Annotated in this window: 60 protein-coding genes and 1 tRNA gene (2 of these 61 cut by a window edge); 21 read left to right on the top strand and 40 right to left on the bottom strand. The window is 42.2% G+C overall.

The window, feature by feature from the left end; genetic code table 11:
• Window positions 1–333: the 3' portion of a hypothetical protein gene (locus tag AAAH86_RS01375; RefSeq protein ID WP_343485703.1), read on the top strand. 417 nt of this gene lie to the left of the window's left edge; the window shows 333 of its 750 coding nt (coding positions 418–750); its start codon lies beyond the left edge, outside the window; it ends in the stop codon at window positions 331–333.
• On the opposite strand, the gene AAAH86_RS01370 is transcribed toward AAAH86_RS01375, so the two are convergent.
• The 10 genes from AAAH86_RS01370 to AAAH86_RS01325 all read right to left on the bottom strand — a co-directional run bounded on the left by AAAH86_RS01370 (window position 316) and on the right by AAAH86_RS01325 (window position 9,742).
• Window positions 316–1,479 (bottom strand): sigma-54 dependent transcriptional regulator, encoded by a 1,164-nt coding sequence (locus AAAH86_RS01370; protein ID WP_343485702.1) that lies wholly within the window; start codon window positions 1,477–1,479, stop codon window positions 316–318. The two genes, AAAH86_RS01375 and AAAH86_RS01370, sit on opposite strands and share 18 nt — an antisense overlap.
• A 14-nt stretch (window positions 1,480–1,493) precedes the next feature.
• On the bottom strand, window positions 1,494–2,372 hold the full coding sequence (locus AAAH86_RS01365; RefSeq protein WP_343485701.1) for a DUF6268 family outer membrane beta-barrel protein: 879 nt from the start codon (window positions 2,370–2,372) through the stop codon (window positions 1,494–1,496).
• Window positions 2,365–3,267 (bottom strand): mechanosensitive ion channel domain-containing protein, encoded by a 903-nt coding sequence (locus AAAH86_RS01360; protein ID WP_343485699.1) that lies wholly within the window; start codon window positions 3,265–3,267, stop codon window positions 2,365–2,367. Before AAAH86_RS01360 ends, AAAH86_RS01365 begins: the two co-directional genes overlap by 8 nt.
• 1 nt (window position 3,268) lies before the next feature.
• Window positions 3,269–4,594: an ABC transporter permease gene (locus AAAH86_RS01355; RefSeq protein WP_343485698.1), complete on the bottom strand. Its 1,326-nt coding sequence runs from the start codon at window positions 4,592–4,594 to the stop codon at window positions 3,269–3,271.
• Window positions 4,587–5,519, bottom strand: coding sequence for an ATP-binding cassette domain-containing protein (locus tag AAAH86_RS01350; RefSeq protein ID WP_343485697.1), 933 nt, complete (start codon window positions 5,517–5,519; stop codon window positions 4,587–4,589). The genes AAAH86_RS01355 and AAAH86_RS01350 overlap by 8 nt, the downstream gene beginning before the upstream one ends.
• Before the next feature lie 182 nt (window positions 5,520–5,701).
• Entirely contained in the window at window positions 5,702–6,814 is a 1,113-nt protein-coding gene (gene dnaJ, locus AAAH86_RS01345; RefSeq protein ID WP_343485696.1) for a molecular chaperone DnaJ, read from the bottom strand.
• Between the two features lie 9 nt (window positions 6,815–6,823).
• On the bottom strand, window positions 6,824–7,399 hold the full coding sequence (locus tag AAAH86_RS01340) for a nucleotide exchange factor GrpE (RefSeq protein WP_343485695.1): 576 nt from the start codon (window positions 7,397–7,399) through the stop codon (window positions 6,824–6,826).
• Window positions 7,400–7,526: 127 nt separating this feature from the next.
• Window positions 7,527–8,489: a TIGR01777 family oxidoreductase gene (locus AAAH86_RS01335; protein ID WP_343485694.1), complete on the bottom strand. Its 963-nt coding sequence runs from the start codon at window positions 8,487–8,489 to the stop codon at window positions 7,527–7,529.
• A gap of 98 nt (window positions 8,490–8,587) precedes the next feature.
• Window positions 8,588–9,256: a tRNA (5-methylaminomethyl-2-thiouridine)(34)-methyltransferase MnmD gene (gene mnmD, locus AAAH86_RS01330; protein WP_343485693.1), complete on the bottom strand. Its 669-nt coding sequence runs from the start codon at window positions 9,254–9,256 to the stop codon at window positions 8,588–8,590.
• The gene (locus AAAH86_RS01325) at window positions 9,257–9,742 is read right to left on the bottom strand and encodes a DUF4920 domain-containing protein (protein WP_343485692.1); all 486 of its coding nucleotides are present in this window, start codon (window positions 9,740–9,742) and stop codon (window positions 9,257–9,259) included. It lies immediately after the preceding gene.
• Window positions 9,743–9,848: 106 nt separating this feature from the next.
• Here AAAH86_RS01325 and AAAH86_RS01320 point away from each other — a divergent pair, with 106 nt between their 5' ends.
• Window positions 9,849–10,916 (top strand): branched-chain amino acid aminotransferase, encoded by a 1,068-nt coding sequence (locus AAAH86_RS01320; RefSeq protein WP_343485690.1) that lies wholly within the window; start codon window positions 9,849–9,851, stop codon window positions 10,914–10,916.
• 50 nt (window positions 10,917–10,966) lie between these two features.
• Here the strand turns inward: AAAH86_RS01320 and AAAH86_RS01315 are convergent, their stop codons facing one another.
• The gene (locus tag AAAH86_RS01315) at window positions 10,967–11,353 is read right to left on the bottom strand and encodes a nucleoside triphosphate pyrophosphohydrolase family protein (RefSeq protein WP_343485689.1); all 387 of its coding nucleotides are present in this window, start codon (window positions 11,351–11,353) and stop codon (window positions 10,967–10,969) included.
• Between the two features lie 39 nt (window positions 11,354–11,392).
• On the opposite strand from AAAH86_RS01315, the gene AAAH86_RS01310 reads away from it, so the two are divergent.
• From AAAH86_RS01310 to AAAH86_RS01290, 5 genes are all read left to right on the top strand, one after another.
• Entirely contained in the window at window positions 11,393–11,587 is a 195-nt protein-coding gene (locus AAAH86_RS01310) for a hypothetical protein (RefSeq protein WP_343485688.1), read from the top strand.
• Window positions 11,588–11,887: 300 nt separating this feature from the next.
• On the top strand, window positions 11,888–12,259 hold the full coding sequence (gene crcB, locus AAAH86_RS01305; RefSeq protein ID WP_343485687.1) for a fluoride efflux transporter CrcB: 372 nt from the start codon (window positions 11,888–11,890) through the stop codon (window positions 12,257–12,259).
• Between the two features lie 427 nt (window positions 12,260–12,686).
• The gene (locus tag AAAH86_RS01300; protein ID WP_343485686.1) at window positions 12,687–13,025 is read left to right on the top strand and encodes a P-II family nitrogen regulator; all 339 of its coding nucleotides are present in this window, start codon (window positions 12,687–12,689) and stop codon (window positions 13,023–13,025) included.
• Window positions 13,026–13,052: 27 nt separating this feature from the next.
• Entirely contained in the window at window positions 13,053–14,309 is a 1,257-nt protein-coding gene (amt, locus tag AAAH86_RS01295; protein WP_343485685.1) for an ammonium transporter, read from the top strand.
• Window positions 14,310–14,419: 110 nt separating this feature from the next.
• Window positions 14,420–15,550 (top strand): outer membrane beta-barrel protein, encoded by a 1,131-nt coding sequence (locus AAAH86_RS01290; protein WP_343485684.1) that lies wholly within the window; start codon window positions 14,420–14,422, stop codon window positions 15,548–15,550.
• A 60-nt stretch (window positions 15,551–15,610) separates the two neighbouring features.
• On the opposite strand, the gene AAAH86_RS01285 is transcribed toward AAAH86_RS01290, so the two are convergent.
• Complete coding sequence (locus AAAH86_RS01285) at window positions 15,611–16,240, bottom strand: DUF1684 domain-containing protein (protein ID WP_343485683.1); 630 nt, start codon at window positions 16,238–16,240, stop codon at window positions 15,611–15,613.
• 92 nt (window positions 16,241–16,332) lie between these two features.
• Between AAAH86_RS01285 and AAAH86_RS01280 the strand changes: the two genes are divergently transcribed.
• A complete protein-coding gene (locus tag AAAH86_RS01280) occupies window positions 16,333–17,079 on the top strand; it encodes a DJ-1/PfpI family protein (protein ID WP_343485682.1) in 747 nt (248 codons plus the stop codon).
• 77 nt (window positions 17,080–17,156) lie between these two features.
• Here AAAH86_RS01280 and AAAH86_RS01275 read toward each other — a convergent pair whose 3' ends face one another.
• Both AAAH86_RS01275 and AAAH86_RS01270 read right to left on the bottom strand, forming a co-directional pair.
• Window positions 17,157–18,578 carry an alpha/beta hydrolase gene (locus AAAH86_RS01275; RefSeq protein ID WP_343485681.1) on the bottom strand — a complete coding sequence of 474 codons (1,422 nt, stop codon included), beginning with the start codon at window positions 18,576–18,578 and terminating at the stop codon, window positions 17,157–17,159.
• A gap of 64 nt (window positions 18,579–18,642) precedes the next feature.
• Window positions 18,643–19,080 carry an Lrp/AsnC family transcriptional regulator gene (locus tag AAAH86_RS01270; protein ID WP_343485680.1) on the bottom strand — a complete coding sequence of 146 codons (438 nt, stop codon included), beginning with the start codon at window positions 19,078–19,080 and terminating at the stop codon, window positions 18,643–18,645.
• A 125-nt stretch (window positions 19,081–19,205) separates the two neighbouring features.
• Between AAAH86_RS01270 and AAAH86_RS01265 the strand changes: the two genes are divergently transcribed.
• The gene (locus AAAH86_RS01265; protein ID WP_343485679.1) at window positions 19,206–19,607 is read left to right on the top strand and encodes a hypothetical protein; all 402 of its coding nucleotides are present in this window, start codon (window positions 19,206–19,208) and stop codon (window positions 19,605–19,607) included.
• A gap of 157 nt (window positions 19,608–19,764) precedes the next feature.
• Here the strand turns inward: AAAH86_RS01265 and AAAH86_RS01260 are convergent, their stop codons facing one another.
• Window positions 19,765–23,220, bottom strand: coding sequence for a methylmalonyl-CoA mutase family protein (locus tag AAAH86_RS01260; RefSeq protein WP_343485678.1), 3,456 nt, complete (start codon window positions 23,218–23,220; stop codon window positions 19,765–19,767).
• A 138-nt stretch (window positions 23,221–23,358) separates the two neighbouring features.
• Here AAAH86_RS01260 and purU point away from each other — a divergent pair, with 138 nt between their 5' ends.
• From purU to AAAH86_RS01245, 3 genes are all read left to right on the top strand, one after another.
• Entirely contained in the window at window positions 23,359–24,207 is an 849-nt protein-coding gene (purU, locus tag AAAH86_RS01255; protein WP_343485677.1) for a formyltetrahydrofolate deformylase, read from the top strand.
• A gap of 50 nt (window positions 24,208–24,257) precedes the next feature.
• Window positions 24,258–24,962, top strand: coding sequence for a DUF4197 domain-containing protein (locus AAAH86_RS01250; RefSeq protein WP_343485676.1), 705 nt, complete (start codon window positions 24,258–24,260; stop codon window positions 24,960–24,962).
• A gap of 362 nt (window positions 24,963–25,324) precedes the next feature.
• The gene (locus AAAH86_RS01245; protein WP_343485675.1) at window positions 25,325–26,851 is read left to right on the top strand and encodes a helix-turn-helix domain-containing protein; all 1,527 of its coding nucleotides are present in this window, start codon (window positions 25,325–25,327) and stop codon (window positions 26,849–26,851) included.
• 198 nt (window positions 26,852–27,049) lie between these two features.
• On the opposite strand, the gene AAAH86_RS01240 is transcribed toward AAAH86_RS01245, so the two are convergent.
• Window positions 27,050–27,550 carry a hypothetical protein gene (locus AAAH86_RS01240; RefSeq protein WP_343485674.1) on the bottom strand — a complete coding sequence of 167 codons (501 nt, stop codon included), beginning with the start codon at window positions 27,548–27,550 and terminating at the stop codon, window positions 27,050–27,052.
• A 184-nt stretch (window positions 27,551–27,734) separates the two neighbouring features.
• Between AAAH86_RS01240 and AAAH86_RS01235 the strand changes: the two genes are divergently transcribed.
• A complete protein-coding gene (locus tag AAAH86_RS01235; protein ID WP_343485673.1) occupies window positions 27,735–27,929 on the top strand; it encodes a hypothetical protein in 195 nt (64 codons plus the stop codon).
• 3 nt (window positions 27,930–27,932) lie between these two features.
• On the opposite strand, the gene pyrF is transcribed toward AAAH86_RS01235, so the two are convergent.
• From pyrF to AAAH86_RS01195, 8 genes are all read right to left on the bottom strand, one after another.
• Window positions 27,933–28,754 (bottom strand): orotidine-5'-phosphate decarboxylase, encoded by an 822-nt coding sequence (gene pyrF, locus AAAH86_RS01230; RefSeq protein WP_343485672.1) that lies wholly within the window; start codon window positions 28,752–28,754, stop codon window positions 27,933–27,935.
• Window positions 28,755–28,851: 97 nt separating this feature from the next.
• The gene (gene prfA / locus AAAH86_RS01225) at window positions 28,852–29,928 is read right to left on the bottom strand and encodes a peptide chain release factor 1 (protein WP_343485671.1); all 1,077 of its coding nucleotides are present in this window, start codon (window positions 29,926–29,928) and stop codon (window positions 28,852–28,854) included.
• Between the two features lie 70 nt (window positions 29,929–29,998).
• A complete protein-coding gene (locus tag AAAH86_RS01220; protein ID WP_343485670.1) occupies window positions 29,999–31,258 on the bottom strand; it encodes a DUF3570 domain-containing protein in 1,260 nt (419 codons plus the stop codon).
• An 87-nt stretch (window positions 31,259–31,345) separates the two neighbouring features.
• A complete protein-coding gene (locus AAAH86_RS01215; protein WP_343485669.1) occupies window positions 31,346–31,555 on the bottom strand; it encodes a DUF4266 domain-containing protein in 210 nt (69 codons plus the stop codon).
• Between the two features lie 9 nt (window positions 31,556–31,564).
• A complete protein-coding gene (locus AAAH86_RS01210) occupies window positions 31,565–32,560 on the bottom strand; it encodes an FAD:protein FMN transferase (protein WP_343485668.1) in 996 nt (331 codons plus the stop codon).
• Window positions 32,557–32,991, bottom strand: coding sequence for a thioredoxin family protein (locus AAAH86_RS01205; protein ID WP_343485667.1), 435 nt, complete (start codon window positions 32,989–32,991; stop codon window positions 32,557–32,559). The genes AAAH86_RS01210 and AAAH86_RS01205 overlap by 4 nt, the downstream gene beginning before the upstream one ends.
• A gap of 19 nt (window positions 32,992–33,010) precedes the next feature.
• Window positions 33,011–33,466, bottom strand: coding sequence for a Rieske 2Fe-2S domain-containing protein (locus tag AAAH86_RS01200; protein ID WP_343485666.1), 456 nt, complete (start codon window positions 33,464–33,466; stop codon window positions 33,011–33,013).
• A 214-nt stretch (window positions 33,467–33,680) separates the two neighbouring features.
• Window positions 33,681–34,862 carry an AIR synthase related protein gene (locus AAAH86_RS01195; RefSeq protein ID WP_343485665.1) on the bottom strand — a complete coding sequence of 394 codons (1,182 nt, stop codon included), beginning with the start codon at window positions 34,860–34,862 and terminating at the stop codon, window positions 33,681–33,683.
• A gap of 123 nt (window positions 34,863–34,985) precedes the next feature.
• On the opposite strand from AAAH86_RS01195, the gene AAAH86_RS01190 reads away from it, so the two are divergent.
• Window positions 34,986–35,759 carry a DUF1080 domain-containing protein gene (locus tag AAAH86_RS01190; RefSeq protein ID WP_343485664.1) on the top strand — a complete coding sequence of 258 codons (774 nt, stop codon included), beginning with the start codon at window positions 34,986–34,988 and terminating at the stop codon, window positions 35,757–35,759.
• 141 nt (window positions 35,760–35,900) lie between these two features.
• Here AAAH86_RS01190 and AAAH86_RS01185 read toward each other — a convergent pair whose 3' ends face one another.
• The 5 genes from AAAH86_RS01185 to AAAH86_RS01165 all read right to left on the bottom strand — a co-directional run bounded on the left by AAAH86_RS01185 (window position 35,901) and on the right by AAAH86_RS01165 (window position 42,185).
• A complete protein-coding gene (locus tag AAAH86_RS01185) occupies window positions 35,901–36,281 on the bottom strand; it encodes a nuclear transport factor 2 family protein (RefSeq protein ID WP_343485662.1) in 381 nt (126 codons plus the stop codon).
• A gap of 218 nt (window positions 36,282–36,499) precedes the next feature.
• A complete protein-coding gene (locus tag AAAH86_RS01180) occupies window positions 36,500–37,285 on the bottom strand; it encodes a tetratricopeptide repeat protein (RefSeq protein ID WP_343485661.1) in 786 nt (261 codons plus the stop codon).
• 498 nt (window positions 37,286–37,783) lie between these two features.
• A complete protein-coding gene (locus AAAH86_RS01175) occupies window positions 37,784–38,767 on the bottom strand; it encodes a DUF4062 domain-containing protein (protein WP_343485660.1) in 984 nt (327 codons plus the stop codon).
• A gap of 142 nt (window positions 38,768–38,909) precedes the next feature.
• On the bottom strand, window positions 38,910–39,896 hold the full coding sequence (locus tag AAAH86_RS01170; protein WP_343485659.1) for a serine/threonine dehydratase: 987 nt from the start codon (window positions 39,894–39,896) through the stop codon (window positions 38,910–38,912).
• 102 nt (window positions 39,897–39,998) lie between these two features.
• Window positions 39,999–42,185: a glutamine synthetase III gene (locus AAAH86_RS01165; protein ID WP_343485658.1), complete on the bottom strand. Its 2,187-nt coding sequence runs from the start codon at window positions 42,183–42,185 to the stop codon at window positions 39,999–40,001.
• A gap of 214 nt (window positions 42,186–42,399) precedes the next feature.
• Between AAAH86_RS01165 and AAAH86_RS01160 the strand changes: the two genes are divergently transcribed.
• Window positions 42,400–43,410, top strand: a complete 1,011-nt coding sequence (locus AAAH86_RS01160) for a glutamine synthetase beta-grasp domain-containing protein (RefSeq protein ID WP_343485657.1) — start codon at window positions 42,400–42,402, stop codon at window positions 43,408–43,410.
• A 56-nt stretch (window positions 43,411–43,466) separates the two neighbouring features.
• Here the strand turns inward: AAAH86_RS01160 and AAAH86_RS01155 are convergent, their stop codons facing one another.
• On the bottom strand, window positions 43,467–44,405 hold the full coding sequence (locus AAAH86_RS01155) for a calcium/sodium antiporter (protein ID WP_343485656.1): 939 nt from the start codon (window positions 44,403–44,405) through the stop codon (window positions 43,467–43,469).
• Between the two features lie 609 nt (window positions 44,406–45,014).
• On the opposite strand from AAAH86_RS01155, the gene AAAH86_RS01150 reads away from it, so the two are divergent.
• On the top strand, window positions 45,015–45,167 hold the full coding sequence (locus tag AAAH86_RS01150; RefSeq protein WP_343485655.1) for an SsrA-binding protein: 153 nt from the start codon (window positions 45,015–45,017) through the stop codon (window positions 45,165–45,167).
• Here the strand turns inward: AAAH86_RS01150 and AAAH86_RS01145 are convergent.
• Entirely contained in the window at window positions 45,164–45,673 is a 510-nt protein-coding gene (locus AAAH86_RS01145; RefSeq protein WP_343485654.1) for an adenine phosphoribosyltransferase, read from the bottom strand. The genes AAAH86_RS01150 and AAAH86_RS01145 overlap by 4 nt on opposite strands.
• Window positions 45,674–45,738: 65 nt before the next feature.
• Between AAAH86_RS01145 and AAAH86_RS01140 the strand changes: the two genes are divergently transcribed.
• Together AAAH86_RS01140 and AAAH86_RS01135 are read left to right on the top strand one after the other, a co-directional pair.
• Window positions 45,739–45,812 (top strand) — tRNA-Arg (locus tag AAAH86_RS01140).
• Window positions 45,813–46,060: 248 nt separating this feature from the next.
• A complete protein-coding gene (locus AAAH86_RS01135) occupies window positions 46,061–46,534 on the top strand; it encodes a hypothetical protein (protein ID WP_343485653.1) in 474 nt (157 codons plus the stop codon).
• Window positions 46,535–46,539: 5 nt separating this feature from the next.
• Here AAAH86_RS01135 and AAAH86_RS01130 read toward each other — a convergent pair whose 3' ends face one another.
• The 7 genes from AAAH86_RS01130 to AAAH86_RS01100 all read right to left on the bottom strand — a co-directional run bounded on the left by AAAH86_RS01130 (window position 46,540) and on the right by AAAH86_RS01100 (window position 51,971).
• Window positions 46,540–47,175, bottom strand: a complete 636-nt coding sequence (locus AAAH86_RS01130; protein WP_343485652.1) for a hypothetical protein — start codon at window positions 47,173–47,175, stop codon at window positions 46,540–46,542.
• A 181-nt stretch (window positions 47,176–47,356) separates the two neighbouring features.
• The gene (locus AAAH86_RS01125; RefSeq protein WP_343485651.1) at window positions 47,357–47,635 is read right to left on the bottom strand and encodes an ATP-dependent Clp protease adaptor ClpS; all 279 of its coding nucleotides are present in this window, start codon (window positions 47,633–47,635) and stop codon (window positions 47,357–47,359) included.
• A 122-nt stretch (window positions 47,636–47,757) separates the two neighbouring features.
• Window positions 47,758–48,615, bottom strand: a complete 858-nt coding sequence (locus AAAH86_RS01120) for a M57 family metalloprotease (protein ID WP_343485650.1) — start codon at window positions 48,613–48,615, stop codon at window positions 47,758–47,760.
• A gap of 80 nt (window positions 48,616–48,695) precedes the next feature.
• Window positions 48,696–49,520 carry a 50S ribosomal protein L11 methyltransferase gene (gene prmA, locus AAAH86_RS01115; protein WP_343485649.1) on the bottom strand — a complete coding sequence of 275 codons (825 nt, stop codon included), beginning with the start codon at window positions 49,518–49,520 and terminating at the stop codon, window positions 48,696–48,698.
• 46 nt (window positions 49,521–49,566) lie between these two features.
• Entirely contained in the window at window positions 49,567–50,316 is a 750-nt protein-coding gene (gene tpiA, locus AAAH86_RS01110) for a triose-phosphate isomerase (protein ID WP_343485648.1), read from the bottom strand.
• 21 nt (window positions 50,317–50,337) lie between these two features.
• Window positions 50,338–51,432, bottom strand: coding sequence for a BT_3928 family protein (locus AAAH86_RS01105; protein WP_343485647.1), 1,095 nt, complete (start codon window positions 51,430–51,432; stop codon window positions 50,338–50,340).
• Window positions 51,429–51,971, bottom strand: coding sequence for a DUF1599 domain-containing protein (locus tag AAAH86_RS01100; RefSeq protein ID WP_343485646.1), 543 nt, complete (start codon window positions 51,969–51,971; stop codon window positions 51,429–51,431). Before AAAH86_RS01100 ends, AAAH86_RS01105 begins: the two co-directional genes overlap by 4 nt.
• A 206-nt stretch (window positions 51,972–52,177) precedes the next feature.
• On the opposite strand from AAAH86_RS01100, the gene folP reads away from it, so the two are divergent.
• Genes folP through AAAH86_RS01085 form a run of 3 tightly spaced genes read left to right on the top strand, consistent with a single transcriptional unit; the run spans window position 52,178 to window position 54,547 of the window.
• A complete protein-coding gene (folP, locus tag AAAH86_RS01095; protein ID WP_343485645.1) occupies window positions 52,178–52,975 on the top strand; it encodes a dihydropteroate synthase in 798 nt (265 codons plus the stop codon).
• 28 nt (window positions 52,976–53,003) lie between these two features.
• A complete protein-coding gene (locus AAAH86_RS01090; protein WP_343485644.1) occupies window positions 53,004–53,789 on the top strand; it encodes a diadenylate cyclase in 786 nt (261 codons plus the stop codon).
• Window positions 53,789–54,547: a DUF3667 domain-containing protein gene (locus tag AAAH86_RS01085; protein ID WP_343485643.1), complete on the top strand. Its 759-nt coding sequence runs from the start codon at window positions 53,789–53,791 to the stop codon at window positions 54,545–54,547. Before AAAH86_RS01090 ends, AAAH86_RS01085 begins: the two co-directional genes overlap by 1 nt.
• Here the strand turns inward: AAAH86_RS01085 and AAAH86_RS01080 are convergent.
• On the bottom strand, window positions 54,544–56,316 hold the full coding sequence (locus tag AAAH86_RS01080) for an ABC transporter ATP-binding protein (protein WP_343485642.1): 1,773 nt from the start codon (window positions 56,314–56,316) through the stop codon (window positions 54,544–54,546). The two genes, AAAH86_RS01085 and AAAH86_RS01080, sit on opposite strands and share 4 nt — an antisense overlap.
• A protein-coding gene (gene truA, locus AAAH86_RS01075) for a tRNA pseudouridine(38-40) synthase TruA (RefSeq protein ID WP_343486808.1) crosses the window boundary here: on the bottom strand, window positions 56,313–56,906 show its 3' portion. 150 nt of this gene lie beyond the right edge of the window; the window shows 594 of its 744 coding nt (coding positions 151–744); the start codon falls outside the window, past its right edge; it ends in the stop codon at window positions 56,313–56,315. Before truA ends, AAAH86_RS01080 begins: the two co-directional genes overlap by 4 nt.

The following is a 56,906-nucleotide window of genomic DNA, read 5'->3' as shown; positions in this document are numbered from 1 at the left end:
GTACTCTCATTAAATATCAGTGAAACAAAAAATATCAGTGAGGCAGAGCCCAAAAATGAGGAGTCTTCTGACCTCAGCAGGTTTTCGGTTAAAAAAATCGAGGAAAGTCTGGACAAATACAGCAAATCGATTGACAACGTTGTAAAAATCAATGACTGTGCAAAAGCCCGGGAATTTATTCTTTCAACCCGAAAGAAAACGGAAGCTGATCTGCTGAGTCCCGACCTTTCACAACGAAAGCATTACTATCACAATCGTGTACTGCAGATTACCAAAGAAGCACTGAACAAATTGGAGGGTTGTTCAGGTCAAAGTCTACTTGCTCGCAAATAGCTTGACATCGTTGTCGGTGACCTCGTCTCCTGCAAGGATGATCAAACGCTCGACCACATTGCGGAGTTCACGCACGTTGCCCGTCCAATCGTACCCTTTTAGCAATTCGACCGCTTTTTTTGAAAACGGTTTTTTTGGTGACCCCTGTTCTTCGGCTATTTTACTTGAAAAGTGCTCAATCAACTGCGGAATGTCGTCCCGTCTTTCATTGAGTGACGGAACCTTGATCAAGATTACCGCCAACCGATGGTAGAGGTCTTCCCTAAACCGATTTTCTTCAATCTCCATCTTTAGGTCCTTGTTGGTGGCCGCAATCACCCTGACATCCACTTTGATATCCTTATCAGAGCCGACCCTAGAAATCTTGTTTTCCTGTAATGCCCTGAGTACCTTGGCCTGCGCTGAAAGGCTCATATCACCAATCTCATCCAAAAAAATGGTGCCCTTGTTGGCGGTCTCAAATTTACCGGCCCTATCTTTGACCGCTGAGGTAAAGGCTCCCTTCACGTGACCAAACAGCTCGCTTTCTATCAGTTCTGAGGGAATGGCCGCACAGTTCACCTCTATGAACGGAGATGATGCACGCGCGCTTTTTTGGTGCAACCAGTGGGCCACAAGTTCTTTACCCGTACCATTTGGGCCCGTAATCAGTACGCGGGCATCGGTCGGGGCCACTTTCTCTATCATGTCTTTTATATTGGTGATTTCTTTGCTGTCACCAATCATTTCATAGTTTTTGCTGACCTTTTTCTTCAATATCTTATTCTCGACCACCAACTCTTTTCGGTCAAGGGCATTCCTTACTGTTGTGAGCAAACGGTTGAGGTCTGGCGGTTTTGAGATGTAGTCAAAGGCACCCAAGCGCATGGTATTCACAGCTGTATCGAGGTCCCCATGGCCAGAAATCATGATAAAGGGTACTTCAGGTTTGATTTTTCGCGTGGCTTCCAACACCTCGACCCCGTCCATTTTTGGCATCTTGATATCACAGAGCACAAGGTCAAAATCCTCTTTTTTAATGGTATCCAGTCCTTTGGCGCCGTCCTCGGCTTCCAGAACTTCGTAGGTTTCACTTTCTTCGCTCAGTATCTTGACCAATACCCTTCGAATGGCTGCTTCATCTTCAATCACCAATATTTTTGACATACTATCTATAGGTTTTAAAAAATAGAAATTTTGAATCCTCCCCTAAGATAAAAATTCCCATCCCGGTTTAGGGTAAAAACATTGTCTCTTTTATCATTTCTGAGGATTCCCTCCTGCTCTATGGTATGGCCCATGAGCACATAGAACGAGGTTCGCTTTGCAATTCGGTATTGATAGCCCAAGGCAGCCACCAACGCAGACAACGAAATGCGGGAGCCTGTTCGACCATCGGGCAGGGCGATGTCGTTCTGAATATTGATAAAATAACCATCAAGCAGCACGGATGCCTGTAAAAACTGTTTTTCTGTCAAATGGTAGCGAAAGTTTGTCCTCGGTATGCCCAAGGTATACGACCATTTGGGGTGAAAACGTTTATAATAGCTCACCAGAGGAAGCGGAAAAGGCAGACCGGTCGTGCTATTGAAAGACAGTCCCAATACCAGACGAAAAGGTTTGTCGCCTTCGGGTACATCCTTTAAAAAAGTCGCGGTAGCATTGAAGAAAAAATCGTCGCCATCAGGACTCTTGACAAAGTTTGAGGCCAAACGGGGTGTCACAACCGTAATCAATCGCCAATTTTCGTTCCATTTGGTGATATGGCCCAGATTGAAATCCACGATATGAAATGTATCAAGTTCGCTGTTGTCAAAAGGAAGTTCGACCGAATAGCCCACATCAAATTGATTGTACTCGGCTCCGGCGACCAGGTAGTTGTCTTCATTCAGCTTGATCGGTATGTTCAAAAGAAACTTATAGCGAGAAGTTTCTATGCCGCTCGCATTCTTGGGAATTCTCAGGTAGTCAATGCGAAGAACGTCGCTGCTTTGGGCAAAGCCATCCATGGCCAAAAATATCAAACTGGTGCACGCCAGTACGTGCCGACACCTAAGCATCAGAAGTGGTGGTTTTTGAATAAAGATGAACATCTCTTTGCGGGAACGGAATGGTCACATTGTTCTGCCTGAACTTATTATCGATATTGTAGCGCATTGCACTTTTGATACGCGGGTCGCCAAAACTATCGTTGGTAAAAAAATTGATTGAAAAGAGTAATGCCGAGTCACCAAAATCTTCAAACAGCACAAAAGGCTTTGGATTCTTCAAAACACCTTTTTGCTCAGCCGCCACTTCTTCCAAAAGTTTTGTGACCAATTGTACATCGCTTCCATAAGCCACACCTACGGCGACCTTCTCACGGGTCATGCGATGGTTTTGGGTATAATTAAAAACCAGGTCACTGATAAATTTGTGGTTGGGTATGATAACCACCTTATCATCTCTGGTGATGGCTCTCGTGGTCCGCAACTTAATTTCAAAGACCTTGCCCACTTTGCCCTCTACTTCAATAATGTCACCGACATGAATCGATTTGTCGACAATGATGTAAATGCCGGCGATAACATCTTGAAAGAGTTCTTGCAAAGCGAGACCCAACCCGACAAAAAGGGCGGCAGAAGCCGTAATCAGCAATGTGATGTCGATACCTGCCGCACTGACCGTCAAAAGTGTGACCGTCACATACACTATGTACTTGATGAACTTAAAAATGCTGACAAATTTCAGTTTGTCATCAGGCTCCATTTTTCGGGTCAAAAATTTGCGGAGCCATTTCATCAAAAAACTCGTGACAATAAAGGCCGTTATCAGCAGTAACAACAACCCAACCGTAATATGAACAGATTTTTCACCAGAGCCCCAATGGAAGCCCCAGTTCAAAAAATCTTTGATCGAGCCCCAGATATCTTCTTTGAGCACTTCTTTTATACCGCTGTCAGTATCTTGTGGCATGCTAATATCTTAACCATTTAAAGAGTTCACGATAGGTCGGCTTTTTGCCATACATCAAAATACCCACCCTATATATTTTTGATGCAAACCAAACAATGCCTATAAAAGTAACGATTAGCAAAAAAATTGATGCCGCCAATTGCCATACAGGCACTCCAGCTTCACCAATACCACTGGGCAGACGCATCAACATGACTATGGGCGAGGTCAATGGAAACAGTGAAAAACCCACTGCTATGGGGCCGTGCGGATTATTGAATACCGAGAAAAAACCGACATAAATGGCCAACATCAAAGGCATGATGATGGGGAAGATGAATTGTTGGGTATCCGTCTCATTGTCTACCGCCGCACCAATCGCCGCATAAATGGAGCTGTATATCAAATATCCCAAGATGAAATAAATGAAAAAAGAAAATATCAGGGTCAACCATGGTATTTTGAGCATTTCTTTTAGATACGTTTCCAACTCGTCGGTTGGGGGTGCCTGAACGGAAGATAAATTATCCATCGCTGGGTTTGCATTCAAGGCCATCAAATCAATATCAAATATCAGGGCAGCTACAAACAACAGCAACGAAGCTGAAAAAATCCAGATGGCAAACTGGGTGATGCCTGCCAGTGATGTTCCAATGATTTTGCCCAACATCAACTGAAACGGTTTTACTGAAGAAATAATGACCTCAATGATACGGCTGGTTTTTTCCTCAATCACAGAGCGCATGACAAATCCACCATAAATAATGATGAACATCATGATCAAATACCCAAAACCGCCCCCAATGAATGCCTTGATTTCATTGATGCCCTTCACATTGGCCTCGCCTGAGAAAGTCTCTGTACGAATATCAAAATTCCTCTCAACATCCTTAAAATCAGTGGGCGATACACCTATCTGTTGCAAACGTTCTTGGCGCAAATGACGTTGAAAAATGTCTTCTAGCGACGAAACGATATAATTTGTAGGGCTATCTTTTGTATAAAGAATGGCGTTGTTCGCGGCGGATTCCATCTCATTATTTTGGGGAATGTGCAACAACCCATAATAGCCCAAACTTGATGTGGAGTCTTTAGCGGCTTCGACTGAAATAGCATCGTAATGCACATAAGACATATTTTCTTTCTGAATGAACTCATCTTGAAAAAAGGGGCTCTCGTTCAAAACTGCGATGACCCGTTTTTCACTATCATTGATTTTGGTGAGATATGCAATGAGCACGACCATGCCCACGAGCAACACAGGGCTCAAGAAGGTCATGACGATGAACGATCGGTTACGGACCTTTGCCAGATATTCACGTTTGATGATCAGCCCCAGTTTACCCATGCCCATTCTTTTCATTTACAGTTCGAATAAAAATATCGTTGGTAGAGGGAATGATTTCTTCAAAATGGTTGAGATTGCCCATCTTGGAGACTTCAGCTACAAAGGCCGAGGTGTCGCCTGAAGAAAGCTGCACTTTAAAACCCACTTGTGGGCCCTCGTTGATAAAAGGCTCACTGATTTTAAATTTTCCATCAAGTTTTTTCAATACATCTTCACTGTTGGATGGCTGTAGCCCCACTTTGTAAATATTTCTTTTATAGGCCTTTTTGATATCCGAAAGCTTGCCATCCAAAACTTTGTGCGAGCGGTTCAACAGTGCAATATATTCACAGAGTTCTTCAACGGATTCCATTCTATGGGTCGAAAAGATGATTGAGGTGCCCTGCTCTTTCAAATGCAGTATCTCATCTTTAATTTTATTGGCGTTCACCGGGTCAAAGCCGCTAAAAGGCTCATCAAAAATCAACAGTTTAGGTTCGTGAAGCACGGTCACAATAAATTGGATTTTCTGGGCCATGCCTTTTGAAAGTTCCTGAATTCTTTTGTTCCACCAATCACCAATCTCGAGCCGTTCGAACCAATATTTCAATTTTGTCTTGGCATCATTTTTTGACAACCCTTTCAATTGGGCCAAATAGAGTGCCTGTTCGCCAACCTTCATGCTTTTGTAGAGCCCCCGTTCTTCCGGTAGGTAGCCGATGGTGGCGATATGCTGCTGTTGAAGGGGTTCGCCATCCAGAAAAATCTGTCCAGAATCTGGAAATGTGATTTGGTTGATGATGCGTATGAGCGTGGTTTTTCCTGCCCCGTTAGGGCCCAATAATCCATAAATACAATTCTTGGGTATTTCTAGGTCAATGTTGCTCAGTGCAGTTTGGTCACCGAACTTTTTGGTGATCCCATCAGCAACAAGAATATGGCTCATCAACTATTTTTTTCAAAGATACAGAAATCAAAGTGTCACAAAGACGACCCCTAAAAATGCAAAACCCATCCTTAAAAAGATTAAGGATGGGAAAAAAATTGCTATGAAAAAGAAAATTAAATATTGGTTGCCCAATATCATCCAAATATACACTTTTTCTATAAAAACAGAACTTTAATTCGTTATGAGAACATATCTTTTACTTTTTCAAAGAATGATTTGTCTGATTTTTCGGGTTTTGGCTCAAAATTCTCATCATTCTGCATGCGTTCAAAAAACTCTCGCTGTTCTTTGTTCAGTTCTTTTGGCGTCCATACATTGACGTGCACCAAGAGGTCGCCGTTACCATAACCATTTAGGCTGGCTATGCCCTTGCCCCTCAACCGCAATATCTTTCCTGATTGTATGCCGGGTTCCAGTTTGATGCGTACCTTACCGTCGACCGTATCTATTTCTTTTGAAGTGCCCAGCACCGCATCAGATATGTTAATGTAGAGGTCGTAATGCAAATTATCGCCCTCTCTTTTTAAATACGGGTGTTCTTCAGTTTCAATGGCCACCAACAAATCGCCCGGAATACCATCACCCGGAGCGGCATTGCCCCTGCCGGAAACTTTTAATTGCATGCCTTCTTCAACACCTGCTGGAATCTTGATCGACACCATTTCTTCAACCACTTTTAATCCTTGTGCATCAGCGTCACTGGGTCGCTTGTCGATGACCTGGCCGGCACCGCCACAGCTGTTGCATGTTGTTGCGGTCTGCATGCGGCCCAAAATGGTATTCGTAATCTTGGTCATTTGACCACTGCCGTTACAGGTAGGGCATGTTTTATAGGTTACGCCATCGGCCTGTACCTTGCGTTTTACCTTGACTTTTTTCTCGACGCCTTTGGCCACTTCTTGAAGGTTAAGCTTGACCCGGATTCTGAGGTTGCTGCCCTTGACCCTGCGCTGGCCTCCACCAAAACCGCCAAAACCGCTAAAACCTCCTCCGAAAGCACTGCCAAAGATATCTCCAAACTGGCTGAAAATATCTTCCATGTTCATACCGCCAGAGCCGAATCCACCCCCTTCAAAGGCCGCATGACCAAATTGGTCATACTTGGCGCGTTTGTCTGGATCGCTCAGCACCTCATAGGCCTCAGCCGATTTTTTGAACATTTCTTCGGCCTTGGCGTCACCCGGATTTTTATCTGGATGGAATTCCAGTGCCTTTTTGCGGTACGCTTTCTTTATTTCGGCCGCAGTGGCATTTTTAGATACGCCCAGTATTTCGTAATAATCTTGCTTCATGTATCTTTTTTAAGTACCGACCACCACTTTTGGATGCCTGATGATTCTGTCACCAAGTTTGAATCCTTTTTCGATGACATCGATGATCTTGCCCTTCATTTTTTTATTCGGGGCAGGTATCTGGGTAATTGCGTCGTGAACTTCGGCATCAAAAGCATCGCCTTCGGCAACCTCAACTTGTTCAAGCCCTTTGTTCTTCAGTGTTTCGCGCAATTTGACATTGATAAGTTCAACGCCCTTGAACATTTCTTTATCCTCAGATTTTGAAAGTTCTTTCAGCGCACGGTCAAAATCATCGAGTACGGGCAACAACGCCTGCATCACTTCTTGACCTGCAGTTTTGAACAATTCAATGCGTTCTTTTGAAGTGCGCCTTTTAAAGTTTTCAAATTCGGCAAAAAGTCGAAGAAACTTATCTTTTTCTTTTGCCAGTTCTTCTTTCAATTGTTCTTCAACAGAAAGTGCCGGCTCTTCTTCTCCAACTTCAGAAGTCTCTTTATTTATGGTATCAAGTTCGGTATCTTCAAAGGATTCTTGGTCTTTGACCGCTTCATCCATCTCTTCTACTTTACTCTTCTTGCTCATGTATCTTGCTTTAAATCATTTTAGGTCGGCAAAAGTACTGCCAATTCTCTAAAAATGTCAAAATGTCACAAATAGAATAAAAAAATCCGCCAAAAGGCGGATGAAAGTCATTTTAGGAATGTTTTATTTAAACATATTCTTTGGTATACGAAGCCGATGTCGATGTTTGAGTGCCAGCATCATCTACAAGCAGATCCTCAAGTGCCCCCATGATGTTCGGGTGTATGAAGCTAAAACCGGTATTCTCGATTTTTTTGCTGCTGACCCGCTGACTGGCAAATAACAGATAGGCCATTTCGCCCAAAATAGTTTGCATCACAAATTTGGGGATATTGGGTAAGAACAAAGGCTTTTTGAGGGTGCTTGCTATACAGGTTACAAGCTTTTCGTTGGTCACCGGGTTGGGAGCCACCCCATTGTAAATTCCGTTGAAAGCATAATCTAAAACATGAACGAACATACGTGCCAAGTCATCAATATGGATCCATGATTGCCATTGTTCGCCCGAACCAAAAGCGGCACCCGCATAATACTGAACAGGCTTTACCATTTGCGGCAAAGCGCCGCCATTCATCGAAAGCACTAAACCAATTCTGATTTTTGCCACGGGAAATTCAAATTTTTTAAGCGTGTCGATTTCTTTTTCCCAAGCTTCGACGACTTCCCCGAGAAAACTATCGTCTACGGCCGTTTCGTCTTCTTCGTACAATGTGGTCATTGAGTCCGGATAAATACCAATAGCGGAAGCTGAGACAAAAGACTTGATATCTGTTGTCGGATTTTCATCCAAGGCTTTACGTAGAGTGCTGAGGCTGTCTAACCTGCTACTGAGAATGGTTTGCTTATAACTTTTTGTCCATCTTTTTGAAATGCTGGCCCCTGCCAGATTGATGATTCCTGAAACGCCATCAAAACATGCGGTGTCAATCTCGCCTTTTTTGGGATTCCAATAGAATCCTTTATAGTTTTCAGCAGATTCTATTTTTTGTTTGCTGGTGGTCAAATAGTGTACGGTATCACCACGTTCATGTAGCCGTTTGGTGATTGCTTTTCCGACCAGTCCAGTTGCGCCAGTAATCAAAATCTTCATGTAGTCAAAACTTTATTTAAACAAAGATACCGCTTCAAAATATTGGTATTGCGTGCATTAGCGAAGGTTTAACAAAGTACCCCACGTTTTCAGTTAAATTAGTATAAAACCTTTCTCGCCCTTAACATTTCGCGCTTTCCTGGCGGGCCTTCAAGCCGTTCTACCTGAAAACCTACGTGCTGCATTGCCCGCCGAACGCTGCCCTTTGCGGCATAGGTCACCAAAATGCCATTTGCTTTCAGAGCGGTGTACATGCCTGAAAAAACAGATTCCGTCCACAATTCTGGCTGTACCCGGGCACCAAAGGCATCAAAATAGATAAGATGATATTGCTGGTCATCTGCAATTTCTTTGAAGTCTTTTTGTTGCTTTTTTAAATTAAAATCGGGTGTAATCGCTATCGATTCTTCCCAAGGAGTGTTATGCATGCTTTCAAAATGCTCCTTAAAGTTTTCGACATCCAAAACTTCGATATAGTTGAGTTGCGCTATTTCCTCAATACTGACCGGATATGCCTCTACCCCGGTATAATCGATTTTCAAACCCAATTTTTTTGACTCCATCAACGTAATCAGGGCATTGAGCCCGGTGCCAAAGCCAATTTCCAGTATAGAAATATGTTCATTGTTAAAAAGTTGCAGCCCCTTCTTGATGAAGACATGATAGGCCTCTTGTACCGCACCGTGTTTTGAATGGTACTGCTCGTCCCAATCTGAAATTTGAATGGTTTTTGACCCATCGCCCGTTATGATGATTTTGCGCTGCACCTATTCTTCAATCAACACCCCAGCAGCTTCAAAGCGCAATGTTCTTTTGGGTTCAGTGATTTTGGCCACCTCAGCACGACTTTTGCCTGCATCATGTGCATAATGGCGTTGCTCATCTACAGAAAGCTCTTCAACAAAAGCTTTGCCGTTCACAATGACCAAGTTCTTGTTCAAGTCTGTGGGAACAAAAAAGCCATAATCTTTGAACTTCACGAGCACCTCTTTACCTTCTTCTTCATTCAATTGCAGATTCATCCAGCAGCCTTTGGCCTGGCAGACCTCATTGACGTTGGCCGAAAAAGCAACGGACAGTGAATCACCTACCTTAAGGTTTTTGTACGCATCTGCCATTGCTTCAACAGTCAAAATTTTGTTGGGGGTAAATGGTGTTCCATAAAGCGAATAATCTTTTTTTGTCTCGATTTCTTGGCCGTATGCCACATTGAGCACTAAAAAAGCTGCAAGTAATATGTTAAAACTTTTCATAATTCAAAAAAATGGATTGTAACCCGTGTAAACTGGGCATTTTCAGCGTAAAAATGCAACTTTAATTGACTTTTATCGCTAATTTTAATCATTAAATTTTGTTCGTATGTCAACCCTAACGGAAAATATTTCAGTTGAAAAGGTAAAATCTTCAAGGCTTCAAGAAGTAGATTTTGACAATCTTTCTTTTGGTAGCGTTTTTACCGACCACATGTTGGTGGCAAAGTATAAAAATGGAGCTTGGGAAAATCCTAAAATAGTGCCCTACCAACCTTTGACCTTAAATCCTGCTGCTAAAATTTTCCATTATGGCCAATCTATTTTTGAGGGAATGAAAGCCTACAAAGATGAGCATGGCAGTGTTTGGCTTTTCCGTCCGAAAGACAACCAAAAGCGGTTGAACATTTCGGCAAAGCGTATGGCCATACCCGAATTGCCCGAGCATATTTTTATGGATGGCCTTGAGGCCCTCTTGCGATTGGAGAAAGATTGGATTCCCACCCAAGCAGGCAGCTCGCTGTACATCAGACCATTTATTTTTGCTTCTGGGGAAGGTTTTCATGCTTCGCCAGCCAATGAATACACCTTTATCATCGCACTTGCACCGTCTGGTGGCTATTTTAGCGGAAAGGTTAAGGTCTTGATTGAAGAAAAATACTCTAGGGCGGCCAACGGGGGGGTTGGTTTTGCCAAGGCCGGTGGCAATTATGCCGGGCAATTTTATCCTACCCAACTGGCCGTTGAAAAAGGATACCATCAAGTCATCTGGACGGATGACGTTTCCCACGAATATCTTGAAGAAGCGGGTGCCATGAATGTTTTTGTGCGGATTGGTGATACACTCATAACAGGGCCGACCAGCGACAGAATTCTGGATGGTATCACCCGAAAAAGCATTTTACAGATTGCCGAAGATGAAGGCATACCCACTGAGGTACGAAAGATTTCGGTAGCTGAGGTCGTGGAAGCTGCCAAAAAAGGAATGTTGAAAGAAATGTTCGGTGCAGGCACTGCAGCAGTAGTGTCGCCGATCTCTGTTTTTGGCTATCAGGGCACCGATTATGAATTGCCAGAATTATCAGAAAGTTATGCCGACCTTCTCAAAAAACGAATCACCGATATTCAGTACAATCGTGGCGAGGATAAGTTTGGTTGGCGGCACCAAGTTGTATAAGGTCTGAAAAAAAAGCCAAAAAGTGGCTTTTCGCCCTTTTTTGACAGGCCCTAATTTTCAAGTATCGCCTTGATGTCGGGCCTAAAATAGTTCGGCCCTTTCAATACTTTGCCGTCTTCACGGTATATGGGCTTTCCATTTTGGTCCAATTTACTCATGTTGCTTCGCTGTATCTCTTCGAACACCTCTTCAATCTTGTGCTGCATGCCGTGTTCCAAAATGGTGCCGCACAAGATGTAGAGCATATCGCCAAGCGCATCAGCAACCTCTACCAAGTCTCCGCTATTGGCCGCTTCGAGGTATTCCCTGTTTTCCTCATCCATCAAATTGAAGCGCAAGAGGTTTTTATCGATTCCCAAGTCAGCCTTGGGTTCTTTTGACACCCCAAGACCAAAAGAAATGTGAAACTGTTCTACCGCTGCTATTTTACTTTTCATTCCGTAGGCATTGCTTTAAATTTGTCTAAAAATAGCTCGATGCTCAGTCAAGGTCAATTGATTTTTGCAATACTTTTCATCATTTTTTTCACAATTTTGATAGTGCTTGCCTACAAAAAGGACAAAAAACTGCACAAGAAGAATTATAAAGGTGTCATTTGGGTGCTCATTTCTTTTATCATATTTGTAGGTATTCTCGTTATGACCAAATATCTTCTCAGAAATTATGCCTGAACATTGCCTACACCACAAAAATTAACAAATACACAACATTATTTGCCGTTCATTCGTATAGTATAGGAAAAGACGTACATTTGTAATCAACAAAAAACACCCATGATTACTTTCTTTGGCATTTTATTCATTCTTTTGATTATCAATGCACTATTTCTAATTTTTAGTGTAAACGGTGCTCGAGATAGGTTCAAAAAACCACTTCAGAAGATATCTGGCAATCCTGTTTCTAAACTTCTTTCGAACGACTATTCCGAAACAGAATATAAAGAAGCGGTATAGTCCGTATCTTTAAATTCGATGAAGCAGGTTCTTATTGTTTTTCTTGGGGGTGGACTTGGAAGTGCTTTGCGTTTTCTGATAGCCAAAGCGTTAAATCCCGTTCATGACAAATTCTTTCTCGGAACTTTTGCCGTCAATATCATAGGGTGCCTTCTCATTGGTTTCATCTTTGGGCTATCACAAAGGGGCAACCTTCTCAATTCTAATCAAACGTTGCTCCTCGCCACAGGGTTTTGTGGTGGCTTCACCACTTTTTCGGCATTCGCCTTTGAAAAACACCATCTTTTAAAGGCTGGTGAACCTTGGTATTTTTTTATCTATCTCGCTTCCAGCATACTTCTGGGCATATTCGCCGTTGCCTTGGGGCTCTGGTCTTCACGTTTCGTATAAATTCTAAGCACACCTCCCATTGCGCATTTGTATTTCTTTTAAAGAATTTCTCCCATTTTTTCCCGTACCCTAAAGGGATAATGGAAGAAATCTTTATTCCATCCTTTAGGACAGGAGGAAAAGAATGAAGATTTCGACATCATTTGACGCTTTTCCATCAAAATGCACAACGGGTGACGTCCATTTTATTTTAGATTGAATTGTCCATCGCAATTCAAGGGGCTTTCCTACATGCGGTCCTCGCCCAACAATATTTCCTTGGTAACAAATTATTAACAATTCAATAAAATATATTTTAAAATCATGTACCCCTAATTTTGGGGGGGTGTTATCGCAATAAAGATAAAAATTGATGCTATTACCCTAAAAATTTAGATACTCTCATATCGAATACTATATATTTGGCACACTAATTAACTTAATTATTATGAAAAAAGTCGAGGCAATTATTAGAAAATCGAAGTTCGATGAAGTGAAAAAAGCACTTCACGAAATCGAGGTCAACTTCTTTAGTTACTGGGACGTAACTGGGGTTGGAAATGAAAAACAAGGTCACGTCTATCGTGGTATTTCTTACAGCACAACCGATATACAACGACGCTATTTGGTCATTGTGGTTTCTGATGAATTCTTGGAACGCACCGTCAATGCCATATTTGACTCAGCAAGCACCGGAAACGTCGGTGATGGCAAAATATTCATTTCAGAAATCGTTGAAACCTATCGCATACGGACGCGAGAAAGTGGCAACCCAGCAATAAACTAAAACTAACCAACTAACAATACTATTAATATGGAAACAGGATTATTTACAGCCAACAATGTGTGGATGATGATATGCACAGGCCTGGTATTCGCCATGCACTTGGGCTTCTCTTTTTTGGAAATCGGACTTACCCGTCAAAAAAATACGGTCAATATCTTATTCAAAAATGTCTTTATCATCTGTATTGGGCTCTTGCTCTACTATATAGGTGGATTCAATTTAATGTATCCAGGCTTTGAAGATGGCGATGCAGGATTTTTGAAATTTGCAGGTTGGGGCATTGGAGCGCCAGAAAATGGCATGACCCCCGATTATGCCGATGGTGGTTATACATGGTGGACAGACTTTTTGTTTCAGGGCATGTTTGCGGCCACTGCTGCAACAATCGTATCGGGTGCCGTGGCAGAACGTATAAAACTGGGCACCTTTATGATTTTCGTTATTCTTTATGTCGGCATTGTTTACCCCATAGTGGGGTCGTGGCAGTGGGGCGGTGGATTCCTCTCCACACTTTCTTATGGCGAAGCTGAAGGGTTCTATGATTTTGCAGGTTCTACTTTGGTCCACTCTGTGGGCGGATGGGCCGCTTTGATTGCCATTTACCTTCTCGGCGCACGTATCGGAAAATTTGATGAAGACGGTAAGGTGAACGCAATACCTGGCCACAATTTACCTTTGACCGCCGCAGGGGTTCTTATTCTCTGGTTGGGATGGTTTGGCTTTAATGGAGGTTCGGTGCTTTCTGCCGATCCGGCAACCACTTCATTGGTATTGGTGACCACCTCATTGGCAGCGGCAGCAGGTGGCGTGGCCGCATTTTTGACCTCTACCCTCTTGTACAAAAACTATGATTTGACCATGTTCCTCAACGGTATCTTGGGCGGACTGGTGGGCATTACCGCTGGTGCAGATTTGATGTCGCCCAACGAGGCCGTGATCATCGGTCTTTTAGCAGGTGTCATCATTGTGCTCGGTGTAGCCTTAATCGATAAATTGAAATTGGACGATCCCGTTGGTGCCGTGGCAGTGCATTTAATCTGTGGCATTTGGGGCACATTGGCCGTAGGTATTTTTGGTGCCAAGGCTGGCCTTGACCAATTTTTGGTGCAATTGGCAGGTGTCGGTGCTGCGGGTGCTTTCTGCTCCGTCGTAGGTTTTGTCATGCTGTTTGCATTGAAAAAGACCATGGGGCTTCGGGTTTCAAAAGAAGAAGAGATCGAAGGTCTCGATATGCACGAACACGGTATGGATGCCTATGCCGATTTCAGGATGAATCAACATTAATATGTAATAATGGAAACGGAGCGTTTGGCAGAACGCTCCGTTATCAACCATTTCAATCTCTAGTATCAAATCATTTTAACTCCCCCTTGAGGGAATCAAACCTTTGAATTATGAAAACAGTTGTAACTACAAAATTCGTAAAAAATATAGTTTTATTCACCTTTCTTGCCCTATTCACTTCGCCGCTTTTGGCACAAGAAGAGGAAGAAAAGAAAAAGTTCACCTTTAGCGGAACCGTTGATGCCTATTACAGGGCAAACTTTAATGGTCTGAATAAAACCGTTGAAAACACAGCGGGAGACGATTTTGCACCCGCAGCACCGGGCACTTCATTTGCCAACGACCCCGGTTTTGCCTTGGGTATGGCCAACCTCATCGCAAGCTATGAAGGCACAAAAGTCGGTTTTGTCGCTGACTTGGTTTTTGGACCACGAGGTGAGGATGCCGTTTTTGGATCACCCATCGGTTCAGCCAACATTGTCAACCAGTTGTATGTATATTGGAATGTCAGCGAAAGTACCACCCTTACATTTGGTAATTTCAACACATTTCTTGGTTACGAAGTAATTTCTCCAGCGGCAAACTTCAATTATAGCACCTCATATATGTTCTCATACGGACCATTTTCACATGCAGGTCTAAAGGCAGACTTTGATTTGGGCAACGATTGGAGTGCCATGTTGGCCGTATTGAACCCCACCGATTTTACGGACATCAATCCGTTTGGGGAATTGTCTTTTGGTGCACAATTGGGATTTTCTGGCCAATACCTTAACTTTTTGTACGGCAAACAGGGGTCTAATGAGTTTTTTAATGGCACCGAATTGGTGGATACCGATGTTGAATCCCTGTTTCAAATAGATTATACGGGTGGCTTCGATCTTTCGGACAAATTCTATTTGGGCATCAATGCCACCTACCAAGATACAGACGGTGTAGGTTTCTACGGTGCGGCACTCTATCCGCAGTTGACTACATCCGATAATTTCGCAATAGGCCTTCGTGGTGAATACTTTGCCACCATGGAAGGATTTGGAAATGCAGCAGGCATCGGTGCCGATGCTGATGGAGATGCCAATGTTTTTGCTGTGACCCTGACAGGAAATGCTAAAATTGGGGATTTGACCATTATTCCTGAGCTCAGATTGGATAGCGCATCAGAGGAAGTATTCTTGAACGGTGATTTAGAATTCAACGAAAGTCTGGCCTCATTTGTACTGGCAGCCGTTTACTCGTTTTAAAATCATTCCATTCATATAGTTGATACGAAGGGGCCCCTGACCAAATCATCAGGGGCTTTTTTAATCACTTTGAAAATCTTTCACTCCTGCCCTCACATTAGTTCTCAAATAATTTTGCCTTGGTACTAGAGGGCAGGAGTATTTTTTGTTGTACACGCAATACGGGTTGTACGCCTTATTGAAATCAATGATGATACTATCTTCTTTAGGTATGGCCAAATCGATGTAACGGCCACCCCCATAGGTTTCCTCGCCATTGGTCTCATCATAAAACGGTAAAAAAAGTCGTCTTCGCTGTATCGGACCGCCATCAAGATTTTGATAGACCTCCAACTGATGTTCCCTGCCATTCAGCCAGAAATGGACGATACCGAATACGACCTCTCTGCTTTTTTTATCGGTTGTTGTCGGCATCAAAAAAGGTTCGGCATCGGGGGTTCGCTTTATTCGTGCCTTGACAATGTAGGAAGTGTCTGGAGGGAAGAAATCCAATCCTCTGAAATCTTTTCGAAATCTATCGGGCAAGGGTGACGTTTCCGGATTTTTAAACGTTTCGTTCAAATCGGTTTGCCATTGCACTATGGAGGCTATCTCAGAAATACTGGACTCCATTTTTTGCACTTCATCATGATAGTGCTTTCCTTGTTTGCAGGCCAGCAATACCACAACCGCAAACCCTATCGTATACATCCATTTTGAAAACATACTGCGAAAATACAACGAATGTGTTTTTTACAAATCGGCGATAGTATCGTAATTTTCCATTTCAATCATCACAGACCATGAAATACCTGTTTGCTTACATTGCCATCGTACTGGCCGTTATCTCATGCCAAAATTCCAACAAGGCGAAAATTGAATCCGAAGAAAACAGAATACGCAAAAAGCTCGAGCCCAATCGTTACAATGTGGGTTTTTTGATTATGGATGGCGTCTACAATACCGAATTCACGGCACCGTACGACATTTTTCAGCATACCCAATACCGAAAGGGCATCAAGGCGATGAATACCTTTACCGTGGCGAATACATTGGACCCCATTACAACTTTTGAAGGGGTCAGGGTGCTTCCAGATTTTGACTACACCAAAGATTCCATTCCCAAAATAGACATCCTCGTGGTACCCAGTGCCGAACATCATCTGGATACCGATCTACAGGACACGGTCATGCTCAATTTTGTAAAAAAAGTGGATAGGGAAGCCCTCTTTGTCACCTCGCATTGTGACGGGGCTTTTGTGCTGGCCAAAGCAGGATTGTTGGACAGTGTCGTCTCTACGACCTTTCCCAGTGATATTGAAACGTACAAGGCGATGTTTCCACAATTAAAAGTGGAAGATTCGGTGTTGTTCGTTCACGATGGAAAGTACATCACCTCTGCCGGGGGCGCAAAAAGTTTTGAGGCCGCACTTTACCTGTGCGAATATCTTTATGGAAAAGAAATTGCCGAATCACTTGCGGGCGGACTTGTCATTGATTGGAACTTGGACGAAGTGCCCAAACTCATACCAACTAACCCTTCAAAATGAGCCAAAGAAAATGAAATATCTTTTTGCTATGTGAAAAAGAAACTTTTTGTCAGGTGATTTTGAATGGTTAGTTGACGTTAGTCCTCAATGACATCATATCGTGAGTCTTTAAGGTATTTTGAGACCAACTCGTTGAATTCAGGAGAAATACGAAAAAGTGCTGTGTGTTCTACATTGTAGAGCCGTTCTTTATCCTTAAATCCTTTTTTTAGCAACTCTTCAAGATAGAACAAGGCCGTACCAAAATCTTCGTTCTTTGCACTTATGGATATCACCTGAAGGTAATGATTGTAATTCGTTGGCTCGGTGATGGTCTTCAACATTGACAAAAATACAAGTGCGTCTTCATCGACTGTTTTCTCGGCTTTGATGATATCAATATTATCTTCTATCAGTGCATTGAGATAGTCTTTGACCCTTTTGCCCATGCGCTGTTTGAATGTGTTATCATCGCCATTGATGAACTTCTGTAGTTCGCCCATCTGATAGTTCCACCATCCCAAATTGTTGAAATTATAGGTCAAAAGGTCTTCTTCGAGATAGTATTGATAATCTTCACGTAAAAGGGACTCTTGAAAAAAGGCTGAATTTTCAGCCCGTTTGGCACTTTTGTAGGCCTTTTGCTTTCTGAGTTCCTTTTTCGCCTCTTTCAGTGAATCAACGGGCTTGTGCAATCGATAAGCAGCAATCATATCTGACATTGCGCGCTCGGCCATAAGGGGCTTGTTCTCGGAAACCAACTGCCGTACACGAGCGACATCGCTTCTGAATACTTTTTCAATATAATTTGAATCTTTGGCAATACCTCCTTTGGCCATTTTGCTCAGTTTAAAAAGTTGCAATGCTTGCTGCAGATATTGCATATCGGGCCATTTTTTTCCCTCATCAAAAAGCAGCAGTTGATTTTCAAATTTTAATTTATTGAGCACTTTCTTGTCTTTCAGTGCGTCGGTATAGGTAAAGTCTTCCCTTCCCACGATGGCGATATAATGAAAAGGGATCTTTGTGTTCAGCAATTCAATGTTTGACAATGATGCGCCACAAGAAATAGCCCCCGTAATGCCTTTAATGAAAAGCGGCACAAGATTGGCAAATCTGCCCCCGCTCGAAAACCCTGCGGTATAGACGCGGTCATTGTCCATCGGAAGTAGCCTCTTCACGGCACTCATCATTCTACTGGTTCGCAACATATTGTTTGACAGTGATATGGAGTCAGACAAATGATTGGATGTCGCCAGAATATATCCTTCTTTTTCGGCCACATTCGCAAACATCGAAATTGTCTTTTTCGAAGTTCCTTTCAAATCAAAGGCAAAGAGCACCGGCCAAGTTCTGTCCGTAACAAAATCGGTCGGCAAATACAGTGAAAATGTCTCAGGAATCGAATCGTGAACAGGAAGGGAGTCGATGACGATACCTTTTTTAAGCGTAAAGGTTTGAGCATTCAATGCACAAACCAAGAACAATAAGGGTAAAAGCAGGAGTGGTTTTTTATCCATACCATTTTCGTATCAAAAATCTGGCCAGAAATCATGCTGCAAAAGGCACAGACCTAACACTAATTTATTCAATCTTCTTCAAATGTCCATTACCAACTACGGTAGATAATATAATATGTGTTCTGCATTCGCCATAGACTATCAATCGATCAATAAACTTTTCTAAATGAAACTGGTCTTTAAGCACCACTTGCATAACTATGTTTTCATTGCCCGTTATCCGATAACAATTGATGACCTCATCAAAGCTGTCCACTTTATCTAAAAACGGCTTTAGCTTACCAACAAAGGCACGCAGCATGATAATTCCTTTCAACTGAAAGCCTGTGAGGGTATGTGAAATATCGGTACGGTACCCTTGTATGATGCCAAGATCTTCCATTTTTTTGACACGCTCGGCAACCGACGGCGGAGTCAGACCGACCTGTCGGCCGATGTTTGAAAATGATTCCCTGGCGTTGACCTGTAAGCAGTGTAAAATTTTCCAATTCAGTTCATCCATAGTTTTAAAAGAAAAGTGTTGAAAAAACTAAAATTAAAAAGTAAAACACATTTTTACAATTAAAGTTTAAGGTAAATACTAGATTTTATAAAGTAATTTTAAAGTCATCATTTTTTTTGCTGCAGATGCAATACGGACCTATACATTCTTTGCCCGTTTACCGTAAATCACTGGCTCTTTATGATTTGAGCAAGGCTGTGGCTTCTTATTTTTCATATAACCAAGATTTATTCTCCCTAAAAAAGTCAACCAGCTTTAGAGACCATCTTTCTGACTCTTTATTGACCGATGCTGATTTGATCATCAAAGAGATTACCTCAGCTGCTACTAGCACTTCTTATAAATCGAGAATGAAGAGCCTTACTTTTATCAATATCATGACCCGCAACATACTTTCATATTGCAATGGATTGGAACGTGATGGGGTTGAAGAGAAAGAGTACTTGAACCTGCTCCGCAGTGAAATCAAGTCGTTCAGAAAGTCTTTTAAAAGTTGGAGAAAATCTTTTCTGAACGGGGAAAGCTAAATTTTACCCCTTATTTCACCTAGTAGAGGTAGAAAAGGTACTGCGATTTTGTGAGCATACCGTCAAAATTCAAACCTGTCCCAGAAGGGACACTGCAACTTCACACGACATAAACGATTCGCAGGATTTTCAATAGGCTTAAAAATCTGCTCTCTACCTACATATTCCTTCTGTACTGCCCTCCCACCTCAAACAACGCATTGGTAATCTGGCCCAAAGAACAATATTTGGATACCTCCATCAACTTTTCGAAGATATTGCCATTTTCTATGGCAACTTCCTGAAGTTCGCGCAGTAGTATTTCAATCTTGGATCCATTTTTTTGGTGAAGGTTCTTTAAGGTCGCTATCTGGTTTTTCTTTTCCTCTTCAGTGGCACGTATCACCTCAGCGGGTAAAATGGTGGGCGAGCCTTTAGAGCTCAAAAAGGTGTTCACACCAATGATTGGGTATTCTCCCGTATGCTTCAATGTTTCATAGTGTAGGCTTTCTTCCTGTATTTTTGAACGTTGGTACATGGTCTCCATTGCACCGAGCACCCCACCACGTTCGGTAATCCGGTCAAACTCCAACAACACGGCTTCTTCGACCAAATCGGTCAATTCTTCAATGATAAAGGATCCCTGTAATGGATTTTCATTTTTGGCGAGGCCCAACTCTTTGTTGATGATCAATTGAATGGCCATAGCCCGACGCACCGATTCTTCTGTGGGAGTGGTTATCGCTTCATCATAGGCATTGGTATGCAATGAATTGCAATTGTCATAAATCGCATACAATGCCTGTAGGGTCGTGCGGATATCATTAAAATCAATTTCTTGGGCATGCAGGCTTCTGCCCGAAGTCTGAATGTGGTATTTCAACATTTGTGCCCGTGCACCCGCTCCGTATTTTTCTTTCATGGCCTTGGCCCAGATACGTCTTGCCACCCTACCGATGACTGCATATTCGGGGTCGATACCATTGGAAAAGAAAAAGGAAAGGTTGGGGCCAAACTGGTCAATATCCATCCCGCGGCTCAGGTAATACTCCACATAAGTGAACCCATTTGACAAGGTGAAAGCCAATTGGGTGATGGGGTTTGCCCCTGCTTCGGCAATGTGATACCCTGAAATGGAGACGGAATAGAAATTACGGACATTTTCATCAATGAAATACTGTTGCACATCACCCATGAGCCGCAATGCAAATTCTGTGGAGAAAATACAAGTATTCTGTGCCTGGTCTTCTTTAAGAATATCGGCCTGAACAGTTCCCCTGACTTGGGCCAGTGTCTCTTTTTTTATTTTTTCGTAGACGTTCTCTGGCAGCACTTGGTCCCCAGAAACACCCAGCAACATCAGCCCCAAACCATCATTGCCCTCAGGAAGCTTACCATGGTATTTCGGACGCAGTTGCTCCTTACCTTTATAAAGCTGTTTGATTTTTGATTCAACCTCTTTTTCGAGCTTGTTTTCCCTGATATACTTTTCGCAATTCTGGTCAATCGCGGCGTTCATAAAAAAAGCCAACAACATCGGTGCAGGCCCATTGATGGTCATGCTCACAGAGGTCATGGGGTCGCTAAGGTCAAAACCTGAGTACAGTTTCTTTGCATCGTCCAAACAACAAATGGAAACTCCTGCATTGCCAATTTTACCGTAAATATCGGGTCTGTGGCCAGGGTCATGGCCATACAGGGTCACAGAGTCGAATGCGGTTGAAAGTCGCTTGGCGGGCATGTCAAGGCTGACATAATGAAAACGTCGGTTGGTACGTTCGGGGCCGCCCTCACCCGCGAACATTCTAGTGGGATCTTCGTTGGTTCTCTTGAATGGATACAGCCCAGCCGTGTAGGGAAACTCCCCCGGAACGTTTTCTTGCAGCATCCATAGCAGCAAATCACCCCATGCCCTGTATTTAGGCAACGCTATTTTAGGAATTTGGGAATGCGAGAGCGATGTTGTATGGGTGTCAATCTTGATTTCTTTGCCCCTGACCTTAAAAGCGTAGACAGGTGCTCTGTATTTTGCCACAGTATCATTCCAGTTGAGAATGGCCATCCAATGGTGTGCATCAAGCTCCATTTTTGCCTTTTCAAATTCACTGAACAATGACTTGATCAAATCCTTTTTATCAGTATTGGCATTTTTAAGAAGTTCTGGTTCATTCAATCCAGATTTATCCAAAAAAATGCTTTCATCCGAATCCACAGAAACATTTACCAACGAAAGAATGGTTTGAAAAATACTGTACAATCGCTGGGCAATGGCAACTTGCAGCTTGGCACGCTCGTCATAACTTTTGTTGTTCTCGGCTATTTCAGAGAGGTATCTGGTACGGGCAGGTGGAATTACGAAGATTTTCTCGCTCATCTCAGATGAAATCTCAAAATCGGATTTCAAGTCGGCCTGGGTCTTGTCGACCAGAACATTCATCACCGCTTTATAGAGGCTGTTCATGCCCGGGTCGTTGAACTGAGAGGCAATGGTACCAAAAATGGGTAGATCATCTTGATTGACATCCCACAAACCGTGATTGCGCATGTACTGCTTTTTGACATCGCGAAGTGCATCTTGGGCGCCGCGTTTGTCAAATTTGTTGATGGCGACGACATCGGCAAAATCAAGCATATCGATTTTCTCCAATTGGGTGGCTGCACCAAACTCTGGAGTCATCACATATAAAGAGACATCGCTGAACTCCAAAATTTCGGTGTCAGATTGCCCAATGCCCGATGTTTCAAGAATGATAAGGTCGAACTTAGCCGATTTCAACACTTCAATTGCCTCTTTTATGTGTTTTGAAAGTGCCAGATTCGACTGTCGTGTAGCCAAAGAACGCATGTAGATGCGCTTATTGTTGATGGCGTTCATCCTGATTCTGTCGCCGAGAAGTGCACCCCCTGTTTTTCTTTTGGAGGGGTCTACGGAGATGATTCCCAAATGTTTTTCAGGAAAATCGTTCAAAAATCTGCGTACCAGTTCATCGACCAAACTTGATTTTCCGGCACCGCCCGTGCCCGTGATTCCAAGAACTGGCACTTTGGGAAGCTTTTTTTGTAAGGATGCGAAGTATTTTTCAAACTCATCGACTCTGTTTTCGGCCAACGAAATCAAACGTGCCATGGTATTTACATCCTTTTCATCCAAAAGCCCTTTTAGCGATTTCCCTTTGGGATTTTTCAGCACGGGAACTTGATTGTCAATCTGTTGCACCAAATCATTGATCATGCCCTGCAGGCCCATTTTACGGCCGTCATCAGGAGAATAGATACGGGCAATGCCATAATCCATGAGGGTTTTTATTTCCTCTGGAAGAATGACACCGCCGCCGCCGCCAAATATTTTAATATGCCCAGCACCCTTCTCCTGCAGCAGGTCATACATGTATTTAAAGTACTCGTTATGCCCACCTTGGTATGACGTCATGGCAATCGCATGGGCATCTTCTTGAATGGCACAGTTCACCACCTCTGCCACGCTCCGGTCATGGCCCAAGTGAATGACTTCGACCCCGGTGGCCTGAATGATTCTGCGCATGATATTGATGGCAGCATCGTGTCCGTCAAAAAGGGAGGCAGCCGTTACAACTCGTATTTTATGCTTTGGCCTGTAGGGGGCAACTTGTTCCATTGACAAAAAGGAGTCTAATTTACCGTTGCAATTTAACGAAAATGCAAAGAAAAATGGATTGTGTTTCGAATCTTACAAAAATAGTGTTCGTTACAGCCATGCTTTTTTGAATACTCTAAATTTATCACAAAAACACCTATGAAATTCACCCTTTTGATCCATTGTGTAGATAGACCCGGCATCATCAGTGCGGTGACCAATTTCTTGCACCATGAAAAAGGTAATGTAATCTATCTTGACCAGCATGTGGACAAGGAAGTGGGGGTCTTCTTTATGCGCTTGGAATCAGAATTTGAAAACTCCCCTGATTTGGAAAAATTTCAAAAAAAATTTCAAGATAATCTGGCCGAACCATTTCAAATGAACTGGAGTTTACATCCGGAAGGCATTAAACCCCGAATGGCCTTGTTTGTATCGAAATACAATCATTGTCTGTACGATATTTTGAGTAGGTACCAATCACAGGAGTTTCAGGTGGAGATTCCATTCATACTCAGCAATCATAAAGATTTAAGCTCAATCGCTGAACAATTCAGTATTCCCTTTTATCATGTGGAAACCAATGTCAGCAAAAGGGAAAAAGCAGCCGAACGTCAATTACATTTTTTAAAAGAACACAACGTAGACTTCATTGTGCTAGCCAGGTACATGCAGATTATTTCGCCAAGAATCATTGATGCCTATCCCAACAAAATCATCAACATACACCATTCTTTCTTACCTGCATTTGTTGGTGCGAAACCCTATCATGCCGCTTTTCAGCGTGGTGTCAAAATTATTGGGGCCACCAGTCACTACATCACCGAAGAACTGGATGCAGGACCGATAATCGCTCAAGATGTAACGCCTGTTTCGCACACCCATTCGGTCAAAGATTTTATCGCCAAGGGCAGAGATTTGGAGAAAATCGTACTATCAAGAGCAATCCATTTACACATTGATAGAAAAACGATGGTCTACAACAATAAGACGGTCATTTTTTCATGACGAACTCGTTTAATAGTATTTTTATGTTTGTAGATATAAACCCCAATACCATGAGAAAAACACTTCTTTGCTTTGCATTCCTCTTTTTTTCATTTTCATGTTCAGAATTACAGCAAGTGGTCAACCAACTTCCCCAAAACGGCCCCGTAAGTTCTTCTGAAATCGCCATGGGACTGAGACAGGCATTGAATAAAGGCATTGACAAACAGGTCGGTACCCTTTCGTTGGAGGATGGGTTTTACAAAAATGAACTCGTCAAAATCTTATTGCCACAAGAATTGCAAAAAGTAGACAATACGCTCCGCAACATTGGCCTCGGCAAACTGGCCGACGAAGGGTTGAGAATCTTAAATCGCGCGGCTGAAGATGCAGTGGGCGAGGCAATGCCCATTTTTGTGGATGCTGTAAAAGGTATCACCTTCAACGATGCCAGAAACATTTTGTTGGGTTCCGATAATGCAGCAACCTCCTATTTGGAAGAGAGAACGAGCAAAGAGCTGTATGACAAATTCAATCCGGTGATTGAGAATTCATTTAAAAAAGTAGGGGCTGACAAAATTTGGAGCAATCTCATCGAAAGATACAATCAACTTCCCCTTACAGAGAATGTCAATCCTGATCTGACAGATTACGTCACCCAAGAAGCTCTTAGTGGGGTATACACCATGATAGCGATAGAAGAGAAGCAAATACGTACAAAAACCACCTCTAGAACAACAGAACTGCTAAAAAAAGTCTTTGCCTTACAAGATTGAAATTTTGTTAAAATCAGATACAATAAGGTAAACTTAACTTCGTTATAACAATATCAAAACAAAGCAATTACGTTGTAATGGTATCTTTGTACCACTTACACAATACAATCTGTAAAGTTTTGTATCGAGTTATCTGAGTTAGCATTTTTTTGAGTTAGTTAGTTTTAAAAAGCCGGTGTAACCACCGGCTTTTTTTTTGGTCTTAATTTCATTTTCCAACACGTTTACAACGTTTTCCACCATCTTGATTAAATCTTTTTCTAGAGTAAATTCTTATCGGGAGTTACGTTATTAAGATTTCTTTAACGATTAAACACTGGCAATTTGTTAATTTAATGTTGTGCTAATTCATCAATCAAGGAATGAGATACTTACGGTTTCTTATCACTCCTCTTTTGCTACTATTCACATTGGGAAATGCTTTCGCCATTTCTATAAAGGGTGAGTATCGGTCTTCATTTGTAATGGCCACGCACCAAGATTCATTGGATTGGGCCGATTATTACTACAATATTCATCGGTATAAAAAAGCGATTCCCCTTTATGAGAAAAGCCTTGAAAACTCAAAGGCCAATGAACCCCAAATATTGAAAAAACTGGCATTGAGCCAAGCTGCACTTGAAAATCCAGATGCTTCGGTATCACATCTTTATGATTACCTGGCACTTGAATTCAACCCTACATTTTTGCTTCATGAAGGTTTTGACGACATACGTGGTTCTGAAAAGTTTGATGGTTTATCGACCTCTATTATTCCAAAAATAAATGCATGGTCGATAGCATACTTCGTAATCGCTTTGATAGGATTCTATGTTACGGTAATCATTTTGGTAAACAATAAAATCAATCGTATTGCAAGATATCTGATAAGTGCATTTTTGTTCATACACTCACTTTTTATCTTAAATATTGCAATACACCGTGCGAATTACCTGTTTGAATACCCACATACCTACCTGATGTCAACTTGGGCTTCTTTTCTATATGGGCCCTTATTATATTTTTACTTTAAAAGGATTACCCAAAAGTATGTGTTTCGGGCTATCGATCTATTGCATCTTGTACCGACCGTTGTTCTAACGGCGTACTTGATTGTCTATGTGTACTCGATGGGTCATACCGAAAAAGTCAATTTAATGATTACAAGGTTACAAAATGGCTTGAACCCGCAAGATTCAAGTAGATTATTGCTTATTGTCATCCTTAAAACCATCTCTTTGGCCACGTATGCCTTTTTCATCAGACGAATATACCAAAAGGCAAAAAATAGATTGGATTTTGATGTTAAGACCAGGGCTTGGCAAAAAAATATTTATCAGATACATATTTCTTATGTTTTGATTTATTCTGTGTACGGAATTCTAATCGTTAACCAGCAGCAACCCATAGGACTTCTCTATCATGCCTCAGTTGCCGCTATGGCACTGATGGTTCTCTATGTCGGATATTCGGCCAATATACAGCCCCACGTTTTCGGCGGGGCTTACTCATATACCAATCGACTTTTCCCCAAGTATGAAAAATCAGGGTTGACCAAAAGCCTCTCACAAGAACTCAAAGAAAATCTAGAGCATTTATTGGCAAATGAAAAGATATACAAGGCCAATGACCTATGCCTTGAAGATTTGGCCAACAGATTGAATACAACACGTCATAACGCCTCACAAGTAATCAACGAGCATTTTCAGCTCAGTTTTCATGAGTTGGTCAACAAGTACCGTATCGAAGAAGCCAAAGAAATCTTGATGGATGGCTCCAAACAAGACTGGAACATTATTGATGTGGCCTATGAAGTGGGGTACAACAATAAAGTCACCTTCAACAAAGCCTTTAAAAAAGATACCAACCTTACGCCCACAGAATATCAAAGGGTGGGAAAAATTGCTTGAGTACAAAAAAAAGAGTCATTTTGGTTTGGCAGTGGTAATCGTCGATAAGACTTGCCCAATTTAAGATGGACCAAAATTATATTAGCACCATAGTTAACACAGCCTTGTGGTTTTGCTTCACAAAACTTCGTTTTGGTCTCATTTTAATGTGTATGTTTGAATTAGTCATCAACTTTACCAAAACACAAGGCTGTTTTTTTATTGGTCTCTTCGATACAGGCCATTGAACAAAACCTGTTTGACTTCATTATTCTGCAATACTTCCCAAAGTTGATTGACCGTGCCGTCTTGGTTATGGGTCCACGTTATTCGGTTGATATAACTTTCACCATCAGTGTGAGTGAATTCATCTGACGAGAGAATCATCTGATCGCCTGTTCTGTTTCCCTTCAACTTCAAGTGGTTTCCTGAATTATCAATCCATAACTGCTCCCATTGATTGGATTGCTGGTTGTAGAAATTCAGGCTCGTGCCTGTGAATCCGGCACTAGCGCTTGTCCAGTTTTCCCGCAATACGCATCCACCTTCCTCTTTTACAATTGTGTTGTTGCCTGCAGGCGAGCCATCTGCATTTGTGACCACCCATGACCCCACCCAAAAATCAAATGCTTTATGGGTATCTGTACAACATTTACAAGCTGTGTTTTGGGCCATCAACATTAGGGGAAGCAAAAAAAGTGTTGTTAGTAATGCTTTCATCGTAGTTAAGATATGGTGCTAAAAATATGTGAAAAAACAGGCTTTTGGGTAGCTCTTGTTGGGCAAGTTTGCCAATCTTTGGTTAAAAATAGACAAACTACCTGATTTTTAGTTAAATACCCCTTATTTGTGTAATCCAAACAGCGATTTTGAACGTATCTTTGGAAGAACAAATCTAATGACTATGGAAAAGCAATATTGTAAAGTCGGTACAGTGACACCGATTACGAGCAGCAACGATGCTATAGCCTTTTTGGAATACCAATATCAAAACTTTTTGGAAAAAGCTACCGACGCCACCTATATCGGAACGGCTCTAGGAGAATTTTTTGAGAGAAAAGCCCGGGGATTCAAAAAAGTGCTTGAAAATTTGGTGTGAACCTCAACCCAATTTTTCAAGGCTTTCCTGCATGATGGCCTGCAGTTCTTTTGCCTTTTTTGAGGCGGCCTCTGCAAAATCTTTTCCTGTAGAGGCATAGATGATTCCCCGAGACGAGTTGACCAAGAGCCCCACATTTTTGGTCATTCCGTACTTACACACTTCTTCCAAACTTCCTCCCTGCGCGCCCACACCGGGTATCAGCAAAAAATGATTGGGCACAATTTTTCGAATCTCGCTCAAGTAAGCGGCCTTGGTCGCACCGACCACATACATCATGTTTTCGGCCCCCGCATATTCTTTTGAGGTTTCAAGCACCAATTCGTACAGCTGCCCGTCATTGACTTCTTTTGTTTGAAAATCATAGGCCCCTTTATTAGAGGTGAGCGCCAAAAGAATGGTGTGCTTGTCTGTAAACGACAAAAAAGGCTCTACCGAATCGCGGCCCATATAGGGTGCAATGGTCAGCGCATCAAAGTTGAGCTGCTCAAAAAAAGCCTTTGCGTAGCGCGCCGAAGTATTGCCAATATCGCCGCGTTTTGCATCGGCAATGGTAAAAATTTCAGTATAGTTTTCGTTAAGGTATTTGATGGTCTTTTCAAGGGATTTCCATCCCCGCAGCCCATAAGCCTCATAAAAAGCGGTGTTCGGCTTGTAGGCCACGCAATGTTCGTGGGTGGCATCGATAATGGCCTTATTGAACGAAAAAATAGGGTCTTCTTCTTCTAACAGATGGGGAGGAATCTTATCCAAATCCGTATCCAGGCCAACACACAAAAAGGATTTCTTCTTTCTAATTTGGGCTATAAGTTCTTCGGTTTTCATGTGTTGACTCAAATTTGGGCAATTCAATTTCATTACACCCCTAAATTATGCATTCCTCTCGCATACGCTCGTCGGATGCAAGAAGGGGACAATCCCTTTAAAAAATTTCAGAGGCTTCTTTTAATTTCTCGGTGTTTTCAACCAACATCAACTCATCGATGATTTTTTGGATATCGCCATTGATAATGTTCTGCAAATCGTATAATGTCAAACCAATGCGATGGTCGGTCACCCGGCCCTGCGGATAATTATACGTGCGAATTTTTGCCGATCGGTCACCACTGCTTACCTGTGAGTTTCTTTTGGCGGCATCTTCTTCCTGTTTTTTGGCCAACTCTAAATCGTACAAACGCGACCGCAATACTTTAAACGCCTTGTCTTTGTTTTTGTGCTGTGATTTTTCATCTTGGCATTGTGCCACCAATCCCGTGGGCAAGTGGGTCAGACGCACCGCCGAATAGGTCGTGTTCACCGATTGCCCGCCCGGGCCCGAAGAACAGAAATAATCAATACGAACATCCTTAGGGTCAATCTGTACGTCAAAATCCTCAGCCTCAGGAAGCACCATGACCGTTGCCGCACTGGTGTGCACCCGCCCCTGTGTCTCCGTTTGGGGCACGCGCTGTACGCGGTGCACGCCCGCCTCAAATTTTAAGGTGCCGTACACATCTTCACCAGACACCTCAAAATGAATTTCTTTGTAACCGCCGCTGGTGCCCTCGCTCAAATCGATGATGTTGGTTTTCCAACCTTTTGATTCACAGTACTTGGCATACATGCGGTAGAGGTCCCCGGCAAAAATACTCGCCTCGTCGCCCCCGGTACCCGCTCGAATCTCCATGACGACATCCTTTTCATCTTCAGGGTCTTTGGGTATCAATAAAAACTTAATTTCTTCCTCAAGTTTGGGCAACTCCTCTTTGGCCTCCTCCAATTGCATTTTGGCCATCTCCAACATTTCGGTATCACTACCATCGGCGATGATTTCTTCCGCTTCTTGAATGCGTTCGGTGAGCGTAATGTAGCGTTCCCGTTTGTCTACCAGTGTCTTTAAATCTTTGTACTCTTTGTTGAGTTTGATATATCGCTTTTGGTCGGCAATGATATCGGGTTGAATGATGAGATCGGAAACCTCATCAAAACGCTGTTTGACTATGTTTAATTTATCCAGCATAAACCTACTTCGTAAAGCCTACGAATTTACGATTTTTTAATGGCTTGGGGACGGCTTCGACAGGCACGGTTCAATTTCCCACGAAAGTGGTGCCCAACGTAACAATAAACGCATTAAGACCATCGCTACGGTCATAATTGTTGATTCTGAGGTCAATGGTCTTCAGAACAAAAGAGAGTAATTTCGCTTTGGTCAAGACGTCTTGATAACGCAGCCCGAGCCCGAATTGGTGTGCCGTGTACTTTGACAGATCGTAATCGGAAGTATAATATTCAAAATCGGACTGTGCGCCTTCTTTGGGATAAAAATAATCAGCAGCAGACTGGGAATAATAGCGATATGTTGGATAGACCGTGAACACATCGGCCAGTTTTATCGGGATTTCAAGATTTGCCGTGTGGGAAACAACACCCCAATCATCCCAATAGAAACGATAGTAGCTCCGCAGCACAAAAATGTCGTTGACGTAATAGTTCAACCGCCCCCCCAAAGGAACCTTAAAACGACTATCGGGAAGCCTTTCCACATCATCGGCCAACTGAAAATCATCAATAAAAAAGTCTTCGGCATCGCCAAAGTACACCCGTTGAAAAGGGGTGCTCAGCAATCCGTTTTGAGCCACCACATCAGCAAACAAGGCTCCTTGCAGCCGTTTTCCAAGAATTTGTGAGAGACTCAACGATAGGGAATAGGAGTTGCGGTTCAGTTCTTGAAGCTCCATAAATTGGGGGTTGTACGTACCGTTTCCCATAATCCGGTCGTCAAAAAAGCCGTTCCTCAATTCGATGGGATACTGCGGGTTCCATGTATCCAAATACACCTGTCCCGCAATCGAAACCTCCGTATTCTGCTCATTAAACAATCGAGCATAGCTTCCCCCGAAACCTACGGACGTATAATCGTATTCGTTGGAAAAGTAGGCGTTGGCACTCCAAATGGAATTTCTATCGTCTGAGCTATGTTGATAGGTCGGATTGATATGCACCAACTGGTCTCTTCTCGATTCGCCAGAAGACGCATCAAACGGACTCACATTGGTGCTATTACCGTCCAAGGGATTCACATTGCTCGAAGAGGCCGAGGTATAAGCTGAAAGGCCAACGTCAATGGTCAGCACATCATCTTCGTTGAGGGGCATTCTCAGTACCAAGGCCGAAGTGGCATCGGTCAATTCTTCGGTGCCCTCACCCCCGGTAACAGCGGCATTATTGCCGTCTTGGCTGTAATAGCTCAGCAACAGATCTACTTCACTGGTCTCAAGCACTCTTTTTTTGTACGAAGTATCGGTTTGTTGGGAAAGTAAGGTCGAAGTGGTTAACAAGATTATCAATCCCGTCGTATTTCTAAACTTTTGAGTAGTTGGAGTATTCGATTGCAACCAAATCACTTTTAACTATTAACTTTTAACTTCTAACTTTTAGTTACATCCGCATCCTCCACCGGTTTTACCGCCATTGGCACCCGCAGCGGCCTCTCGGTATACCTGAAAATTGGTCTCAAATCGCTCACAGTTTTTGGCACCCAGCTGCATCTCTTCATCGTTGATGTAGACCATGTCGTAGCGTTTCACCACTACGCACGATTGGCATAACACCAATAGCAATCCTAAAAAAAAGATGACCCTCATGCTTTAAAGTTACTGATTTGTGTCAAAAGCGATGCCCGAACTTTTATGGATTTTGTTTTCTGAGTCGACCAACACCACCTCGACCCCACCAATCTGGTTGATAAGGTGCAGGCCACTATCCTTGCCCATTACAAAGACCGCCGTTGCCAAAGCATCGCACAGTTCAGCGTCTTTGGCAAAAATGGACACACTTTGAACGCCCTTTGTAGGATAACCTGTTCGTGGGTCAATGATATGCGAGTACCGTTCACCATTGAACTCAAGGTACTTTTCATAATTGCCCGAGGTCGCCACCGATGATTCAACAATGGGCAACCAACTAAAAACCTTGTCTTTGCTCAGCGGATTGGCAATACCGATCATCCATTTTTCACCCGTGGCCTTTGTGCCCCAAGTGGTCAGGTCGCCAGAGGCATTGATCAAACCAGCCTTCACCCCCTTTGACATCAAAAATTCTTTGGCCTTATCGGCGGCATAGCCCTTGCCAATGGCACCGAAACCTATTCGCATGCCGGCATCCTGCAAAAAAACGGTCTGCGATTTAGGGTCAAGCTTTACTTTTTTGTAATCAATCTTGGAAACGGATTTTTGAATTTGTGATTTGGTCGGAAAGCTGTTCATGCTCCCATCGAATTTCCAAAGTCTATCCATGGAAGCATAAGAAATATCAAAGGCACCGTCGGTAATTTCAGAGATTTTTTTTGATCGTTCTATCAAACTGTAGAGCTCATAACTGACCTTCACCGGTTTGATACCAGCGTTCTTGTTGATCAATGCCGTTTCAGAATCGGCATCCCAAGACGAAATCATTTTTTCAATGCGCACGATCTCTGAAACCGCCTCTTCAATGTTGATGTAGCCAATATCCTCGTTTTGGGCCACTACGGTGATTTCAAACTGGGTACCCATGAGTTTCATCTGCCTTTTGACCGTGACCAGTTTTTCTTGCTGACCCGATACCGTCAAAAAGAAAAGACCTATCAAAAAGCAGTACAGTTTCTTCATTTCAAAAATGAATTCAATAGTTCGATATAGGCGTTTGGGGAAAGGTTTTCATAGCCCGAAGTGCCCAATGTTTCTTCATCTTGGTCCAAGACCACTACCAAAGGAAAATACCCTTTCGGATTGAACTTATCGGCCAACTTTCGGTTTTGCCCGCCTACAGTCTCTGAAAGCTGGTTTGTTTTTTTTCTTGGGAAATCGGCACGGTACAGCACAAAATGTTCCGATGCGTACTTTTTGAATTCCTCCGAAGTCCAAATCTCATGTTCCAGTTTTATGCAGGGTGCGCACCAGTCAGAACCTGAAAAAACCAAAATGATCGGTTTGCTTTCTTCTTTGGCCTGTAGTAGAGCCGATGGGTATTCAGCACACCAATCTTGCCCCAGAAGCGTATGGGAAAGGCCAAGCAACGCGATGAACAATAGGTTTTTCATTTGGGAAAAAGTTCTTAACTCACTCAAAAACTCTTAGTATATCGCCATTGAGCTCTGTATTGAAAATTTTAAGCGGATTATTGGTGATGGTGTTCAGGGGCGTGCCATCTTGTGCAAAACGCGAACCGTGGGTGGTACAGTTGAAAATTCCACCGCTGTCACTGATAAAACGAACTTCTTCGGTTTGTTGGTGGCTGCATATTTTACTGGCCGCGATGAGGTCTCCTTCAAGGTTTCGGGCAACAATGATGTCCAAATACGTCAATTCAGGGTCAGACTTGACAGCGATAAAACCGCCATTATTGGCGAGCGGTGCAGCTTCTGGCGAGGTCAAATCAACCGTGAAATCGACACCATCAGGTTCAGGAAAAGTTTCCAAATCTTCTCCATCTTTTGAACATCCGCTCACACATGGGAACATCAGTGCAAAAGCGGCACTGGCACCCATACTGCGTAAAAACTCCTTTCTTTCCATAGCGTTATTTTAGGGGGATTAAGAGGCTGTTTTGAAATAAATCGATTATTTTTTATGCCCTTTTTTGCGCCCTTCGTCGTTAAAATTTTATACCGTAGCTAAAGCTATGCTAGAAAATTTTGCCTAAAAACGGCATCAAAAACGAACTATAAAATTCTAATCACACATTTCAAAACGGTCTCTAAAAAATAACGTTTTCAATGGAAAATTCGTATCACGAATACGTAAAGTTTCCGAATTCACTGCTGATTGTCAGCTTTTTGTAATCTGAGGGCACTACCCTGCCCACAATTTGCGCCCCAACATTGAAACTTTGGGAAATTGAAATCAGGTCTTCTGCCACCTTTTCATCACAGTAAATTTCAAGACGGTGGCCACAATTGAAGACTTGGTACATTTCTTTCCAATCGGTGCCCGATTCTTCTTGAATCAACTTGAACAATGGCGGAATTGGAAACAGATCATCCTTGATAACATGCAGATTTTCAATAAAATGGAGGATTTTGGTCTGTGCCCCGCCACTGCAGTGCACCATGCCATGAATCTCTTGGGAAGTGTATTTTTCAAGGATTTTCTTAACAATCGGCGCATAGGTTCGGGTCGGTGAGAGCACCAATTTGCCTGCATCCAGAAGGGAATCCTCAATCGTATCGGTCAATTTTTTGCTTCCTGAATAAATCAAATCTTCGGGAACGGAGGCATCAAAACTTTCGGGATATTTTTCAGCCAAATAGTTGTGAAACACATCATGGCGCGCCGAGGTGAGTCCGTTACTGCCCATACCCCCATTATATTCGGTTTCATAAGTGGCTTGTCCGTATGAGGCCAGACCCACGATGACATCCCCAGGTTTGATATTGGCGTTGTCAATGACATCACTGCGTTTCATCCGGGCCGTTACGGTAGAATCTACGATAATGGTGCGCACCAAATCGCCCACATCCGCAGTTTCACCGCCTGTGGAATGAATCGTGATTCCGTAATCGGCCAAATCAGCTAGCAATTCTTCCGTTCCGTTGATGATGGCCGAGATGACCTCACCGGGAATCAAGTTTTTGTTCCGCCCGATGGTGGAGGAAAGCATGATGTTTTTGGTCGCCCCAACACAAATGAGGTCATCAATATTCATGATGAGTGCGTCTTGAGCGATGCCCTTCCATACACTCAAATCACCGGTTTCTTTCCAGTACATGTAGGCCAAAGAAGACTTGGTGCCCGCCCCATCGGCGTGCATGACCAAACAATGGTCTTTGCTGCCTGTGAGGTCATCGGGAACAATCTTGCAAAAAGCTTTTGGAAACAAGCCCTTATCAATATTTTTTATGGCCTTATGTACATCTTCCTTCGAGGCCGAAACCCCGCGCTGGGCATATCTTTTGCTGGTGTCTGAAGACATGGAATGAATTTGCGCAAAAATAGAAAATGGAAGGCAGAAGTACGAAGGCAGATGGCAGAAGTTTAGCGTAGATGTTGGCTTTCTAAAAATTGATTACTTTCCGTCCAAAGAAAAAGTAAGCGAATGAAATCGTTGCCTATCAAATTGATTTTTGTGGGATTGTTGCTTTTGGGATGCAAAAACAAGGTTGAAAAAGAACCACAGGTATGGCATACCAAAAAAATGGCGCAAGAGAATGTGGTTCACAACCAACTGCTTGAAATTGAAAAAGAACAGGGATGGCAGCTCCTTTTTGATGGAAAAACCTTGAACGGTTGGCATTTGTACAACAAACCAGATTCCACCCACCTTTCAGCTTGGGAAGTTCGCGACGGAACACTTTTCTGTGATGCCACGGACGAAAATAAGGTCTTTGGAGATTTGGTGACCGACACGGCGTATGAAAACTATGAACTGGTTTTTGACTGGCAAATGGCCTTGAGGGGTAATGGCGGTGTCTTTATCAACGTACAGGAAGCCCCTGAATTTACGGCCACCTATCAAACAGGGCCCGAATACCAATTGTTGGAACCTGCCCATTCTGATACCAAGACACCATTGAAAAGAGCAGGTTGTCTTTGGGGGATATCACCCCAAATCAACAAGGTCGAAGCCAAGCCCACAGGACAGTGGAACACCTCAAGAATCGTACAGCAAGATGGCCAAATTGAATTCTACCTCAACGGCAAATTGACCGCCAAAGAAGATTTGAACTCCCCAGCATGGGCCCAAAAAGTGGCCGTATCAAATTTTGCAGAAAACCCTGACTTTGGTAAAGCTACACAAGGAAAAATCGCCCTGCAAAACTGGTATTTTGAGGTACAATTTCGGAATATAAAGATTCGGGAGTTGTTGTAACGGTCTCGGCCATGAACTGTTGCGTGGGTTAGCACAGACTTTTGCAAGTACACGACATCCTGAAAATTCCTGCGGAATTTTTAGGATGAGCCTGCAATAGCAATTGCTTTTTAACTCAGTTCTTTGTTGTGTGCGTATTTTTTAACTTTTATCCGTTATAGTTTTTATTTTTCCGTTTTCAAATTCAAATTCGGATTTTCCTTTTAACTTCAGAGTATCTCCTTTTTTAAGTCCGTTGGGCAAGTCAATTGCCAAAATCGCTTTATAATCAATTTCGATTGTAATTTTCGGTTCGCTGAAATTCCAAGTTTCGATAGTTTGTTTTCTTTGCGTAAAGTATTGTTTAGCAGATTCCGCTTGCTTTTTAAATTCGGTTATCCCTTCCGTTCGCAAATCCACATTTCCATTTGAAATATTTTCAAAAATTATATTTTCAGACAAATTTTCAGTCATTCCCTTAATGTCAAAATCATTGTAAGACTTAATATATTTTTCAACTATCTTTTTTTGTTGCTCTTTCATAGCATTCTTACTTTGACAACTCAAAACTATAAATAGAATTAATATAATTGTTAAGTTCTTCATTTCCGAGATTGTTTTTCATATGGCACACAACGACCCGGCGGGTAAGGCGAGTTGCGCCTGCCTGCCGACAGGCAGGTGGGTTAGCACTTAACTTTGCAAGTACACACCAAACTGAAAATCCGCGAGGATTTTCAGAAGTAGGCGAGAACAAGCAATTACTTATAGCCATTGTTAGGGTGCGTTTTTATATTCAGTTTATTTATTCCAGTTCGATATTTTTCTGATAAATAGATTTCGGTTGTGTCATTTCTTTTACTCGAAGTACTTCCCGAAATATTGATATGATTTTCTCTTAAAATTGACTTCAGACTGTCGGAATTTGTGGTCTTAATTAGAATATCTCTTTTTGGGTCAAATTCTAAAGTTCCGTTTCCTTGATAAAATTCAAATTCGTTTCTGAAAGTTGTGATATATTCTTTGTTACTTTCTGTGAGCCAGTTTAACTCTAAAGTTTTATTTAATCGGTTAACCGCCTTTTCTTTTTCTCCAGATAATGTTTCCAACATTGCATAATTAACCAAAGGCATTAAGTCCATTTCATCTTTAACTTTTGGTTTGTCAATTAATTCAAGTGCTTTTTTATAACTGTTAATTGCTTTTTGTTTTTGTCCGTCATATTCGTAAAGTCCGCCCTTTACTTGATAATAATATTCCGTTTCTTTTTGTTCGTCTGGCACTTTTTCCAAAACTTGAAATGCTTTTTCTAAACTATCTTGCTCAATGTAAACTCCAATTAATTCATATCGAATGGAAGTGTCTGATTGGTCAATTTCAATAGCTTTCAAGTAACTGCTTTTAGCATTTTCTAAATCTCCATTCATTCTATATTCAACTGCTTTTTCGTTCAATTCAGTCACACTTTTTTTGTCCGCTTCTGAAATCGATTTTTTGCAACTACTTGCGATAAAAAGCAATAATATGATGTATGTAATATTTTTCATTCAAATGCACCCTAACGCCGCGCTATGTGAAGTCCGGCGGATTTTATGGAAATATAGCAAAATCCTTTCAACAATGCCGCTGGGATTGGGCATCGGGTTTACCCTGCGGCATTGTTCGCCAAGGAGTCCGCACCAGCGGACGTTTCCTTGTGGATTTTGCGGTATTGGGAATAAAATCAGTCGACCAGATTGCATATAGCGTCCCGATATGTCGAGTAGTTGAGCCTTTGCGGCGATATTGTCAAGAATGTCCCTTATCCTACGGTCTTTGCAATCTGGCATAGCGCGGCGATGATGTCGACTCGCTTTTGGTGCGGTGACTGCGCCAGCAGTGCAGCAAAAGTACGCCGCAGGCGTATTCGACATCATCGGTCTCGGCTATGAGTAGTTGCGTGGGTTAGCACTTAACTTTGCAAGTACACACCAAGCTGAAAATCCGCGAGGATTTTCAGAAGTAGGCGAGAACAAGCAATTACTTATAGCCATTGTTGGCACAAGTTATTTTTTCCTAAACTTAAGAGGTTTAACTTGTAACAAAGACCTGATTAAATTTACTTTTGTTAGGATATCCTCTTTATCTTCTTTCCAGTTTTTAATTACACTATCATATTCTATTTGTCCTCCAGAAATATGTTCGATTCTTTCTAGTAAATCTTCAATATCTTTTGCTTTTGAAAATGTTTCATAGGCTTCATTTACTGTTACAGGATAATAACGAATTAAATCCCTGACAAGAGAATGTTTTTCAAAATCCTGAATTTTTTCAAACTCTTCAATTCTTTTGGCTTCTTGAGAAATTATTTCCTCAGCATTTTCCTTAGAAACTTTAGATATAATCTCTTCCAAATACTTTTTTAAGGTAGTATTCAGGTTTGATAAAGTTTTTACTTGGTCAGAAAGTGAATTAAGTTTTTTAATTTCTTTCCTTGAATGAATTAAATCTCTAAATAAACCAGACCATTGTTCTTTTAACCAATCCTCAATATCATTATGATTATCAAACTGGAATACTGGGTTGTTTCTTGGTTGTTGTAAAATATCATCGATAAGGTGAAATACATTCACCGAATCAACGTGTGCATACTCTATATCATCTTTTTTTCGATTTCTTCTAAAGGTTTCGTATTCGGCATAAACAGATTTATCAATAAGAATGTAGGTCGGTATTTCTTTTTCTATTGCGGTTAAATACTCTTTTTTTGTAATGCTTTCATATTTAGTGTAGAATGACTTAGGTAAATCTTTCGCTTGGTCACTAGATGGACTGCCATATCTTCCACCAACTACAATAACGAAGATATCTGAATTATTTACTTCGTGATAACAAGATTCATCTAAAGGACTGTCTGGGTTATATGCAATATTGCCTTTTTCAGAAAGTATTGATTCAAACCCTAATGATTGTATAAAATTTTCAATAGAAGCTCTAATGTGCTTCATATCGTAGTATGTTGAACTAACGAAAATTCTTGGTTTTGCCATCTGTTTTTAATTTGTGCCAACTCGTAAATATATATAATTAACAAATTTCTTGGTTTACAACAACAAGTATTTGAAAATCAAGTATTTATGATTTTAATCAAGTACAAACGTTTATAAATATTTGTTGTCGTTTAGTTTTTCCTTATCGGATAGCAGGTATTTGGCCCAACCAATCGGTTGACCAAACCTTTAGTGTCGTCTGTTGATCTACGTTACCCCCAGAAATGATGACCAAAACCCGTTTTTTACCTGTCTGCTTTTTTAACCATTCCGCCACGGCCTGCATCGGCATGGCACAAGTAGGTTCCAATCGGCATTTCAACAAATGGGTCAACCACTGTGTCCAATACACCATGCGTTCCTCTCCAATTTCATAGAAATCGTCCAATTGCTTCAGGTACTCAAAAGTGATATCGCCCACAGCCATCGTCATGGCGCCATCGGCCAAGGTATCGGGTATACCGGACAATCGCTGAATGCTACCCTTTCGCAACGATTCGGCCGCATCATTGGCATTCAAGGGTTCGACTCCAATCACTTTGGTCTTGTGTGAAAGTCCATGGGATGCTATCAACGTACCGGATAAAAGTCCACCGCCACCACAGGGTGCAAAAACAGCGTCGATACCCGGGAGTTCAGAAAGTGCTTCATAGGCCGCGGTACCCTGGCCACAAATGACCTGTTCGTGGTTAAAAGGAGGAATCCAATACGTACCGGATTCTTTTGCGGCTTCTTTGACCAACCCATCGGTCAAATCACGGGTTTTGCTCAGCACCACTTCGGCACCATAACTTTCGGTGGCCTGAATTTTCACCTTGGAGGAATACTCGGGCATAAAAATGGTGGTTTTGATTCCAAATTGTTGCCCGGCATAGGCAACGGCTTGGGCGTGGTTGCCCGAACTGTTCGCCACAATGTGTTTCGGCTTTTGTCCATTTTCAATAAGCCATGCCACGGTGTTGAGCCCTCCCCTGGCCTTGAATGCCCCTATTTTCTGAAAATTCTCACATTTAAAAAAAACATCATGTCCCAACCAAGTATTCAATAAAGAAGAGGTGAGAATCGGTGTTTGGTTGATGTAGGGGTCAATACGAGTTTTGGCGGCTTTGATGTCAGAGAGGTTCAGCATTCCATCTTTTTGCTAAAAATAATCTTTTTTAACCCCTTCCGTCCCGACTTTACGCCGGGACACCTTCCCCTGATTAGGCGAAGGAGCCTATTTTCTACACCTTTAATTTATGAACAATAGTTCTCTGTATTTGGCAAAAGGCCAATCTTTATCGGCCACCCATCGTTCAAGTTTGTCCACATGATTGCGTATCTCATCAAAATACGGCTTGACATCGTTGCAATAGGCCGATGCTTTTTGGTGCAAATCTGTCACAGCATTGGCCTTTTTGCGCGCTTCGATCATGGCATCGGTCAGCCGTTTTGCTTCTTTTAGATGGTTTCCGATTTTTTCAACCAACTCTAACTGGGGTTCTGAAATACTTTTAAAATTGTTTCCCAATGTCGCCTTGAGTCCCTGAATGTTCTGCAGCAGTTCATTTTGATAGACCACGGCAGAAGGTATGATATGGTTGTAGACCATCTCCCCCAAAACCCTGCCCTCGATTTGAAGGTGCAACACATAAGCTTCAAGCTCTACCTCATACCGGGCTTTTAGCTCAGACTCGCTGAGAACATCCATTTCTTTAAAAAGGTCAACGGATTCCTTTGACATCAGCACCTGCAGTGCCTGCGGGGTATTTTTATTGTTGCTCAGCTTTCTTTTTTGGGCCTCTTTTTGCCATGCTTCGCCGTAACCGTCACCATCAAACCGAATGCGCTTAGAAGTTTTGATGTACTCGCGCAGTACGTTAAAAACCGCCTCGTCTTTTTTTAGGTTTTTCTTATCGATGAGCGTATCGACCTCCTTTTTAAAGGCATTCAACCGTTTGGCAACAATGGTGTTCAATACGGTCATCGGTTTGGCGCAGTTCATGGCCGACCCGACGCCCCGCATTTCAAATTTGTTTCCGGTAAACGCAAAGGGTGAAGTACGGTTTCTATCGGTATTGTCGACCAAAATCTCTGGTATCTTGCCGACGACGTTCAGTTTCAATTCTGTTTTTTCCTCTGGGGATAGTTTTCCTTTTGACACCCCTTCCAATTCATCCAACACATCAGACAGTTGCTTGCCAATAAAGATGGAAAGTATGGCAGGCGGTGCCTCATTCGCCCCCAAACGATGGTCGTTTCCTGCGGAAGCAATGGAAGAACGCAACAGCTCTTCATAATCGTCAACCGCTTTTATGGTATTGATAAAAAAGGTCAAGAACTGTAGGTTTTTCATAGGGGTCGTACCCGGACTCAACAGATTCACGCCCGTGTCGGTGGCCAACGACCAATTGTTGTGTTTACCGGAACCATTGATGCCCGCAAATGGTTTTTCATGAAAGAGCACCCGAAAACCGTGTTTTACGGCAATCTCTTCCATCACATCCATAAGCAGTAGATTGTGGTCTACTGAAAGGTTGGCTTCCTCAAAAACGGGGGCCAGTTCAAACTGGTTCGGTGCCACTTCGTTGTGCCTTGTCTTTACGGGAATGCCCAATTGGGTGCACTGCATCTCCAAATCCGCCATAAATGCCAACACCCGCGCCGGAATCACCCCAAAATAGTGATCGTCCAGTTGCTGGCCTTTCGCCGGTGCACTGCCCGCCAAGGTCCTACCTGTCATTAAAATGTCGGGCCTAGATTGTGCCAACGCCAAGTCTACCAAAAAATACTCCTGTTCCCAACCTAGCGTAGCGTTGACCTTGCGTACGTTTTTATCAAAATATTGCGCCACTCCGGTAGCAGCTTCATCAATTGCATGCAAAGCCCGTAACAATGGTGCCTTGTTGTCTAGCGCTTCACCGGTATACGATACAAATATGGTCGGTATGCAGAGCGTGGTTTTGTAGATAAAAGCTGGTGAAGTGGGATCCCATGCCGTGTAGCCGCGTGCCTCAAAGGTGTTTCGAAGCCCCCCACTCGGAAAGCTGGAGGCATCGGGTTCTTGCTGTACCAATTGACCGCCACCGAATTTTTCCATGGCCCTGCCATCGGGCAAAAGGTCAAAAAAAGCATCGTGTTTCTCGGCCGTGGCTCCAGTCAATGGTTGAAACCAGTGGGTATAATGCGTAGCGCCCATTGAAAGCGCCCAAGCTTTCATGCCCTCAGCTATTTGATCCGCTATTTTCCGCTCAATTTTTTTTCCAGAGAAAATGGCAGCCTTTACCTTCTCATAGGCTTCATCGGTCAAAAACTGCATCATCTTTTCATCGTTGAACACCTTTTTGGCGAACAACTCTGAGCGTTTCACTTTTTCTTTGATTTGTTGTGGATTTCGTGACTGGCTCTCAGTCAATGCGCTAAATCTTCTTTTTGGCATATTCTGATAAAAACTGGTTTGGTTAACAATTGACAAATTTACAATAATGTTATAAAAAAATTATTTTTTTATTGATTAACCCCCTCTTTTTTGGGGGTACTTTCAATTATGTCGATATTCTTGACAATTTAACCCTTTCACACAGGTATTATTTCATTGAAAACAATATTTTTGTCCATCTAAAAAATTTGAGAACGAATAAACGACCAGAATTATGAACAAATCAAAACTAGAGTACATTTGGCTGGATGGTTATCTGCCCACTGCCAATATGCGAAGTAAGACCAAAATCGAAAAAGATTTCAGTGGCAAACTCGAAGATTGCCCAGTGTGGTCATTTGATGGAAGTTCAACCCAACAAGCCGAGGGTGGATCCTCCGATTGTTTGTTGAAACCAGTTGCAATCTATCCTGACCCGGCACGTATCAACGGTTATTTGGTCATTTCAGAGGTACTGAACCCTGATGGTACACCACATGCATCGAATTCTAGGGCCACCATTGATGATGAGAACGACGACTTCTGGTTCGGTTTTGAGCAAGAATATTTTATTATGGACACTGAAACCGATTTACCACTCGGATTTCCAAGGGGCGGTTTTCCTGGCCCACAAGGTATGTACTACTGTTCGGTTGGAGGAAGGTATACCCATGGAAGGGATTTGGTGGAGCGCCATGCCGACATGTGCCTTGAAGCTGGCTTGAACTTTGAGGGAATCAACCAAGAAGTAGCCTCTGGCCAGTGGGAATTTCAAATCTTTGCAAAAGGTGCCAAAAGTGCCGGTGACCAAATCTGGGCCGCACGGTATATGTTGGACAGGTTGACCGAAGAATACGGCTTCTATATTGAGTACCACCCAAAACCCATTAAGGGAGACTGGAACGGTTCAGGTATGCACGCCAACTTTTCAAATAGTACCTTAAGAACAGCTGGCAAAAAAGAAACCTATGAAAAAATATGTGAAGCGTTCAGACCTGTGACCAAAGAACACATTGAAGTGTATGGGGAATTCAACGATGAGCGTTTGACCGGTGATCACGAAACCCAATCGATCAATGAGTTCAGTTATGGAGTGTCTGATAGAGGAGCTTCCATCAGAATTCCGATTGCGACTGTCGAAAGCGGGTGGAAAGGTTGGTTGGAAGATCGAAGACCTGCTTCAAACGCGGATCCGTACAAAGTTGCAGCACGAATCATCACAACGGTAAAGTCTGCTGACGTGTAACAAATAATAAATTAGTTGTTGAAACAAGAACCGCTTTCCTTGATTGGAGGCGGTTTTTATTTTACGGTAATATAGATGAACAATATATAGGTTGAAATCAATACCAATCCATCACGCCAGCCCAGTCGCAATCCCTTTGGAAAAAACACCAAGGGGAGAATAAGGAACGATATACCCAACATCCAGAAGATATCGTTGGTCAACAGCCCCTCATCTACCACATGTATCGGAGTTATAATAGAGGTGATGCCCAGAACAGCCAACAAATTAAAAATATTAGAGCCTATCAGATTGCCCAACGAAATGGCCTTTTCTTTCTTCAAAACAGCAATTACAGATGCCGCCAATTCAGGAATACTGGTACCAACGGAGACCACAGTGATACCAATAACACGGTCGCTCACGCCAAAAGCCGAGGCCAAGCCAACCGCTCCGTTTATGAGCAGTTCTGAACCACCCCATAGCGCTGTTCCTCCAATACCCAAGAACAATACTATCTTATAGAGTGGCAGCGGCCTATCATCTTCTGGAAGTTCATCAACGACAGCTTGTTTTTGAAACCGTAAGAGGTATACCAAGAACAAAAAGAGAAATACCACCATGACGATACCTTCGTAGCGCTGTAAACTTCCGTCAAAATAGATAAAACCGACAAAAAGAAGCGATGCCACCATCATCACGGGCCAGTCAGTCGTGTAAAAACTTTTGCGTACATCAATACTACCCATGAGCACTGTTACAGCCAAGACCAGTCCCAAATTGGCGATGTTTGACCCAACCACGTTGCCCAGGGCCAAATCAGGAAATCCGTCCAAAGCGGCTTTGATGCTTACAATCAGCTCAGGCGCCGAAGTGGCAAAAGAAACCACGGTCATGCCAATCACGATTTTTGGAATGGCGAGACGTAGCGAAAGTGCCACAGCCGATTTCAACAACCAGTTGCCGCCAAAAATCAATAACGCCAACCCCAATGCGATGAACAAAAAGTCTGTCAAACTTAAGATTTGCGGTAAATATAAATGAAGATTTTTGAGCGAGCGTACTGAAATTCACATAATAACAAACTATGATATGCTTTAATTTAGATAAGTACAGATTGACTACATTTTTAGGAAAATTGGTCATGCAAAAATTGCAGAGACCAACAAAAACAATGGAATTTCAATTGGATAAGCCACTTGGCCAGATGGTTGATTTTTTTCTTGCCGATATAATGAAATTCCAAAAAAGGAGCCTTTTTTAAATCAAAAGCGCCTTGCTAAGCAAAAAAAGGCCATAAAATGCCCTTCATTTCTAATATTTCATAATCTAAAACGGCATAGGCTCTTGCAAAATAGATTTCAAAACAAGAGGATCACATAAAAATTATAACTAAATCCATTTTATGGATTACAATTTTGTATTCAATTTCAATAATTTACTTCATTTTGCTTTGAAATATGATGAATGTCATTATATATTGAAAAAACAATCATCAAAAAAGGAGTTTACCACAATCAAAAAACAACATGATAGCAGTAGCAAAATTCATCGTATCACTATTAATCACCCTGTTGAACTTTTTATTCTTACTATGACACCCATTATATTTGTGAAAAACAACCATGGGACAAAAATTTTTCAAATTTTTGGCGAAAATGAACAAAGCGCTACTGCCCTCGTTCACAAAAAAGGGTCTGGACTTGGCAAAAGCATCCAAATTTCAATTGGCACTGATAGGTTGGCGTTACTATGTTACCACTAGGGCATTGGGCTAATATGAAAGCAATGAGGTTATCTTGCGCCCGTTTAATTTTTCTCTTCCTTCCAAAAAATCCAACGTAATCAAAAAATTACATTGTACCACTTGGCCGCCAAGTTTTTCAACCAGTTGGCAAACCGCCGATGCTGTGCCCCCTGTAGCCAAAACATCATCGTGCACTAAAACCTTTTCCCCTTTTTGGATGGAATCGGTATGAATTTCCAGCGTATCCGTTCCATATTCCAAACTATAGGAAGCACTTTCTGTCTTGTGGGGCAATTTTCCTTTTTTACGGACAGGAACGAAACCCGCATTGAGTTTTGTTGCCAGAATGGGTGCAAAAATAAATCCACGACTATCTACTCCAACCACTTTATCAATAGGCGAATCAATCATGTCAAATAGAGCTTCGGAAGCTCGAAGTAAAGCTTTTGGGTTTTTTAATAATGGAGTGATATCTTTAAAGATGACACCCGATTTCGGAAAGTCGGGTACATCACGAACATAAGTTTCAAAGTACATGGATTTTAGGCTAACAGGTTTTGTCGTAAATTTAAAAAGAAATATATTTGCACCCCTTAAAACAAGGCCACGTGGCGCAACTGAATAGCGCATCTGATTACGGCTCAGAAGGTTGCAGGTTTGAATCCTGCCGTGGTCACGAATAAACCACAAAAAGTGGAAATACAAGCGAGTTTCAAAAAGAAGCTCGCTTCTTTTTTGAAATAAAGCACAGTGTTTCTTTTTGTGGTTTTTATCCCGATAGCTATCGGGAGGGGCTTTGTTTGGATGTTCAAGCAGGGCGCAGAAAATCCTACAATGGTCACTACAAACATAGAATACATGTGTCAAATACACATGGAATTTTTCATTTCACGACTTTAACCGTAAATTGGATGAAAATTCGTTATGAAATTTGTTACCTATTTATTCACTGCCATTTTAGTTTGCTTCTTTTTTCAATCATGCTCTTCAGATGATTCAACAGGAGGTGGCGGTGAAATCAATGCAGAACTTATCGGAACTTGGGAGTTGACCGAGATAAACGTGAGTGAGGCTATTGACACCAATGATGACGGCACCACTACCACCAATCTTTTGACCGAAGTAGATTGTCTAAGAGACACATTGATATTGAACCAAAATAGCACATGGTCTTCGGTCGGGGTTTTTCCAGACCTTATCACGCCTATTACAGGAAATTTATATAGCATAAGTTGTTCGGATGTAGTCGAAAGGTCTGGCCAATGGGAATTCTCTGGAACTTCTCTGAGACTTGCCGGAGATTTGGAAGTTGTCTATTTTTTCAATGGCAGCAGTTTGACTTTGGTGGTTGGCAATGATTTACCCGGCCTTCAAAGTCTTGTTTACATGAAGCAGTAACATTACTACTTGGCAGTATTCGTTTCAGGTGTTTCGATATGCATTGAATCGGTAATCTTTTCTTGATAATGGGCACTCAGACTTTCGTTTGATTCCTGATTTTCTTCTGGTGCTGCATGAAGTCCATTGAGTGCATTTTGCAATTCTTGCTTGGTGACATAGTTTTCTTGTGAAGAAATGCTTTTCACAAAACTGTAGAAGGCAAACACAAAGCTCAACGCAACACCTGCAATAAGGGCTGCAAGCATACTTATTTCTTTGCGCGATCTATGTTTTTCAGGCTTGCCCAAAAGAGCACTTTCTTTTGAGGTGGCCTTGATATTGTACGAAAGGTGTTCCAAAAAATTATCCCATTTTTCTTCCTCCTTGATGAACAAATCGGTGAAACCTCCTTCTTCCAAAAAACCTTCAGTGCTATCGGTACCCGAAACCATAAAAAAATTGGTGCCGTTACCGCTCATAACATCCAATAGTTCTGGATCATACTCGACAATCTCTTTCACCAGCTTTTGAGTATATTCAAGACTGTAGTTCGGCCTCAAAAACTCATCGTACAAAAGCTGTACCTCAAAATAATCGTCTCGATCGGTCGCATAACCCAAAAATCGATCTTTAAGCTCAGCTTTAAAAAATTCACTCATTATTAAGGAATCGGTTGGTTAGGGTTATAAAGTTATCTGAAATTGACGCTCAAAAAAGAAAATGTGCTAAAAAATTAATAATGATTTTAGTTTTAGGTAACCTTGCGCAAAGGATCTATAGCGTTATTTCAAAAAATCCTGAAAAACATAACCCAATCTAAAAAAAGAGAAAAAGTGGAAATTAGATAATCTCAGCGCTTAAACCTGCTTGGAGCAATCTTGAGCAACGGGGCTTTAAATCATCATATTCACCTGTCTTCACTGTGCATTTTCCGTTATAATGTACAATAAGTGAACATTGTTCTGCCTGTTCAGGGGTATGGTCGCAAACGTCTATCAATGTCTGTATGACATGGTCAAAAGTATTGACGTCATCGTTGAAAAGTACGATCTCATTTTGTTTGACGACCTCTTCATCCAACAGAACCTCTTCAAGTATTTTTTCTTTTGTTCCAAACATATCGTTAATGAATTGATCTGACGGTTGAAAACAAGTAATTGTTTCTATTCGTTTAAATATAAGTTTTCTGAAATAAAAAAGTGCCACGTGGGCACTTTTAACACAACAAATACGCTAAAAAATCAATAAAGATATTGCAATGCGATAATATCGTTGTTGTTGAACTCACCATCGGTATTCGAACTAAAACAGGCCAGCATCAATGAAGTAGGATCATAACCCTCGGGAGTACCCGGTATGGGATTCGCCCCAATGCTTCCCACACCCTCATTTACATTTTCACCACAGCTCTCACGACTGAACCAATCGGTATGTCTAAAACCAACCGAATGACCGATTTCGTGCGTAATCACATGCTCGTTGACATTGGTTGAAAATCCGCTGAGCCCGTAAATCTGGATGAACTTATTGGGGTTGCCATTACTGGGAAAGCCAGCCACTCCCCCACTTCTGCCGGGGTTGTTACGGGTGTTGTTGTATACCACCATGTCTTTGTTTTGATAATTGGTACCAAAACTCAGGGAAAGTTGAATACTCAAGTTCAGCCGATTATAATTGTTGACCGCCCATTGCAGTGCAGTGCGTTCTTTGCTTGATAGTGCAAATGATCCGCCTGTATAGCCGATAATGGTCAGTGTTCTTGGAGAAACCAAATTGTTGGTGTGGTAATTCTTCTCTGTAGTGTTGCCGAGCTTGGCCAAATGCTCAAATTGTTCAACAGAAAATGTGATGTCATCCTCAATCTGATAGCGCTGTTCAATGGTGCCATCAGGTAGGTGAAAATCTATAACACCGACCTTGACTGAATTGAAAAAGTTTTTCTTGAATACTTCGGAAACCTCTTCTGTAACTTCAAGTTGGGTTACTTCTTGAACTTCAACAGAATCTTGGTTTTCAATAGGGTCTACGGATTCTTTTTCGCACGAAACGAGTGTACACGACAAAACCAGGCCCAAAATGGGCAATTTAAAATGCTTCATGATACTGTGATTTAGGGTTAAAAAATTCTTTCAAAATGTGAAAGAAGATAATGATAATCTGTAAGAATTTTATGATTTCATTAATAAAATCGATGAACGGAAGCCACCCAATCATTCTCTTCGTAAGACTTCGTAAAGTTCAGGCCAACAGAAGCGCATTTTTCATTGATGGCCTCTATATCTGATTTGTAAAAACCGCTTAAAAAAAGAAGTCCATCCCCAGAAAGTATTTTGGCATAAATAGGTATGTCTTGTATCAAAATATTTTTGTTGATGTTGGCCAGAACAACATCGTATTGCCTGTTGGTGAGAAGACTGGAATCACCTTGAAAGACCAAAATGTGTTCGCATCCGTTTCTTGATATATTTTCTTGGGTATTCTCATAGCACCAAGGGTCAATATCAATGGCATCTATTACTTTTGCGCCCCTTTTTTCGGCCAGTATGGCCAAAACACCGGTGCCGCAACCCATATCAAGTACTGTCTTATCAGAGAAATCATTTTTTAACACATGTTGCAGCATCATGTAAGTCGTTTCGTGATGCCCTGTACCAAAACTCATTTTCGGCTCTATGACAATGTCATATTTGACATTTTCTTTTGGATGGAATGGCGCCCTCACCATGCATTCATCCCCGACCCTGATGGGTTTGAAGTTACGCTCCCATTCGGCATTCCAGTTTTGTTGCACAATTTCTTTGGAGGACCAAGTGATTTCAACATCTGGATTCTTTAGGATATGAACACTATCAAAACCTACAAAGTCTTCTGATTTGATATAGGTCAATACACCACCCTCCTGTTCCACAAAACTCTCGAAGCCCAATTGTGAAAGTTCTGCGATGAGAATCTCGCCAGCAGGCTGCACAGGAGCAATACGAAAATTGAACTCTAGATAATTCAATGGGTTTTCATTAGATTTCCGCCTTGGCGGAAATGACAAATTCTAATCAAATGGCTTTGACTATGGCGATAAAGTCACCGCAGTTGAGAGAAGCTCCACCAATGAGGCCTCCATCAACATCAGGCTTCGAGAAAATGTCTTCTGCATTGTTCGGTTTTACACTGCCACCGTACAAAATGGAAACCGAATTGGCGGTAGCACCATCATAATTGTCAGCTATGGCCTTTCGTATAAAGGCGTGCATTTCTTGTGCCTGCTCAGGGGAAGCAGTCTCACCAGTACCAATGGCCCAAACAGGTTCGTAGGCCAACACAATACCTTTCCAAGCTGTTGCAGCCAAATCAAACAACGCATTTTTGAGCTGGCTTTCTACCACAGAAAAATGGTTGCCCGATTTTCTATCTTCCAACTCTTCACCAAAACAGAAAATGATGCGCATGTTCTTGTTCAGAGCGGTCTTCACTTTTTTTGCCAACAAATCATCGGTCTCACCAAAATGGGCGCGTCTTTCTGAATGACCGAGAATGACGGTCTCTACGCCAATATCAAGTAACATATCGGCCGAGATTTCACCGGTGTAGGCGCCATTTTCGGCAAAGTGCATGTTCTGTGCGGCAACTTGAATGATAGAGTCGCTTAATTGTTCTCGGGCAGCTGCCAGATTCACAAAAGTGGGCGCAACTATAATCTCAGCGGTTGTATCAGGCCGTTTTGCGGATAGTTCGGTCAAAAGTGATTCAGTCTCACTGTGTGTTTTGTTCATTTTCCAATTGCCGGCCACTATTTTGGTTCTCATATTTTTAAAATTTTCAGAAGGTTATAATTCTATGTTATCAATATCGTTGTAATGCTTTTTTTGTTTGATGGTTCCCTTTTTTAAAACCAGAATTGCGGGATTCGACCGTACAATCGTCTTCAAGGTCGTCTCATCTGTAAAATAGAATTCGAAGTCTAAATCGTATTCTTTGCTGATTGCACTGCCTTGTTCGCTGCTTGAGGCAGACATGCCGATGATTTTATATCCTTTTTTTAAGGCTTCGTCGGTCACTTTTTTCACTCCACTAAATGCATCCATTTCACTTTTCGCCAAATCATAGGCAATGACCATGATGAGCTTATCTTCTTGCAACATCGCTTCCGTAAAATCTTCGCCGTTCTTTTCTATGGTGAAATCGTGAATGGGTGGTTCATACCCTTTTTGGATTTCAGTAGTCTCAACATCTACGAACTCACCATCAACTGTCGGATACGCTCCGTTGGTGACAATTACTTTTTCTTTTCCATCCACTATGAATTTCCAGGCATATTCATATATGGCCTGAGGCGCATCATCGGGTACCGACATGCCTTCTTGGATATTGGCTCCGATTTTATAAGGCCTAAAGTCAACCACGGGCAAATGGTTCAACACGTAATAGCAAAAGACTGTACATGCTAAAATTGAGAGTGCAACAATGAGATTATTGGTTCTTTTGCCAAATAATGGTTTGATGTACGAAACACCTATCACCAAGATTACAATCAGCACCAACAGAATCACGTCTTTTGTAAACGATTCCCACGGGGTCAGTTTAATGGCATCACCAAAACAGCCACAATCGGTCACTTTATTGAAGTATGCGGAGTAGAATGTCAAAAAGGTGAAAAATACAATCATGGCCAAAAGACTCATCACCGTAATCTTGGGCTTGTAGCCTATCAACAACATAATGCCCAAAAGCACCTCAACAATGACCACGACAATTGAAATCGCCAAAGCGTAGGGCATCAACATGGGCATGTCGAGAACGCCTTGACTGAAGTATTCTTCCAGCTTGAAGGAAAAACCCAAGGGATCATTCAGCTTAATAAGACCGCTGATGATGAACAATACGCCGACGAAAATTCTTGAAAATGCAACCAAATACTTCATGAATTTTCTTTTAAGTGTATTAGCGCAAAAACCGAATAGTTGACTATGTCTTGATAATTGGCGTCAATACCTTCACTCACCAGTGTTTGGCCTTTGTTTTCTTCAATACTCTTTACCCGCAACAATTTCTGCAAAATCAAATCGGTCAATGAACTCACCCGCATATCACGCCACGCCTCACCATAATCATGATTTTTGTTCTCCATCAAGTCTTTGGTCAATGCCACTTTTTCATCGTAAAGTGAAATGGCCTGTTCAATGTTCAGGTCTGGTTGCTCTGCAACCCCTTTATCCAACTGAATCAGCGCCATTATCGAATAATTGATGATACCCACGAACTCACCCCGTTCATCTTCATCAATCTTTTTAACTTCATTTTCTTGCAGGCTTCTGATGCGCTGTGCCTTGATAAAGATTTGATCGGTCAGTGACGGCAGTCTCAAAATACGCCATGCACTGCCATAATCTTTGGCCTTTTTTGCAAAAAGCCCACGACACTCATTGATAATTTGGTCGTATTGTTCAGAGGTATTTGGCATGTATCTTTGTGATTGTGTAGATTCATTTGTTGGCCACAATATGGCCACGCCAAAGATACACAAACCTAAAACTTGAAGTAAACTATCTCGATGCAAGCCTGTCTGCTGACAGATAGGCATCGGAGCATTATAAATTTTGATTGTCGCATAAATACATGACCATAAACTGCCGAGGAAATTTAATTGATCTGTCACGGCCAAAAGTGATGGGCATTCTTAACCTTACCCCTGATTCCTTTTATGACGGAGGTCGGTTCAGGCATGAGTCCAGCATCCTCAAACAGGTTGAGAAAATGCTAGCTGATGGTGCCGATTTTATTGACATTGGTGGTTACAGTTCAAGGCCTGGTGCCGATTTTGTTGCTGAAACAGAAGAACTCAAAAGACTCACCAGTGTTCTCGAAGCGGTAGTGAAAAACTTTCCCGAAACACTGATTTCAGTGGATACCTTTCGCAGCAAAGTTGCCGATTCGTGTTTAGAAATCGGAGCTTCGATGATAAACGACATTTCAGGCGGGGATTCTGATAAAATGATGATGGATGTTGTGGCAAAACATCAGGTGCCCTACATTATCATGCACATGCGCGGTAATCCACAGACCATGCAGAAGCGCACCGAATACGACAATGTGGTGACCGATGTCATGAAAGCACTTTCTGAAAAGGTTCGATTGGCCCGCTCAAAAAAAATCAATGACCTTATCATTGACCCCGGTTTCGGCTTTGCAAAGACCCTACAACAGAACTATGACCTTTTAGGAAAGCTGCAGCTCTTCAAAAATTTTGAATCACCAATTTTGGTGGGATTGAGCCGAAAATCGATGGTTTACAAAATGCTTGAAACCGCTCCTGAACACGCATTGAACGGCACTTCGGTTTTGCATACCGTGGCACTTTTAAAAGGGGTTCATATTCTGAGGGTGCACGACGTTAAGGAAGCGGTGGAATGCATTCGTTTGGTTTCCGAAATCAATACTAACAGTACACTACAAGGGTTACACTAATTTTTTTACTTTTACAAAAACACGGCCTTTGGATTTCCTCAATTTCTTGGAGTTTAAAATCACAGATGTCATTGACATCGTTCTCGTCGCCGTTCTACTATATTACATCTACAAACTGGTCAGGGGTACCGTAGCTATCAATATTTTTATTGGCATCGTCATCGTTTGGGCTTTGTGGAAACTTACAGAACTGTTACAGATGAAGATGATCAGCAGTATTGTGGGCGGTTTTATGAGCATCGGTCTTATTGCCTTGATCATTGTTTTTCAACAAGAAGTCAGAAAATTTCTGTTGATGATCGGTTCCACCAATTTTGCCTCAAAACGCAATTTTATAAGACACTTCAAGTTTTTGAAGCAAGAGGCCATGCCCACTGACACCAATGTTGAGGCATTGATTGCAGCCTGCTCAACCATGGGAAAAAGCAAGACCGGGGCCATTCTGGTCATTGAGCGTACAAATAGCTTGGATTTTGTAAAATCTACCGGTGACACCATGAACATTGAAATTACCCAGCCCATCATCGAAAGTATTTTCTATAAAAATAGCCCATTGCATGATGGAGCGGCCATAGTACAAGACAACTACATTACCGCGACCAGGGTGATTCTGCCTGTTTCAAATGCGAGGGACATTCCCCTGCGATTCGGCCTGCGCCATCGGGCAGCAGTGGGTGTGAGTGAAAAAACGGATGCCCTATGTCTGGTGGTCAGTGAAGAAACGGGTCAAATCAGTTATATCAAGGGCGGTGAATTCATTCCCTTTAAAAATCTGGAAGAACTCACCGAAAAAATCAAAAACGATTTGAGCTGATGCAATGCAAGAATTGTAATAGCAGCTTACGAAGCGACTTTGGCTACTGCCCTGTATGTGGTGCAAAGGTCATTAGAAATAGATTGACACTCAAAAATGTTTGGCATGATCTGAGTTTTCAGGTGTTCAATCTAGACAATACCCTTTTTAAAACTTTAAAACATCTTCTATCAAAACCAGCCCTGGTTGCGGAAACTTACATATCGGGAGCGCGTAAGAAGTATATGAACCCCATAAGTTTTTTTGCCATCGCAGTTACCTTATCAGGAATCATGTTCTGGGTATTAAAAGATATTTATGGACTCAAATTAATGGAACAGACCAATCAAAATTTTGACGGGGATAAAATATTTAAATACCAGGCACTTCTCTCCTACTTCTCAGTTCCCTTTTACGCATTGTCAACATTTTTGGTATTCATCGATATTCGCAAGTATAATTTTACAGAACATTTGGTGATAGCGCTCTACATAGTCGGGGCATATTCTTTTGTACAGGTTTTTGTCAGCATTTTGTTGTTTGGCCTTTTCGATTTAAGCTATTTCTGGTTTACAAACATTTTTATTGTTGCAATACTTTTGTATTGGTTCTACACCCTAAAAAAGCTGCACCATATAAAATTTTGGAACACCTTGGTAAGATTGCTTTTATTTCTGCCCATGTATTTCATATCAGCATTTATACCGACAATGGCAATAATGATATTTATGTTGATTTCTGGTGAATATAATCTGCAAGACTTTGCGCCTAAAAATTAAGCCACCTCTTCGGCCATAAACTGGGCCTCGTACAAGTCGCTGTAATAACCGTCGTTTCTCAAGAGTTCTTTGTGGGTGCCCATTTCAACGATTCGGCCTGCATCCATCACCAAAATTTTATCGGCTTTTTTAATGGTGGCCAAACGGTGGGCAATAATAATGGAGGTTCGTCCCTCGGTAATCTTTTCCGTCGCCTGTTGTATCAATTGTTCTGAATAGGTATCTACGGAGGATGTAGCCTCATCCAAAATCAAAATACTCGGATTGCTCACATAGGCCCTTAAAAATGCTATCAATTGTCTCTGGCCACTTGAGAGCATGGTACCACGTTCCTTGACGTTATACGCATAGCCTCCGGGAAGGCTTGAAATAAATTCATGCACCCCGATTTGTTTAGCGGCTTTTTCAATATCCTCAAGCGTAACGGTGGAATCCTGTAAAGAAATATTATTGGCAATGGTATCAGCAAATAAAAAGACATCTTGAAGTACAATGGCGATATGTGAACGAAGGGACTGTAACGTGAAATCTTTGATGTTTATGCCGTCAATCAAAATATGCCCGGAATCGATTTCATAAAATCGGTTCAGCAAATTGATGATGGTCGACTTGCCCGCACCAGTCGCACCCACGATGGCGACGGTCTCGCCAGCTTTTACGTCGAAGGATATGCCATGCAGCACTTCTTCGTCTTTGGAGTAGCCAAAGCGTACGTCAGCAAACTTGATGTTTCCCTTGACTTTCGGCAACTCAACAGTGCCTTCATCGGCAATACGGCTTTCGGTGTCCAAAATGTTGAACACTCGGTTTGCGGCGACCATCCCCATTTGTAGCGTGTTGAACTTATCCGCAATCTGGCGAAGAGGCCGAAAAAGCAAATCCATCAAAAAGAAAAAGGCAAAAATGGAGCCCACATCGTTGAGCTGGGCACTCTCGATGTTCTGAATGACTCCAAAATACACCACCAATCCGATTCCGATAGAATAGGATATCTCAGCTACAGGGAAGAAAATAGAGTTGTACCAGACGGTCTTCAGCCATGCGTTTTGATGCTTTTCGTTGATGACCCTAAACTTTTCTTTCTCGATTTCCTCGCGGTTGAACAACTGAACGATTTTCATACCTGCCAAACGTTCTTGCACAAAAGAATTCAGGTTGGCCACTTGGGCCCGCACCTCAATAAAAGCCACCTTCATCGCTTGCTGAAAAAGTCGTGTGGCAATTAAAATCACTGGAAGCACGGCAAAAACGATCAAGGCCAATTTCCAATTGATGATCAACATCACGATTGCACCAGAAACCATTTTTAAGAGGTCGGCAACGATCACGAAGAATCCTTGACTGAAAATCTCGCCAATCCGCTGCATATCGGCAACCGCACGGGTCACCAACACCCCAATGGACGACTTGTCAAAATAGGTCATCTTAAAGCCCATCATCTTCTTGAAAAGTCGAATACGAATATCCTTAATGACCGATTCGCCCAAAAGATTCGCATAGTAGTTGAATGCAAGCTGGCAAATCACTTGGCCCAACAACACCCCCGCCATGGCCAGTACAGCCACCAAAAGCTGATAGCTGTCTTTATTGTCCAATGCGTTGTTGATGATTTCTCGAACAAGAATGGGAGTAAATACCGCAAAAGCAGCTAAAAATATGGCAACAAAAGCCACCCCATAAAAAATAATGCGGTAGGGCCTCGCATGCTCAAACACACGTTTGAAAAGTCGCATATCAAAGGCCTTGCCCATTTCTTTTTCCGTACTCATATAAAAACGGTCTTCGGATAAACAACCTGTGTCAAATATAGCCCTTTTGCGGGCACAGAAGCGCCTGCCTCGCTCCTGCTCTTGCTCTCAATTATTTTTCTAATGTCTTCGGGGTTTATTTTTTCTTGACCAACCTCCAATAGCGTACCCACAATGGCACGCACCATATTTCGCAAAAAACGGTCAGCGGTAATGGTGAACACTTTTTTATCCCCTGAATCATTCCATCGGGCATTTTTAATATCACAGATGAATGTCTTCACATCAGTGTTCGATTTTGAAAAACATTCAAAATTGTCATACTCCATCAAAATGGATGCGGCTCTGTTCATGGCCTCAACATTGAGCGGTGACCAAACATAATGGGCAAAATCTTTAAAAAAAGGATTCTTTTGCTGCACCACCCAATATTCATAGGTACGTTCAACAGCATCAAAACGCGCATGTGCAGCGTTCTGTACTGAAACCAGTTCATAAACAGCTACATCTTCCGGCAAATAAGCGTTCAACCGTTGAATCAGCGTTTGTAAATCTTTGATGGTTTCAAAATCAAAATGGGCGTACATTTCTTTGGCATGTACCCCGGCATC

It is taken from the genome of Allomuricauda sp. d1 (assembly GCF_039592695.1).
Taxonomy (GTDB): domain Bacteria; phylum Bacteroidota; class Bacteroidia; order Flavobacteriales; family Flavobacteriaceae; genus Flagellimonas_A.
Note: the sequence above shows the minus strand (reverse complement) of the source record. Positions and strands in the feature narration are given on the sequence as shown.

Coding starts and splice junctions, on each gene's coding strand:
- AAAH86_RS01250 (WP_343485676.1), top strand. CDS start 24,258: ATGAGAAAAACACTTCTTTGCTTTGCATTCCTCTTTTTTTCATTTTCA.
- AAAH86_RS01275 (WP_343485681.1), bottom strand. CDS start 18,578: ATGGATAAAAAACCACTCCTGCTTTTACCCTTATTGTTCTTGGTTTGT.
- AAAH86_RS01370 (WP_343485702.1), bottom strand. CDS start 1,479: ATGTCAAAAATATTGGTGATTGAAGATGAAGCAGCCATTCGAAGGGTA.
- folP (WP_343485645.1), top strand. CDS start 52,178: ATGGGCATTCTTAACCTTACCCCTGATTCCTTTTATGACGGAGGTCGG.
- dnaJ (WP_343485696.1), bottom strand. CDS start 6,814: ATGAAGCAAGATTATTACGAAATACTGGGCGTATCTAAAAATGCCACT.
- AAAH86_RS01245 (WP_343485675.1), top strand. CDS start 25,325: ATGAGATACTTACGGTTTCTTATCACTCCTCTTTTGCTACTATTCACA.
- AAAH86_RS01100 (WP_343485646.1), bottom strand. CDS start 51,971: ATGCCAAATACCTCTGAACAATACGACCAAATTATCAATGAGTGTCGT.
- AAAH86_RS01145 (WP_343485654.1), bottom strand. CDS start 45,673: ATGTACTTTGAAACTTATGTTCGTGATGTACCCGACTTTCCGAAATCG.
- AAAH86_RS01325 (WP_343485692.1), bottom strand. CDS start 9,742: ATGAAAAGTTTTAACATATTACTTGCAGCTTTTTTAGTGCTCAATGTG.
- AAAH86_RS01125 (WP_343485651.1), bottom strand. CDS start 47,635: ATGTTTGGAACAAAAGAAAAAATACTTGAAGAGGTTCTGTTGGATGAA.
- crcB (WP_343485687.1), top strand. CDS start 11,888: ATGAAGCAGGTTCTTATTGTTTTTCTTGGGGGTGGACTTGGAAGTGCT.
- AAAH86_RS01290 (WP_343485684.1), top strand. CDS start 14,420: ATGAAAACAGTTGTAACTACAAAATTCGTAAAAAATATAGTTTTATTC.
- AAAH86_RS01085 (WP_343485643.1), top strand. CDS start 53,789: ATGCAATGCAAGAATTGTAATAGCAGCTTACGAAGCGACTTTGGCTAC.
- AAAH86_RS01210 (WP_343485668.1), bottom strand. CDS start 32,560: ATGAAGAAACTGTACTGCTTTTTGATAGGTCTTTTCTTTTTGACGGTA.
- AAAH86_RS01120 (WP_343485650.1), bottom strand. CDS start 48,615: ATGAAGCATTTTAAATTGCCCATTTTGGGCCTGGTTTTGTCGTGTACA.
- AAAH86_RS01300 (WP_343485686.1), top strand. CDS start 12,687: ATGAAAAAAGTCGAGGCAATTATTAGAAAATCGAAGTTCGATGAAGTG.
- AAAH86_RS01195 (WP_343485665.1), bottom strand. CDS start 34,862: ATGTCTTCAGACACCAGCAAAAGATATGCCCAGCGCGGGGTTTCGGCC.
- AAAH86_RS01135 (WP_343485653.1), top strand. CDS start 46,061: ATGAAATTTGTTACCTATTTATTCACTGCCATTTTAGTTTGCTTCTTT.
- AAAH86_RS01215 (WP_343485669.1), bottom strand. CDS start 31,555: ATGAGGGTCATCTTTTTTTTAGGATTGCTATTGGTGTTATGCCAATCG.
- AAAH86_RS01315 (WP_343485689.1), bottom strand. CDS start 11,353: ATGAAAAGTAAAATAGCAGCGGTAGAACAGTTTCACATTTCTTTTGGT.
- prfA (WP_343485671.1), bottom strand. CDS start 29,928: ATGCTGGATAAATTAAACATAGTCAAACAGCGTTTTGATGAGGTTTCC.
- AAAH86_RS01340 (WP_343485695.1), bottom strand. CDS start 7,399: ATGAGCAAGAAGAGTAAAGTAGAAGAGATGGATGAAGCGGTCAAAGAC.
- AAAH86_RS01185 (WP_343485662.1), bottom strand. CDS start 36,281: ATGAAAGAGCAACAAAAAAAGATAGTTGAAAAATATATTAAGTCTTAC.
- AAAH86_RS01360 (WP_343485699.1), bottom strand. CDS start 3,267: ATGCCACAAGATACTGACAGCGGTATAAAAGAAGTGCTCAAAGAAGAT.
- AAAH86_RS01200 (WP_343485666.1), bottom strand. CDS start 33,466: ATGGAAAGAAAGGAGTTTTTACGCAGTATGGGTGCCAGTGCCGCTTTT.
- AAAH86_RS01350 (WP_343485697.1), bottom strand. CDS start 5,519: ATGAGCCATATTCTTGTTGCTGATGGGATCACCAAAAAGTTCGGTGAC.
- AAAH86_RS01320 (WP_343485690.1), top strand. CDS start 9,849: ATGTCAACCCTAACGGAAAATATTTCAGTTGAAAAGGTAAAATCTTCA.
- AAAH86_RS01270 (WP_343485680.1), bottom strand. CDS start 19,080: ATGGATGAACTGAATTGGAAAATTTTACACTGCTTACAGGTCAACGCC.
- AAAH86_RS01240 (WP_343485674.1), bottom strand. CDS start 27,550: ATGAAAGCATTACTAACAACACTTTTTTTGCTTCCCCTAATGTTGATG.
- AAAH86_RS01105 (WP_343485647.1), bottom strand. CDS start 51,432: ATGAAGTATTTGGTTGCATTTTCAAGAATTTTCGTCGGCGTATTGTTC.
- AAAH86_RS01130 (WP_343485652.1), bottom strand. CDS start 47,175: ATGAGTGAATTTTTTAAAGCTGAGCTTAAAGATCGATTTTTGGGTTAT.
- AAAH86_RS01310 (WP_343485688.1), top strand. CDS start 11,393: ATGCTCAGTCAAGGTCAATTGATTTTTGCAATACTTTTCATCATTTTT.
- AAAH86_RS01175 (WP_343485660.1), bottom strand. CDS start 38,767: ATGGCAAAACCAAGAATTTTCGTTAGTTCAACATACTACGATATGAAG.
- AAAH86_RS01280 (WP_343485682.1), top strand. CDS start 16,333: ATGAAATACCTGTTTGCTTACATTGCCATCGTACTGGCCGTTATCTCA.
- AAAH86_RS01265 (WP_343485679.1), top strand. CDS start 19,206: ATGCAATACGGACCTATACATTCTTTGCCCGTTTACCGTAAATCACTG.
- AAAH86_RS01260 (WP_343485678.1), bottom strand. CDS start 23,220: ATGGAACAAGTTGCCCCCTACAGGCCAAAGCATAAAATACGAGTTGTA.
- tpiA (WP_343485648.1), bottom strand. CDS start 50,316: ATGAGAACCAAAATAGTGGCCGGCAATTGGAAAATGAACAAAACACAC.
- AAAH86_RS01355 (WP_343485698.1), bottom strand. CDS start 4,594: ATGGGTAAACTGGGGCTGATCATCAAACGTGAATATCTGGCAAAGGTC.
- AAAH86_RS01180 (WP_343485661.1), bottom strand. CDS start 37,285: ATGAAAAATATTACATACATCATATTATTGCTTTTTATCGCAAGTAGT.
- AAAH86_RS01190 (WP_343485664.1), top strand. CDS start 34,986: ATGAAATCGTTGCCTATCAAATTGATTTTTGTGGGATTGTTGCTTTTG.
- amt (WP_343485685.1), top strand. CDS start 13,053: ATGGAAACAGGATTATTTACAGCCAACAATGTGTGGATGATGATATGC.
- purU (WP_343485677.1), top strand. CDS start 23,359: ATGAAATTCACCCTTTTGATCCATTGTGTAGATAGACCCGGCATCATC.
- AAAH86_RS01235 (WP_343485673.1), top strand. CDS start 27,735: ATGGAAAAGCAATATTGTAAAGTCGGTACAGTGACACCGATTACGAGC.
- AAAH86_RS01170 (WP_343485659.1), bottom strand. CDS start 39,896: ATGCTGAACCTCTCTGACATCAAAGCCGCCAAAACTCGTATTGACCCC.
- AAAH86_RS01365 (WP_343485701.1), bottom strand. CDS start 2,372: ATGCTTAGGTGTCGGCACGTACTGGCGTGCACCAGTTTGATATTTTTG.
- AAAH86_RS01335 (WP_343485694.1), bottom strand. CDS start 8,489: ATGAAGATTTTGATTACTGGCGCAACTGGACTGGTCGGAAAAGCAATC.
- AAAH86_RS01205 (WP_343485667.1), bottom strand. CDS start 32,991: ATGAAAAACCTATTGTTCATCGCGTTGCTTGGCCTTTCCCATACGCTT.
- AAAH86_RS01165 (WP_343485658.1), bottom strand. CDS start 42,185: ATGCCAAAAAGAAGATTTAGCGCATTGACTGAGAGCCAGTCACGAAAT.
- AAAH86_RS01160 (WP_343485657.1), top strand. CDS start 42,400: ATGAACAAATCAAAACTAGAGTACATTTGGCTGGATGGTTATCTGCCC.
- AAAH86_RS01150 (WP_343485655.1), top strand. CDS start 45,015: ATGGGACAAAAATTTTTCAAATTTTTGGCGAAAATGAACAAAGCGCTA.
- AAAH86_RS01080 (WP_343485642.1), bottom strand. CDS start 56,316: ATGAGTACGGAAAAAGAAATGGGCAAGGCCTTTGATATGCGACTTTTC.
- AAAH86_RS01285 (WP_343485683.1), bottom strand. CDS start 16,240: ATGTATACGATAGGGTTTGCGGTTGTGGTATTGCTGGCCTGCAAACAA.
- pyrF (WP_343485672.1), bottom strand. CDS start 28,754: ATGAAAACCGAAGAACTTATAGCCCAAATTAGAAAGAAGAAATCCTTT.